Raw genomic sequence first — 57,671 nt, forward strand, 5'->3', positions numbered from 1 at the left:
AATGTCAATGCAAGATGCTGTATTGAACCTGTGCAGGGTAAAATTACGGGACCAACAACGCTTAGAGAAAATTGGATTCTTAGAAGAATATCCTCAATATCCAAATGGCACTTTCGGTGATGCAGTACCCCGTGGAGGTAATTCAAGCGGTGGAGGGCAACCAGGCACGATGCTTAAATGTAAGGGAAGCGACACTGATCCTAATGCCTATATTTATTTTATTAATCAAGATCACAATTGGGAAAAAACTTGCGATGCAATCTGTCGTCCTGAATGGAAAACTGATCCTAATTTTGCAACAGTTGAAGCGCGAGTAAGCCATATTCAGGATGTGTGGGATGCAATAGAAAATATTATTAAAGATAAAGATAAGCATGAAGCAACAGATTATTTTGATAAATTTGATATTCCTTGTTCCGCTGTATTAAGTATGAAAGAAATCATAAATGATAAATCACTGAGAGATAGTGGCTCTATTATTGAAGTAGATCATCCTAAACGCGGCAGTTATCTCACAATCGGTTGTCCGATAAAATTCTCTGGATTTACTCCTACAATAGTGAGGTCACCTTTATTGGGGGAGCATACACACGAAGTATTAAAAGAACTTAATTACAATGATACTCAAATAATAGAAATAGAAAAAAGCATGACAATAAATAAAAAAGGTAATTAAATGAAAAGCAAAGGCCCGTTCGAAGATTTACTTGTTATAGATCTTACGCATGTATTAAATGGCCCATTTGGAACTCAAATGCTATGTGATCTTGGAGCAAGAGTCATAAAAATTGAAACTCCAGGTCATGGTGATGATACCCGGACATATGGGCCTTATGTTAATGGGCAATCTTTATATTATAGTTTTGTGAATCGAGGAAAAGAAAGCATCGTTCTTAATTTAAAAGATAATGATGATCGCGCGATTTTTATCAATATGATAAAACAAGCAGATATCGTTGCCGAAAACTTTCGTCCAGGAACTATGGATAAACTCGGGTTTTCATATGAAGAACTATCTACAATAAACCCTCGACTCATTTATGCTTCATCCTCTGGTTTTGGTCATACCGGACCATTAAAAGACTTTCCTGCTTATGACACGATTATTCAAGCGATGAGTGGCATCATGATGGAAACAGGTTTTCATAATGGACCTCCCGTCCGCGTTGGAACATCAATATCTGATTTATGCGCTGGTATATATATGTTCTGTGGTATCGTCAGCGCCTTATATGCAAGAGAAAAAACAGGTAAAGGGGCTCATGTTGATATTGCCATGTTCGACTCAACAATATCATTTCTTGAACATGGATTAATGGCATATGTTGCAACAGGGAAAGCGCCTGAACGGATTGGAAATCGCCATCCCTATATGTCCCCTTTTGATGTTTTTAATACTAAGGATAAGCCTATTACTATTTGCTGTGGAAATGACTCTTTATTTTCTAAGCTATGCCAATCCATTGAGTTACCATCACTAATCAAGGATCCTCGTTTCTTAACCAATATTGATAGGGTTAAAAATCAAGAACAACTCAAAAAGCTTATTGAAAATAAGCTAAAAGAACATAACGCAGATTATTGGATTAACGCTATAGATGTAGCCGGAGTTCCCGCAGCTCCATTATTGAGTGTAGCGGAAGCAATGCAACTACCACAGACACAAGCCAGAAATATGTTAATTGAAGCTGGTGGTATCAAGATGCCCGGTAACCCAATAAAAATAAGTAGCTACCCAGATCCTAAAGAAAGAAAAGGTGCTCCAGAGTTAAATGAGCATGGAGAGATACTTCGTAAAGAGTTTTCTTAATTTTAATTAATAAGTCTTCGTTACGAGTAGAAAAGCACTATTGAGATATTAGAGTTACTACAGTAATAACAAAACCCAAAATGCTTAGACATTAGATGAAAAAAAACGCCATGCTAATTAATAGCATGGCGTCATAATTTGGCGGAACGGACGGGACTCGAACCCGCGACCCCCTGCGTGACAGGCAGGTATTCTAACCAACTGAACTACCGCTCCGAAGTTCCCTACTGGGAACGCCAAGCATATTACGAATACTCGGTATCACAGTCAACACTTTTTCTTGAAAAATCGTACAGTTGAACAATTTTTAGTCTTGCAGGGCATTATCTGACTTTAATTAGTGAAGGACATCTTCCTCATCATCACTTTTTCGCCATAAACAGGGCTTTCCACCTTTTTTATCGACAATATCTAAGCGAGCCTCATGCTCTGCAATTTCTTGATCGGAGGCATAAAGAACTTTTAATCCACTAGCAGGACGTTGTATACGTTGGATTTCATTTGCTTGTTGAATATTCTTTGAGTCAGAGTCCATCGAAAAAGCGAGGGATGTCTGCCCTCCAGTCATCGCTAGATAAACATCAGAGAGGATCTCCGCATCGAGCAATGCCCCGTGCAGTGTTCGCTTAGAGTTATCGATTAAGTAACGATCACACAATGCATCCAAGTTATTACGTTTGCCCGGGAAGATTTTTCGAGCGAGAACCAAGCTATCGGTAATAGAACAAAACTCCGCAGTGGGCGGAATTCCACGATTCAGTTTACGAAATTCGTAATCCATAAAGCCGATATCAAAGGGAGCATTATGAATAATAAGCTCAGCCCCTCGAATAAATTCAATAAACTCATCGGCAATCTCTGCAAAAACAGGTTTATCTTGCAAAAATTCATCGCTGATACCATGAACACCAAAGGCTTCAGGATCAACTAGGCGGTCAGGTTTAATATAAACATGGAAATTACGCCCTGTTAGTCGACGGTTTATTACCTCGACAGCACCAATTTCAATAATATTGTGACCTTCATAATGAACACCAAGCTTGTTCATACCCGTGGTTTCAGTATCGAGGACAATTTGTCTGGTTATCGCCGTGCTCATAATGTTTTTTTGTGTCAAACTAGAAGTTGATGAATAAGAAAGAGTGTAACAGAAATGACAAAGCAGGTAGAAATTTTCACTGATGGGTCTTGTTTAGGTAATCCAGGTCCCGGCGGTTATGGCATTGTGTTGCGTTATCAGCAGCATGAAAAAACACTCAGTGACGGTTTTTTCCTCACCACCAATAATCGTATGGAATTGTTGGCTGCGATCATCGCCCTTGAATCATTAACTCAACCTTGCGATGTGATCCTGACAACGGATAGCCAATATGTACGCCAAGGGATCACTCAGTGGATCCATAATTGGAAACGTCGCCAATGGAAAAAAGCAGATAAATCGCCTGTTGTGAATGTCGACCTATGGAAGCGTCTCGATCAAGCCATCACTCGCCACACGATTGACTGGCGTTGGGTCAAAGGACATGCAGGGCATGCAGAAAATGAAAAATGTGATGAATTAGCCCGCGCTGCAGCAAACTCCCCTACTAAAGAAGATACTGGATACCAGCCAGCTCAAGAATAATCATTCGACTATTTAGTTAGTTTCGTTTGTTTACTGATTTCCTTCGTCGCCCCTAATGCCGTTGTGATTTTTACTTTTGGCTGTTTAAATTTTAGGGGTGTCGGTGTTAAGGGATAGGTTCTTTTTCTCGCCACAATGACGCTAATCACCCCAACTCCACCACACTTATTTATGCGCTTATCCGGAGACATCCAAGGGATTACTTGGCAATTTTGGTGATACAGAACTTCATAATTCAATAACCCTAGCCAGTCAAAAACTCTTAATGATGGGAAAAACCGGCTACAGTATGGTTGCTGCTTTCTGAGTATCGGAACTAGCTTCGCCATCCCCGCTAAACTGAATGGGTTAAATCCCGAAATAATTAACCATCCATCATCAATTAATACTCGGTCCACTTCACGTAAGATCCAGTGTGGGTTGTTGCTATACGCCAGCATATGCGACATAACACAAGCATCTATTGTCTTATCTGCAAATGGAAGTGCTTCCGGGGCAGCAGCTACATCAAAGATATTCGAATCTTCTCCTAGCGAAAATTGATGAGGTATCATGCACTGTTTAGTCTGGATTTCTGTGCTTAAATGCCCTAATTTAAGCAGATGAAAACCAAATATTTTTTGCCACCATGGTGCTAATTGAATATCCAAGGCTTGGCGATAATGTTCGCCAAAAGGAATAGCGGACCAACTGGCGGGCATTTGAATGTTTTTCTCAATACGCGCAGGTTTCATCACATTCCCCTTAGAATTAGAATCGAGGTTATTTATGGAGTTAATTCGAATTTCCGCTTTAAGCGATAACTACATCTGGTTACTAGCTGATAACCAACAATGTATCATCGTTGACCCTGCGGAGTCAGAGCCCGTAATCGCAACATTAAAAACTAACCAATTAAATCCTGCTGCAATCTTGCTCACTCATCATCATAACGACCATACCCAAGGCGTTAAAGATATTATTGCAGCATATCCCAATATTCCTGTTTTTGGGCCTCAAGAAACGCTCGCAAAGGGGGCAACACTGCTAATTGAAGATGGTGATTCTGTCGTGATCGGTAACTTTAATTTTAAAGTACTAGGATTGCCAGGGCATACTCTAGGGCATGTTGGTTTTTATCAAGCTCCGTATCTATTTTGTGGTGATACTCTTTTTTCGGCAGGCTGCGGTCGTATCTTTGAAGGTACACCAGAACAAATGTTTCAATCTATTCAAAAAATTGCCGCTTTACCCGACGATACTTTGGTCTGTTGTGCTCATGAATATACGCTTTCTAACTTAAAATTTGCGCAGCATATTTGGCCTGAAAATGAAGCTATTAAGAATTATTCCGAAAAAGTCACAGCATTACGTGAAAATCAACAGGCGACCGTACCTAGCACATTGAAAACAGAGAGAAATATTAACATTTTTTTACAGTGTAATAATGTAGAATTACAACAAAAATTGAACATTAAGATGGTAAATCCATCATTAAGAGCCATTTTCACATTGTTACGCCAATTAAAAGATCAATATTGACGTATAATCATTGTCAATGACAGGTAAAATCAGTATTATCTGTTCAACTTTTAAACATTAAAAATGAAAGATAAATAGAGATAATGAAGATAATTGCGACCCTCATCGCCATTGTTTTGCTTGCTGGCTGCCAAAGTGCACCAAAAGTTACCGCAAAGCATCAAAAATCTTCAGCTAATCACTCAATTGACACTGTTGCATCTCATAATCAGGCAGCGAGTAGACAACTCTCAAAAGTCGATCACGACCTTTGGGGTTATATTAGTGGTGAACTGAAGATGGATATCCCTAACAACTCAACCGTTAGGGAAATGGCCAACAGCTATTCAAACAAACAAAATTTTATCTATGATGTTGCTGTAAGAGCTGAACCTTACATGTATTTAATTGTAGATGAAATTAATGAACGTAACTTACCGATGGAATTAGCTCTAATTCCCGTCATTGAAAGTTCATTTAATCCTAAAGCAACCTCCCCTGCTCAAGCAGCAGGTCTGTGGCAAATTGTGCCAGTTACCGCTCGCGGTTACGGGTTAAAACAGACTCAATGGGTTGATGAACGCCGTGATGTGGTTGCGTCAACAAAAGCTGCGTTGGATTTGCTTGAAAACCTTAATATTATGTTTGGCCACGATTGGGAGCTAACGTTAGCGGCCTATAATTGTGGTGAAGGCTGCGTACAAAATGCAATTAAAAAGAATGAAGCGGCTGGATTACCAACTGATTTTTGGTCTCTGCAACTACCGAAAGAAACTAAGCAATACGTTCCAAAAATTCTAGGGTTAAGCCAAGTATTAAGAGAGCCTGAGCGTTATCAGGTTAAATTACCGAAAAGTAATAAGAATCGCGGTTTGACTCAAATTGACGTTGGTCAACAGATTAGTTTAACCCAAGCTGCCGAATTAGTCGGGCTGACTGAAGAGTCAATTAAAACATATAACTCGGGGTATACTCGCGGGGTGACTGCCCCTAATGGTCCACATTATATTCTGTTACCGACAGCAAAAGCTGAGAAGCTAAAGCTATCACTTACGGATCAAGATGTTTTGAATGATATTCGAACTGCCCTGTCTCAACATCGTTATGCACAAGAGACCAAGCGTAATACTCATATCGCTAAAAACAATACCAAACAAAGTAAAACCTTCTCTTATAAAGTACGTAAAGGTGAATCGGTAGCAAGTATAGCGAGAAAATTCAATACGACCGCAAAAAATATTCAGCAGCTTAATGGTCTAAAAACCGCCAAAGCGATCGTTCCAGGGCAAACGCTAAAAATATCTGGAGCAGCACCTGTTGCGAATAGTCGTAAGAATGGTACCTATAAAGTCAGAAAAGGCGATACTTATTATGGTATTGCGAAACGTCACGGCATTAAGCTAAATGACCTGATGAACTGGAACTCAGGCGTTAAAATGGCAGACTTAAAGCCGGGTGTGACTTTAAACTTATATCTTTAAATTAATTTAATAAAAAACTCCGTATCAGTTCAAAACTGCGGAGTTTTTTATATTAAATAAAACTCAATGACTAGAAATAAACTATTTAATTAGTTTTAATCAAGTTATCAATCAATGTTACATTTTTAGTTGTAATATTTCATATTAAGCATACTAAAATGTATAAAGAGTTCAGTGTTATTTACATTTTTCATTCAATCAATACCAAGAAAATAAATGGCAATATCAGTTCTACTTGTTACGATTATCTGTAAAAAAGTAGTTATTGGGTGGTGACTTATGTCATAAAAGTGCTATTATTATCAACGTGGCGAAAATTGTTTTGAGCAGCCAGTTTATATTCGAATATTACTTATATAGCATTGATAATCTAAAAAATTCTCTCACGCAGTGATAATCTTATATTTTTCAGTATATTAACTTCTGTCTATTTATACTGAACACTGATGCTTATATTTAGTTAACATGACATTATTTTTGATATAAAACACACAAAGTAAAAGTCAGATTCGCCCGTGGAGGTGATTATGGATGAATATTCACCCAAAAAACATGATATAGCAGAATTAAAGTATCTATGTAACAGCTTGAATCGTGATGCGATATCAAGTTTACAAAAAACAACAACTCATTGGATAAATGATCTCAGCTCACCCCTAAGTGTGAGTCTTAACGAGCTTGTCGAACACATCACTTCCTTTGTTTGGCGATTTAAGATCAAATACCCAAAAGAAAATCTCGTTATATCATTAGTCGAAGAGTATCTTGACGAAACATATGATTTATTTGGCAGTCCAGTTATTACCTTTAGCGAAATCACTGACTGGGAAAGTATGAATCAAAATCTTGTCGCCGTGCTAGATGATGATCTAAAATGTCTGACAAGTAAAACATAGGTATATCATTTACCTTCTCCTAACTATGACATACTAAGTTTTAGATTATTTTTCATAAAAGAAAGGGCGTTATGACCAAATCTGATTATCTGATGCGTTTGAGAAAATGCACAACTCTTGAAACACTTGAGCGCGTCATTGAAAAAAATAAATATGAGTTATCAGATGATGAGTTAGAGTTATTTTACTCTGCTGCAGACCACCGTCTTGCAGAGCTCACCATGAATAAACTTTACGATAAGATCCCTCCATCTGTTTGGAAGTTTGTTAGATAAATTCTATTTACGCGCACAGATAGTAAATGGTTATAGCCGGTAACTTTTTATCGGCTCAATAGTATTTCATTTTCTTAATTTTCAGCATTCAATAAATGTAATTCTATTTTTCTATTATAGAAATAATCTCTGACTGATATATTTTAGTTTTTGAAACTTCAATAGCTCTCTGTTATTACCTAATATTCCTAAAAATATTCTATAAATATCATAAAATTTATCAAATAGGGTTAGTGAGTGTACTGGACAGTATTCTTGGGATAGAGGGAAATCAATTCAAAAGAACAAAAAAGGAAAGGTATAATTTGGGTGGGAGCCCTGCCAGCGACATCCCGGCACACACGACCCCTGCTATGGCTGCTTCCTTCCGGACCTGACCTAGTTAACAAGTTAGCGTTGCGGGAGAACCAACAGAGCCCCCATTGAATGCTTCTTTCAAAGCAGGGGCATTATGCTTGATAGCCATTAAAATAGCAAGAAAGTGGAAATCAAGTGCTGTTTTATTACTCAAAAAATCGAGAGTTTTCATTTCAAAATCAATTAACCTAAAAATAAGGTTAATTCGCCGGTACTAATAAAATATCTATATTTTCGGTTATACCATTATTGATAACTTCAATTGAAGAATCACTGATATACAATAACTTTCCTTCTCCATACACAGTCGCACTCACCATCACCCGAGCCTGTTTTCTAATTTCATTTTTATGATAAGTCAACTCGAATGGTAAGGATGTTTTATTATTCAATTGGTTATAGTGTTTTTGTGACAATATTAAAGCGGGTAAATCAATGATCGATGTATCTGCCAATGTGACCGTAATATCCACATCCTCAGGAAGCACGGCCCCTTTAATAATCATTAGATTACCACTGACCTTACCGATATCGACTTGTTGATTGTCATGGTTATCTTTTCCTTGTAACCTTTTTTCTGCGGGTTTAGCGTTATTTCCTTCGCAGCCCACTAAAAAAACAATTACCAACAAACTAATAACACTGCGCTGCAACCCCATAAAAAATCCCTATAACCAATTGTTTTTACTGTATATTTTTACGTCGCCATTATAATCTATACATCTTCATTTATCTAACCTTAGAAAATTATATCTAATACATATTAAATAATGAAATTATATTTCAAAATGTAACAGAAAAAGAATGCCTATTTAGTCATACACAAACTGCCTACCTATTTTTTGTAATTAATGGGAAAATAGTGCTATCTGATATTTTTTAACCATCATCAAGGTAACTATGAGCCCAGAATTACAAAATTTAGTGAGCCTAATAAAACTCGAAAAAATTGAAGAAGGCATTTTTCGAGGGCAAAGTGAAGACCTTGGTTTACCTCAAGTTTTTGGTGGACAAGTCGTCGGACAAGCGATATATGCCGCTAAACAAACAACCCCAGAAGATCGGATTATCACGTCATTTCATAGCTATTTCTTACGTCCAGGCGATAGCCAACGCCCAATTGTATACGATGTGGAAATTTTAAGAGATGGAGGTAGTTTTAGTACCCGCAGAGTCAGTGCAATCCAAAATGGTAAACCCATTTTTTTTATGACTGCGTCTTTTCAGGTACAAGAAGATGGATTCAATCACCAGAATCTAATGCCTGAAGTCCCCGCACCAGAGCAATTAATCTCACAAGATGAAATTATTCAGCGATTAGCTGATAAACTGCCAGAATCTGTAAAAAAGTATGCTCTACGCCCAAATCCTTTTGAATTCCGCCCTATTCAATTTTACAGCCCATTTGATAGTGCTCCTCAAGAACCGTTCCGCTATATTTGGTTTAAATCAAAAGGTAAGTTGCCCAATAACCCAGCCTTACATGATTACTTATTAGGTTACGCATCTGACTATAACTTCTTGCCTGCTGCTTTACAGCCTCACGGTCGTGGCTTTATGGAACGAGACTTACAAGTTGCCACTATTGATCATTCGATGTGGTTCCATCGACCTTATCGAATAGATGAATGGCTACTATATGCAATCGAAAGCCCATCAGCTTCAGGAGGCAGAGGATTTGTAAAAGGTCAAATCTATAATCAGCAAGGAGAACTCGTTGCAACGACAGTCCAAGAAGGGGTTATTCGGAAGAGAAAGTTTCGCTGAGTGCTAAAAAATAAGTAGTCACTTACTCAAAATTGAAAGTTCAAGAGCCACCAAAAATATTGGTGGCTCTTTTGATTAGGTAAAATTGATATTTAGTTAGGTACGACTAAACTAGCGCGGTCTCCACTGTAACCTCATCGCGAGAGTTCAGTGAATCCCCCACCTGTTGTAACTGGTACATTTGATAATAACGACCTTTTTGCTGTAGAAGCTGAGAATGATTCCCTTGCTCTACAATCGTTCCGCGATGCAAAACAACCACTTGGTCCGCATCAACAATCGTTGATAGTCTGTGAGCAATTACTACCAATGTGGTTTTTTGGCGAATAACTCGTAATGCCTTTTGGATTGCCTGCTCAGTTCCTGAATCAATATTCGCGGTTGCTTCATCCAATATTAAAATTTTAGGGGTAATGACTAATACCCTAGCCATTGCGAGCAACTGGCGTTGACCTACAGATAATGTATTTCCTTGCTCGCCAAGCAGTGTATCCAATCCTTCTGGCATATTGCGAACATGCTGAGCCAACTGAACAGTTTCAAGAACCTCCCAAACTTTATCCTGAGAGACATCTCGCCCTAATGCAACGTTATCAAAGAATGAAGCCGCGAGCACCACTGGATCCTGTTGAACCATTGCAATTCCACTACGTAACACTTGGTGTGATAACGTATTTAAATCTCGGCTATCCAATAAAATTTCACCTTGTTGCCAAGGGTAGTAGCCCATAATCAGATTAGCGATAGTACTTTTGCCACTTCCTGTATGCCCTACCAATGCCAGAAAATTATTTTCTGGAACAGACAAATTAATGTCATCTAAAACTTTTTTGTCATCGCGATAAGAAAATGCAAGGTGCTTTATTTCAATTGTTCCGTGCTGTAACGGCTGTATATTATCGCCATACCCTTGCTGAGGGCTGTCCATAAGCTCAAATACGCGCTCCCCAGACACAACGGCCTGTTGCAACATAGATTGCTGAGAAGTGAGTTCAATTAATGGTTCATTCAAGCGCCCAAGATAATTAATAAAAGCATAGAGCACCCCAACCCCGATCGTACTCGCACCATCAAGCCCAAATAACAGCAGTAACCCACACAGAACTGCGGCAGAAATTAAGCTGAGTAATGGGCGCAATAATAACCCATCAAGCCTTAATGCTTTCATTCTAGCCTGATAGTGTTCTTGGTTGATTTCTTGAATTTTTTTGCCGAATCGTGCTTGTTGCAAGAATTGCTGTACAACCGTCATTCCACTAATAGCTTCATTAAAACTATTATTAATATCTGCAAGATACGCACGAACCCGACGAACTATTGGCGTACTAAGGCGCTGATAAATCAACATGATAATAAAGACTGCGGGGAAAATGAGTACCGCTATCGAAGCCATCCGCCACTCTAAGGAAAACATTGCCACCAGCATAGCGCATATTAGTGCAATGCTGCGAAATACGGTTGGTACGACTGTCACAAATAAGTCTTTGATCACTTCAGTATCATTGGTGACCCGCGAAATAATTTGCCCTACCGGTTGTTTATCAAACGTACTCAATGGCTGGCGTAATGCTGCATTCATCACATCCGTTCTTAAACTTTGTACAACCCCAACAGAAGCTTTATTGAACAAAATATTTTGATAATAATGAAGCAGTGCCGCTGTAATTTGCAGTAAAACAAACCCAACAGCCATATACAGCGTCAGTGGCATGATAATCTGTTTTTTAGCGACCATATTGTCAATAAAGTAGCTAATCAATAAAGGACCACTGACTTCCGCAATCGCCGCTAACCATAGCATCCCGACCGCAATTCCCATGGTTCCGCGATACGCTTTTCCATAAGACAGCAACCGTTTTAATGCTGGCCAAAGTGATTTTTTTTGACTCATAGATCACCATCCAAAGCCGCTTCAATCTGCTGATAGTGATACATATCTTTATACCAGCCCACCTGTTGGCTGAGTTCTTCATGAGTGCCTTGCATTGCTATTTCGCCATGGCACAACACCAAAATATTATCAGCTTCTACTAATGCTGATAATCGATGTGCACTGATGATTAACGTTCTTCCCTGCCGCCAATGGCTTAAGTTTTGCAAGATTGTGAACTCGGTTTGCCCGTCAACCGCGGAGAGCGCATCATCTAAAATCAATATTTCCGCATTTTGTAAAATAGCCCTAGCAATGGAAATACGTTGTTTTTGCCCGCCAGAAAGCATCACACCTCGCTCACCAACTTCAGTTTGATAACCTTCAGGCAGCCTTAAAATATCCTCATGCACACAAGCAATACGTGCAGCCTCTTCAATCTGGGCTTGAGTCGCGTCAGGGTGACCAAGAGCAATATTTCCGGCTACCGTATCAGAAAACAGAAATGGAGATTGATTAACTATCGATAACCTAGCTCGCCATTCATTCAAATGAATGTCTGTTAATGGGCGATTTTGGTAGCAAATCTCCCCTTCATCAATATCGAAATGGCGCTGTAACAAGGTTATTAGAGTAGATTTACCCGAGCCTGTAGGTCCGCATAACCCTAAAAAACCTCCCGGTTTTAAAGTAAAACGAATATCTTTTAAGGCGTGACGTTGAGTTTCTGGGTATTGAAATACACCAATATTAACTTCTAATATGCCTTTATCTGGCTGTAAAGAGTGAGCACCATCTTTGATAACTAAAGGCTCATCCAATAAACTCAATATACGGCTATAGGCAGCACTGCCTCGTTCAACAATATTAAACATCCACGCCAATGCCAACATAGGCCAAATCATTAATCCTAAATACATCACAAAACTGGTTAACTCGCCGAGGGTTAATGTGTCATTCAACACCATCCAGCTTCCCCCTGCGATTGCCAATAAGTTTGCCATACCAATTGCCACAAATATGGTTGGGTCAAAACGTGCGTCGACTTTCGCAACATGCATATTGCGGCGTCCAGCTTCTGTCGCCACCTGCTCAAATTGATTTGATTGATGCTCCTCGAGACCAAATGCCTTGATCATACGAATGCTGGTTAAACTCTCTTGGGCATGATTATTTAATGAAGAAAAAGCACCTTGAGCATGCTTAAAGCGTTGATGAAGTAGATCTCCATAACGCTTAATGACTAAAGCCATTATCGGCATAGGGATCAAGGCAAGTAATGTCAGTTGCCAACTAATTTCTACACTCATCATGACCAATACAGCACAGCCCATGACTAAGGAGTCAACAAAGGTTAATACCCCTTCCCCAGCGGCAAAAACAACCCGATCTACGTCATTTGTTGAGCGGGCGATCAAGTCCCCAGTACGATATTTTAAATAGAAAGATTGGTTTTGCTGACTGAGTCGTTGATAAATTTTCTGTCTTAATTGAACGGCGAGCTTATATGAGGCGCCAAATAGCCATAAACGCCAAACATAGCGTAATCCGTATACCGCCAGTGCAATGACCAACATGGCTAAGACATAATTGACCAACTGCGGGTTAGTCATAGACCCTTTACTGATACCGTCTACAACTTCACCGACTAGGCGCGGAGGAATGACTTGTAAAATAGCGATGATAATTAAAAAACAAATAGCGCCGCAGTAGCGTCGCCATTCACTAAAAAAGTACCAACGTAATTGTGAAAATAATCGCACGTATTACTGCCTTGAATGATGTTAATAACGACCGAATTTCTATTTATATATTGGCGTTCTATTGATATAGCCCACTAATCGGGGATAGGTAGCACCGTCGTATATTTGATTTTTTCCATCGCAAAACTGGAAGTCACATCGATTAAACCATGAACGCCATTAACCAGCTTTTTATAGAATAAATCATACGATTTCATATCATGTACTTCGACTTGCATTAAATAATCATATTCCCCAGCCATACGATAAAACATTAATACCTCAGGTAGTTGTTCGACAAAAGAGACAAACTGTTCATACCACTCGCTATTATGCTGCTGAGTTTTAATCATTACGATAACCGTAAGTCCTAAACCTAATTTTTCGCCATCCAGCAGTGTCACTCGACCGCGGATATAACCTTCATCTTCTAACCGTTTTAGCCTTTTCCAACATGGCGTTGATGTTAAGTTCACCGCTTCCGCTAATGCGCTTAATGATAGACCACTGTCATTTTGTAATAAGCAAAGTAACTTTTTATCAATTTTATCCAACATATTTAGCCCCCTTCCTTATGTACTTTCATCATCAAAATTCTACCATGTGAAAACAATAAAGGTGTTACGTGTTGTGAATATTGTAGAATAACTTTATAAAAATCGCGGGAATATAGCATAAATTGCTTACTAAATAGTAATAGAGTAAAAAAATAGACTGTTCATTCCCTTTCCCCATCGCTAACATAGCCTTAAATCTAAATCCTATTCGAGTTCAGGAGGTTCTTATGAAACGAGCCGTTGTTGTCTTTAGCGGAGGGCAAGACTCCACAACCTGCCTAATACAGGCACTTCAACATTATGATGAAGTTCATTGCATCACTTTTGATTATGGTCAGCGCCATCGTTTAGAAATCGAAGTCGCACAAAAACTTAGCCTACAATTAGGCGCTAAAGCTCATAAAGTTCTTGATGTCACTCTACTTAGTGAATTAGCCATTAGCAGCCTTACCCGAGACAATATTCCGGTTCCTGACTTTAAGGAGAGTGAAGCTAGCGGTCTCCCGAGTACGTTTGTTCCTGGTAGAAATATTTTATTTTTCACGTTAGCCGCTATTTATGCTTATCAGGTACAAGCCGAAGCGGTGATCACGGGAGTTTGCGAAACTGATTTTTCTGGTTACCCTGATTGCCGTGATGAGTTCGTTAAATCCCTCAACCATGCTGTAAGTTTAGGTCTAGCTAAAGATATCCGATTCGAGACTCCACTAATGTGGTTAGATAAAGCGCAAACTTGGGCTTTAGCGGATCATTATGGGCATCTAGAGACAATTCGCCAACAAACACTAACATGTTATAACGGTATTCAAGGTGATGGCTGTGGAGAGTGTGCAGCGTGCCACTTACGCAGCAAAGGCTTGAATTATTACTTAAGCAATAAACAAGCTGTAATGAATTCTCTTCTCGAGCAGCTAAAACCGTAGTTTATCGTTAATTTTAAAAAGCCAACCAAAGAGTTATTTATTTCGGTTGGCTACATTTCAATAAAAGAATCTTTTTTGTTATTGAGCGCCTCAATTTTTTCACGCAGTTCATCTGCAATCACCATGGCTTTATTCGTTTTTCCATCAATAAAAACAAAAGTAACATAAGCATCTGATACAACTTCAGATTGCCCATGACTATTACGGATAATCTGTTGATAACAAACCGCGCTTTTAGCACCAATTTTATCCATACGGGATATTACTGTGAGTTCATCACCCAAACCCACTGCCTGAAAATAATTGACGTTAATGTTTACAGCTGCCATCACAATTTTATTTTGGATTGCCCATTCAATCAGATTCGCTTTTCCCATCCACTCCCATCTGTCTGCCTCATAAAACTCCAAATAACGAGCATTGTTTACATGCTGGAATACATCAATGTGGTACCCAAGTACTTTAATATTTATCGCCATAACTACTCCGACCAGTTAACTTTATTGATAACATAAAAATAACAAATCTTTAGATAGCTTGCTGAGAAAATATCACTTATAAGACTTAGCTCTCATATTAAGCTCTACAAAATTATTTTTAGAATAAAAAACCTTCACTTCTGTTTTGACTCTTTCAGTTAAAAATACCAAAGTGAAATAAGCTCATCATTTACTGATGAGCTTATTTATCGTTACAACACTAACTTACTACGATTTTTTTCTAAAAATGCAGGACCAATACCTTGAACCTCAAGAATATTTTCAATGGAATTAAATGCCCCATATTTTTCACGATATTCCACTATTGCCTGAGCTTTTTGTTTACCAATTCCACTGAGGATCTTTGCTAATTCTTCAGCGCTTGCTTGATTGATATTAACTTGTTCAGGGCTGACTAAACCCGTCGTTGGCTTAGTTTCTATCATTTCTTTTGGCTGAGTCACCGCAACCACAGATTTTTCTGGTTCTATTTTCTTGGCAAATGTAGCTCCCGATGTTGAATACAACATGGCAGCCATAAATAACGTCCCTAATCCCTGTTTAATATTTTCATTCCATTTCATTTCAGTTCTCCTATGTGTGTAGAAACATCACAATGCCAGAGGCTGTCACTCAATGCTTTTTGCTTGTTTATACAATGCGAAAGGCCACCCAAAGGTGGCCTTTTATTACCAAGATTACAATCTCAGTTGCGAAGCGCTTCTCAATTATTCAATATTTTGAATTTCAATTTTTGCATTAGCGCGCAAGTTTTGCATCAATGACTCATTAACCACAGAGCTCATCATCGCTTGATACTGACTTCCAAGTTGGCTCAGCTCTTCTGCAGTTGGCTGACCTAAAGTCACTTTATCTAGCTGAACAACCAGTAAGTTGTCTTGTTTATCATAAGCAATTGAGTATGTTGGTTTGCCATCAATTGGTGGAGTCATTTTCATTGCAACATCAGTGACATCGGTAGCCGGTGCAATGAAAGAGACGGTCTGAACAGAACCAAATTGAGTACCAGCAGCTTTCAGAGCCTCATCACCCTTGCCCGCTTTTAACTCAGTAATTAGTTTGTCGCCATCTGCTTTTAACTGAGTGAAGGCTTTTTGGCGTTTCACCAGCGTTGCAATCTCAGATTTAACTTGATCAAATGGCTCTGTCATTTCCGCTTTGTACTGAGTGACACGAACAACAAAGGCACGGTCACCTTCAACGTTAATCACATCAGAGTTAATACCTGTAGCGCCATTTTTATCAATTAAGCGTTCACTGAAAATCTCATTGATGACTTTAGGGAAGTTCAGTGCTTCTGGTGGATTTTTACGATCAAACCATTCGGTATTGCTAACTTTCAGTCCAGAAACGCTTTCAACAGAAGCCAACGATTCATTATCATTTGTTGCAGCTTCGCTCACTTTCTGTTGTAAATCATAAAACTGCTTGATGCTCTTATCTTGAGTTAAGCTTGTTTTAATGCTGTCTTTAACTTCATCTAACGGCTTAATTGCTTCAGGCGTAATATCATCCAAACGGAACAGAACATAATTGTCTTGAACTTTAATTGGTGCTGAAACCTGACCTTTTTCAGTTAGGTTCGCGCTGATGATTTCACTTGGTGTAGATGCAGCTTCCATCCAACCAATCACACCTTTATTACCTGCACTGAATTTGTCTGTTGATTTTTCAGCTGCTAACGCAGCAAAATCAGCACCATTTTTCAGTTCAGTTTCTAAAGCTTGCGCATCTTTTTCTGATGCAACTTGAATCATGCTATAGAGTTTTTGCTCTGCTTTAGTGAAGTTTTTCAGGTTTTGCTGGTAGTAGGTTGTGATTTCTTCATCATTTACCGTTGCTTTCGGCATTGATGCAGCATCCATTTCTACATAGCTCACTTGAACTTGTTCAGGTGAAATAAAACTATTTTGATTAGCGTCATAATACGCTTTCAATTCGTCTTCTGTGACGGTTTGTTTAGCTTGAACTTCAGCTAGTGGCAGCATTGCAGTGCGAACTTCACGCTGCTGCATAAATAGCTCAGCATAAGCTTTCACTTCAGAAGGCAGTGCAAACTCAGTCCCCGTAAAGGATTTGCCTAATTGCGCACGGACTAAGTCTTGACGAATTTGTGCGGCGAAGCTGTCTGCATTGATATTGTAACGGCTTAAGATTTCGCGATATTTTTCACTGTCAAACTTTCCATCAGTTTGGAAAATTTGCATAGCAAAAATAGCCTGTTCAATTTGCTTATCACTTGCAGAGAGATTTAATTCATTCGCATATTGATTAATCAATTGGGTATTGATTAAGTTATTCAAAGCTTGGGTACGCAGCTCTTTCATATATTCATCATTACTGGCTACTTCAGCGAATTTATCCCCTAAGTATTCTTGTAATGATTGGCGTTCCTGTTGAAAAGCCTGCTGTAATTGTTCCCTGCTTATTGGCTGCCCATTGACTTCAGCGGCATCATTACTTGAACCACCGATCACATAGCCAGCAACACCTGTCAGCACGAATGACAGGATAATAATAGCTAACAACACTTTAATAAAAGGACTGTTCGCCTTCGTGCGTAGATCTTCCATCATAAAAAGGCTTAACTCCGCTTTGTTGAATTTCTTAATAATGCGCTAATTCTAACCCAGATAGGAAAAAAAGCGCACCATTTCCATGGTGCGCTTATATATTATCTGATTAAAGACATTACGTCAGTTTGAGTTTTCGCAAAAAAGCGTGAAAGACGCGACTAAAACTCAATTAACGATTAACAGCGTCTTTTAGACCTTTACCGGCGCGGAAAGCAGGTACTGTAGCCGCGGCAATTTTAATTTCTTTACCTGTCTGCGGATTACGACCAATACGCGCTGCGCGTTTACGTACAGAAAAAGTACCAAAGCCAACTAAAGTAACATCATCACCTTTTTTCAGCGAACCCGTTACAGAGGCAACGAAAGCATCGACTACGCGACCTGCTGCGGCTTTAGAAATGTTCGCTTCTGAAGCGACTTTTTCAATCAGTTGAGACTTATTCACTATTATCATCCCCATATTAGTTTTGACTTGATCGGTTAATTAACCAATTACAGTATAGTTAACAATAGTAAGTATGGTTAATTAATGATGCAGCCGTTATATCAATCCTGAATATCAATGGCAAGAGAACAAATAGCATGCGAACCATTATCAGAATCTTCGCTAAAAGTAGCGATGAAAAAAAAGGCTGACAAGCACTTAATTAGCTGTCAGCCTTAGTTTTATACGAGCTTTATGACTTAGCTCACCTTTTTCGCTTTATTTTTTACTACTTCCATCCCAAAAGGAGGATTAACTAAAGCTAGAGATAAGACTTCTTCAATGGTTTTTACTGGATGAATTTTCAAATCAGCAATCACATTTTGAGGAATTTCTTCTAAATCCCGCTTGTTTTCTTCAGGAATTAAAACTGTTTTTATTCCACCACGATGCGCCGCTAATAACTTCTCTTTCAATCCACCGATTGGTAGCACTAAGCCTCGTAGGGTAATTTCCCCAGTCATCGCTACATCCGCTTTAACTGGATTACCCGTTAAGCAAGAAACTAGTGCGGTTGACATTGCAATACCTGCACTCGGACCATCTTTCGGTGTTGCGCCTTCCGGTACGTGAACGTGAATATCACGTTTTTCGTAGAAGTCGCCATTAATACCCAGTTTTTCTGCACGAGCACGTACAACCGTTAATGCGGTTTGAATCGACTCTTGCATGACTTCACCCAGAGAGCCGGTATAGGTTAATTTCCCTTTACCTGGTACACATGCGGTTTCGATAGTTAGTAAGTCACCACCAACTTCAGTCCATGCTAAACCTGTTACCTGTCCTACACGGTTTTCTGTATCTGCATGTCCATAATCGAAGCGACGAACACCTAAATAATCTTTTAGATTATCTGCGGTGATACTGATGTGCTTCAATTTTTTATCCATTAACAGTGCTTTAACCGCTTTACGGCACAGTTTAGAGATTTCACGCTCTAAACCACGAACTCCCGCTTCACGAGTATAGTAACGAATGATACTCATCAGCGCGCTATCATCGATAGATAGTTCACCTTTTTTCAACGCATTACGTTCAATTTGCTTAGATAACAGATGTCTCTTCGCAATATTTAGTTTTTCATCTTCGGTGTAACCAGATAGACGAATCACTTCCATACGGTCTAATAATGGTGCAGGGATATTCATCGAGTTCGATGTCGCCACAAACATCACGTCAGACAAGTCATAATCAACTTCCAAATAATGGTCGTTGAATGCGACGTTCTGCTCTGGATCTAATACCTCTAATAATGCAGAAGCCGGATCCCCACGCATGTCGGAAGACATTTTATCGATCTCATCCAGTAAAAATAGCGGGTTTTTCACCCCAACTTTTGCCATTTTTTGGATAAGTTTACCTGGCATCGAACCAATATAGGTACGACGGTGACCACGGATTTCCGCTTCGTCACGTACACCACCCAATGCCATACGGGTGTATTCACGACCTGTCGCTTTGGCAATAGATTGCCCCAGTGATGTCTTACCAACCCCTGGAGGCCCCACTAAGCACAAGATTGGGCCTTTAATTTTACTCACACGACTCTGTACCGCCAGATACTCAAGAATACGGTCTTTAACACGCTCTAAACCATAATGGTCGGTATCAAGGACTTCCTGAGCTTTCACTAGGTCTTTTTTGACTTTGCTACGCTTATGCCATGGTACCTGAACCATCCAATCAATGTAGCTGCGTACCACTGTCGCTTCTGCTGACATTGGAGACATCATTTTCAGCTTCTGCAATTCAGCTTCTGCTTTCTCTTGAGCCTCTTTTGGCATCTTCGCTTCTTCGATTTTACGTTTCAGCGACTCGTATTCATCCGGCGCATCATCCATTTCGCCCAGCTCTTTTTGAATGGCCTTCATTTGCTCATTCAAATAGTATTCGCGCTGACTTTTTTCCATCTGCTTTTTCACGCGATTACGGATGCGCTTTTCAACTTGCAGTAATTCTGTTTCTGATTCCATCATTGCCATCAGGAACTCAACACGCTCGGCAATGTTTGCCATTTCAAGAACGCGTTGTTTGTCCGCTAATTTTAATGGCATATGTGACGCAATCGTATCAGCCAGTTTATCCAACTGATCTTGCTCAATCGCATGCAGTGAAGTCAGGACTTCAGGTGGAATTTTTTTGTTCAGCTTAATATAGCTTTCAAATTGGCTAACAATTGTGCGATATAAAACTTCTTGCTCTTTTTCATCAACCAATTCTGCCGTTGGCACTGTTCCTGTTTCATCATAGGCAGCTGCTGATTTAGCGTCATCGTTTAGCAAGTATTCTGCTTGCGCTAAGAAATATTCACCATTGTCAGTTAAGCTTGTGATACGAGCACGTCTAAGCCCTTCGACTAAAACTTTGACAGTGCCATCGGGTAATTTAAGCATCTGAATAACAGACGCAACAGTCCCAACAGCAAATAAATCATTTACCCCAGGATCATCGGTTGAGGCTTCTTTTTGCGCAACCAGCATCACTTGCTTATCATGATCCATTGCTGCTTCCAGACTGTGAATGGATTTTTCACGTCCAACAAACAGTGGGATCACCATATGTGGGTATACCACTACATCACGCAGAGGCAATACTGGTATTTCAATGCGTTCGGAACGCTCTGGATTCATAAAGCTCTCTCTTCGTTTAGCACACGCCAGTTAAGGGTTGTCTCTTATCAAAGGAAAATATTCTTGTAAAACACTGCACTATAACAATGTTATTTCAAAATAAGGAAACCACAACTAAGAATATAAACTATATGGGGACAAGATTTTAGCATTCAATGGGTAGTTAAGCATAAAAAACAAAATGAGGGTTGCCCCTCATTTTGTTTGATTATTTATTGAACATCTTTGTGGGATTAGTTATCGCCAGAAGCCTGAGCGTCAGGCTTACTATAAATCAGCAACGGTTCTGACTGCTCATTAATCACATTTTCATCGACAACGACTTTTTCAACATCACTCATTGAAGGTAGATCGTACATCGTATTGAGTAAGGCTGCTTCTACAATAGAACGTAAACCCCTAGCTCCGGTTTTACGTGCCATTGCTTTTTTCGCAATTGCGACCAAAGCCTCTTCACGAAACTCTAATTCAGTACCTTCAAGACTAAACAACGCTTGGTACTGTTTAGTTAACGCATTTTTTGGCTCTTTTAGAATCTGAATGAGTGCGTCTTCACTCAGTTCAGTTAGTGTCGCAACTACAGGTAAACGGCCAATAAATTCAGGGATCAGACCAAATTTAATCAAATCTTCTGGCTCAGCCTGAGTTAATAACTCACCTTCGGTGGCTTTCTCTGATTCACCTTTAACTTCAGCTGCGAAACCAATACCTGAACGTGTATTCAAGCGCTGACCAATGACTTTATCTAACCCAGCAAATGCGCCACCACAAATGAACAAGATCTTAGAGGTATCAACCTGTAAAAATTCTTGTTGAGGATGTTTACGACCACCTTGTGGCGGAACCGCAGCAACCGTACCTTCAATTAATTTCAGTAATGCCTGCTGAACCCCTTCCCCAGAGACGTCACGGGTAATGGATGGGTTATCCGACTTACGTGAAATTTTATCAATTTCATCGATATAAACGATTCCACGTTGCGCTTTTTCTACATCGTAATCGCATTTTTGCAGGAGCTTTTGGATAATATTTTCAACGTCTTCTCCCACATAACCCGCTTCAGTTAATGTGGTTGCATCTGCCATCGTAAATGGCACATCCAGATAGCGTGCTAACGTTTCCGCTAATAACGTTTTACCGCTACCAGTAGGACCAATTAACAGAATATTACTTTTACCTAACTCCACACCATCGCTGGTTTTATCACCATTACGTAGGCGCTTATAGTGGTTATAAACTGCTACCGCTAATACTTTTTTAGCTTTTTCTTGACCGATTACATAATCATCAAGGTGCTGTCTGATCTCATGGGGAGTTGGCAATTCACTGCGCTCACGATGCGGAGCCAGTTCCTTGATTTCTTCACGGATGATATCGAGGCATAAATCCACGCATTCATCACAAATGTAGACTGACGGACCGGCAATCAGCTTGCGTACTTCATGCTGACTTTTTCCGCAGAAAGAACAGTACAGTAATTTACCTGCCCCTTCTTTGCGTTTATCTGTCATCAGTAGACCTCACTTATATTCATCATGCCTTGTTTTATCCGTGTAAGTCAGAAAAACAAGGCAAAAAATTTCTCAAATAGTTTCGGATATAATTTGTTATATCAAAAAATTACGCAAATTAACGGCTAGTATAAATATGGTCAACTAGACCATATTCTTTCGCTTCATTTGCGGATAAGAAGCGATCGCGCTCTGTGTCACGACTAATTTCTTCGATGGATTTACCAGTATGATGAGCCATCAACTCATTCATACGCGACTTCACTTTCAAGATTTCTTGAGCATGGATTTCAATGTCAGTCGCTTGTCCCTGATAGCCACCTAATGGTTGGTGGATCATGACTCTAGAATTTGGTAAGCAGAAACGTTTACCTTTAGTACCCGCGGTTAACAAGAATGCTCCCATAGAACAAGCTTGCCCCATACAAATCGTACTAACATCAGGCTTGATAAATTGCATGGTGTCATAGATTGACATCCCCGCAGTAATCACACCGCCTGGTGAGTTGATATACAAGTGGATATCTTTTTCTGGATTTTCTGCTTCAAGAAATAGCATCTGAGCGACAATTAAGTTCGCCATATGATCTTCTACTTGGCCAGTAAGGAAGATAATACGTTCTTTTAATAGACGTGAATAAATATCGTATGAGCGCTCACCTCGAGAGGTTTGCTCGATAACCATTGGCACAAGTGCCATTTGGGATGCTAACTGCTCCTGACCGCCAAAATGTGACATCGAAATCTCCTATTAAAAACTTTCTGGTGCTTGCGCCTAATTTGCTGTCTGTCCGCCATTTTGGGCAGGAATGTACTACAAACAATTGCCTTTAAATTTCTTGTATCTGCCTGCTCGATATCCGCACTTACTTGATTATTTTAGTCACTTTTCAAACAAATCACTTGAAAAATAATTCTAAAATACAGTCCAGAGTGCTGTGGTGAGCAAGCCGCTCTATACAAGAGTTTAACACAAGTCTATCTAGTTACACGGTTTTATGCTGTTGAAAAATTATTTCAGTACAAAATAATTCCATCGCCCTATTTGTGATATCCAACGGACTCTTATTATAATTAGGGTTTAAATATTTTTTTCAAGATGATTTATGAAAAGTCTAAATTTAACTGCTCTAATTGACAAAAAACCCGTAGCGCAATAACTACGGGTTTTTGTTTTGTACTGCTAAAAAGAAAAATTAACCTGCTTGAACTTGGTTCATCAGTTCAGTGAAGTTAGTTTCTTTTTCAGTTACTTTTGCAGCAGCAAGAATAGTTTCAACAGCTTGCTCTTCTAACGCTAAGTTACGAACACTGTTCATCAGCTCTTCATTTTTGCTGTAGTATTCGATAACTTCTGACGGATCTTCGTAAGCAGATGCCATATCTTCGATCAGTGCCTTAACGCGCTCTTCATCAGCTTTCAGTTCGTTTTTGTTGATCACTTCGCCTAACAGCAGACCAACAAGTACGCGACGTTTAGCTTGTTCTTCGAACAGTTCACGCGGTAATTCCATCGCTTGTTTTTCGTTGCCACCAAAGCGTTGTGCTGCTTGACGACGCAGAACATCGATTTCACCATCAACAACCGCTGCTGGAACATCGATTTCGTTAGCGTTAACCAGACCGTCTAGAACTTGCGCTTTAATACGGTTACGAATTGCATTTTTCAGCTCACGTTCCATATTTTTACGAACTTCTGCACGCAGACCTTCTACTGAACCGTCGGCAATACCGAAACGCTTAACGAATTCTTCAGTAAATTCTGGCAGTTCACGTTGTTCTACTTTCTTCAGGACGATAGCAAACTTAGCTGCTTTACCTTTCAGATTTTCTGCATGGTAATCTTCTGGGAAGTTAACTTCGATGTCGAATTCTTCGCCAGCTTTGTGACCAACAATACCGTCTTCGAAACCAGGGATCATACGACCTTCGCCCATAACCAGTGCGAAGTCTTCAGCTTTACCACCTTCAAACTCTTCACCATCGATAGAACCAGAGAAATTGATAGTGATACGTGAATCAGCAGTTGCTGCATCTTCAACTTCTTTCCACTGTGCTTGTTGCTTACGCAGAGTTTCCAGCATGTTGTCGAGGTCTTCGTCTTTCACGGTTACAACTGGTTTTTCAACTTCAATAGCGTCAAAACCTTTTAATTCGACTTCTGGGTAAACTTCGAACTCAACAGAGAAAACAAAGTCTTTACCATCTTCGAACATTTCTGGCTTATAGCTTGGTGCGCCAGCTGGATTAATTTTTTGTTCGATGATTGCATTGATAAAGTTACGTTGCATAACATCGCCCAGAACGTCTTGCATTACAGACGCACCATAACGTTGTTTAACGATATGCATTGGTACTTTTCCTTTACGGAAACCATCAATGCGAACTTTTTTAGCAACGTTAACCAGCTCGCTGTTCAGCGCTTTTTCAATATCAGTGGCAGGAACGGTGATTGTTACACGACGCCCAAGGCCTTGAGTCGTTTCAACAGAAACTTGCATCTTCTTACCTCAAAATAAATCTTAGTGATCGGTCTACTCCAGAGCTATGTCATTAAATCATAATGACCATCTCCCTTCCAGAACCGGGGTCGTTACTTTCGTAACGGTCATCCCTGATATCAGAAGCGTCCCGAAACCTTACTGAAAATTAGACGCAACATTATACCGATGCATGCGCCCAGAGTCGAGAAAAGCCGATAAAAGAAGCTATTATTCCTCTTTATTTGTGACTTTTCTGGCTAAAATTTCATTTTCCCTTATCAAATTGGGGAAAAAGTATCCATTACATGGAGGCTAATTAGATCCCACTCGCTGTGGCAGAATCAATTTTAGACCAGTAATTAGCGATTGATACCACCTACACCACGGCAAGCTGGCGATTTTAACACCGTACTCGCTAATTCGTCCCATTCTTTAGGCGTATAGGTATGTAGGGCTAATGCATGGATCCCACCAGCTAATTCGTCAGCCAAAATAGCATAGATCTCGCGATGGCGCCCAATCATACGCATATTTTCAAATTTTTCGCTAACCAAAACAACTTTGAAGTGGCTTTCAGAGCCAGGCAAAACATTATGCTGATGACTTTCATTAATCACATCCAGATAATCTGGTTTAAAAGCCGCCTGCAATTTTTCACTCACGCGGGACTGCATTGTTGGTGGTGTATTGGCGTCCATAAAAGCTCCTTGATAAAATGGGAAACCCAATGTGGGTTGATAGCCTATACTTATTAAAGATTGTTCTTGAATATCCAACAGCCTCTAGCATTGAAAAAAGCGCTCAATTACACTGCGTAACGACTATCTTCTTATTATAGAAATAGCGGATAATAACGTCAGCATCATTGATAATTTGGCGCCGAAAACGCGAAATGTTCCATGTGATATACATTTATGCGAATTTTTTCTCAAACTGTTGTCTAATAACATTAGCTATCGTTACCCGAACCATAACGGAACATTTTCAATTAGGAAAGATGAACTGGGAAGAATTATGTTAAGAAAACTGTGTTTTCCACTTTTTGCACTATTTTTACTTGCGGGCTGTACAGCACCAAGTAATACGTTATCTCTTGAGCCGAAAATTGCTTTACCGGCTAAAAACCCAACGCTTAATGCAACGTCCATTAGCGTCAGTAGTGTTGATAATCGTCCGAATAGGTCGTTAGCTGAAGTTAACCGCAATGGCAGCTTGGTGGTACTTAATCCATCAAGGGATCCACGTTATTTAATGCAAGAAGCGGTTGAAAAACAAATGGCAGCTCGTGGTTTTATGGTGACATCTCCCGCGAATATCAACTTAGTTGTTCAATTAAACAAACTAAGTACTCAAGTCAGCGAAGGCAGCCTGCGCCACAATATTACGGTTAATTCAAGCGTTGCTGTGAATGCAACAGCGCCTAATGGCTCAACCAAAAGCCGTACCTTCACTCGTAATTACAATACCCAAGGTGCTCTGGGTGCTACGAATGAAAAAATTACTGAAGCAATCAACCTAGCGCTGAGTGACTTAATTGCGGATATGGCTAAAGACCAAGAACTCACGGATTTTATCAGACAAAATTCACGATATTAGTCAGGCAAAATGAATGGTTTCATATTAGTATCATTCAAGTTGTGACAAGCTACAGTTAAATCCAGCAACCCAAACAATACCTATTATTTGGGTTGCTTATTCATCTCAGATATCTCCCGCGTAATATTGCAGAACCAACATAGGCTATGAGGGAATAATGCCACGTTTCACACTACCCAATAATGTTACTTTAATCCTGCTAGGCTTTGTCTCTGGCTTACCTCTAGCACTCACTGCGGGAACATTACAAGCTTGGCTAACCGTTGAAAATATTGACATCAAAACCATCGGTTTCTTTTCCTTAGTTGGTCAAGCTTATGTATTAAAATTCCTCTGGTCTCCGATGATGGATCGCTACACTCCTCCTTTTTTAGGGCGTCGTCGCGGTTGGTTACTGACCACTCAAATATTATTAATTATCAGCATTGCGGGGATGAGCTTCATGAATCCCTCTGAACATTTATGGTGGCTCGCGGCATTAGCGGTCACTGTCGCCTTTTGTTCTGCTTCTCAAGATATTGTTTTTGATGCATATAAAACTGATTTACTCAGTGCAGAAGAACGCGGAATCGGGGCAGCAACCTCAGTCATGGGCTATAGAATCAGTATGTTGGTTTCTGGGGGATTAGCGCTTTGGTTAGCGGATAAATTCCTCACTTGGCAACAACTGTATTTAGTCATGGCAAGTTTAATGCTGATTGGCGTATTCGCGACTCTTTTTGCCAAAGAACCAAAAGATAATATTGCTCCCCCAGCCTCATTAAAGGACGCTATCTACGCCCCTCTCGCTGAATTTTTCAGTCGTAACAATGCTTGGCTCGTTTTGCTGCTACTTATTTTTTATAAAATGGGCGATGCTTTTGTCATGGCTCTGAATACTAATTTTTTGCTTAATGCACTTGGCTTCAGTCTCAGTGAAGTGGGAACAGTGAATAAAACCGTTGGAATGGCAGCCACAATTATTGGTGCGCTATTTGGTGGTTATTTAATGAAAAATATGAGCTTATTTAGAGCTCTACTCGTTTTTGGCATATTACAAGGCGGCTCCAATATTGGATACTGGTTCCTTGCTGTTACTCCGCCGAATATCATTAGCATGGGTTCCATTATTTTCCTTGAGAATATCTTCTCTGGAATGGGTACAGCTGCATTTGTCGCGTTACTCATGACCTTATGTAATAAATCATTATCTGCAACACAATTTGCTCTGCTTTCTGCTTTATCTGCGGTAGGCCGAGTCTATATTGGCCCTGTCGCCAGTATTTTTGTCAGCACCTACGGCTGGCCAATGTTCTATCTGATATCCATCGGCGTGGCTGTTCCCGGCGTTTTATTATTACTCGCCTGCCGCACATCTTTGGTTTACACCCAAACCACAGGGTTATTTCAGCGCCGTGAACTATTTGCTAATGGCTACAAAATCGCTGTTTATGCCTTAATCGTGGCAACATCGATTCTATCCGCTTGGTTAATCAGTTTACTTATCACATCATTTGCAAGCGTGAAAGTTTACCTATTTACTTCCCATCTTTCGCTGTGGCTATCCCTACCTCAATATCAAAATATTATATTTAACATAGGGATAGGTATTGGTGCTATTAGTCTGATTGTCGGTGGAACCCTTGACTACCTCGCCGTACGCAAAGCAACGAAACATAAGCCAGCATAATATTTTAGGTTATTTTTCAAACCATTCAAAAATTTACTCCCCCCAAATTAAACAGATTAATTTGGGGAATCCTTTCTATTAATACAAATTAGATCTCCCTAGCAAATATCGCTTAAAGATCAAGAAAATCGTGAACAAGATCACTCATTTACTGAAAGATATTTTTTAATTGCAAATCTAAAGCCTAATATATCACACGTTTGAGGATGGTTAGTTGACAAGCTAAAAATTTGCGTAGCAACTAATTTTTATTAATGTATAAACGAAAATAATATATCATGAAAAAAAATCTACTCTGCGCTGCTGCTTTAGCATCTTTGGCGTCTTTAGCAGGAACTGCAAGTGCTGAAAATACTGAAAATTTTCTTGGATACCAAAATGGTTTTGCTGACATCAATGTGAACTATTTGGATTGGTCCCGCCATACTGAGAACAAATCTAAAAATACGACTCATAAAGAAGATTTTGCTTACTTTGAATTAGAAGGTGGCGCTAATTTCAATTGGGGAGAGTTATATGGATTCTTCGATGTGGAAAATCCGTTCAATAAACAACATGAAGACCCAGGCAAAAACCAACGTTACACGCTAAAAACAACCGCTAGAGTTTATTTAGCAGATACTGGATTCAACCTGTATGGTCACGTTTATGGAACTTGGTCACTACCCGGTGATAAACATGGCGGCAACTTCCATGAAGTTAACACGCTGTATGGGGTAGGCTACAACACGTCAATTGGTAACTTATGGTTTAAACCATTCGTTGCATTACATTATGTCGATCAAACCTATTATTCTGGTAACAACGGTTATGTTGTTGGCTGGGTTGCAGGTTATAACTTTAAAATGTTCCAAGAAGATTTCATGGTTACCAACTGGCATGAAATGGAATTCGCGCGCCATAAACGCTATGGAAATGGCGGTCGTGACGGTGTGAATGGTGCTTTAGCATTCTGGTGGAATGCAACACCACATTTATCAGCAGGTCTTCAATACCGTTATGCTGACAATAAATTAGGTGATGATTTCTATCAAGATGGACTCATTTACACATTAAAGTATAACTTTTAGTGACTAAAGGATTTTTGTATATTTTTTTAATATATTTCCTTTAATTTCAAAAAAATAGCAATTCTCTGTCTCTTTTTTGCCGATAAAGCAATCAAATTTGCTTTATCGGTAACAAATTTAGTACATTCCCTTACGGCATTTCTTAACAATCGAATCAGTTTCGTCATTTTTTTGTCAATTTTGTCTATATTTTTCTTTGAAAAATTACCAAGATAATTTAGTATTCATACTGTTTTATCAATATATACCTATAACCAGTAGCAATTTTAACCTTTTAGATATAAAAGCTTTACATGTGATCATATTAACATAAAGAGCTAACATTTCCGTTTCTTTACCTTACAATCATTTACACTCGCATAACCTTACCGTAAAATGCCCGCACTGATGAAACGACAATTAGAATCTTGTCATTTGGGGTCGTGGATGAGACATATGAACTACAAAAAAAGCATTGGAGCAATCTCACTCGTTGTAGCAGCCTTATTATTAGGCGGTTGCGATATGGTGTTGATGGATCCGAAAGGCGCCGTCGGCGTTAAACAAAAAGAGCTGATTCTTATCGCAATCGGCTTAATGCTCCTTGTTGTTATTCCGGTTATTTTTATGGCATTTATCTTTGCCGTAAAATATCGTGAATCCAATAAGTCAGCTACCTACCGTCCTAACTGGGCCCACTCAAATAAAATTGAGTTAGTCTGCTGGACTGTTCCTATCATTATCATCATCATTCTGGGTGCTATCACTTGGAAAACAACTCATGAGCTGGACCCGTATCAGCCATTAGTCAGTGATCAGGAACCAATTACCATTCAAGTTATTTCAGCTGACTGGAAGTGGATCTTTATCTACCCAGAGCAAGGTATTGCTACAGTCAACGAAATCGCATTCCCTACTGGTGTTCCTGTAAACTTCAAAATTACGTCTGATTCGGTAATGAACTCATTCTTCATTCCATCTTTAGGTGGCCAAATCTACGCAATGGCGGGTATGCAGACTAAACTTCACTTAATCGCGAACGAACCGGGTACCTACAAAGGCTTCTCTGCAAGCTATAGTGGTAAAGGTTTCTCTGATATGAAGTTCAATGCTATCGCAACACCTGATCGCCAAGGCTTTGATGAATGGGTTCAAAAGGTAAAAGCGTCTCCTAAAACTATGGATACGATGCAGGCATTTGACGAAGTTGCTAAACCTAGCATCGACGTTCCTGTTACCTATTTTTCTAGCGTGAAACCTAAACTGTATGAAGACATCATTCTGAAGTTTGGTCATGAACACCATAAAGGTCACGCTCCTGTAGATACAAACAATGAAGCAAATCATTCTATGCATATGGGCAACAATGCTCAGGCACAAGAATCTACAGGTCATACAATGCAAATGAGCCATAATGCTCATGCAGGCGCTGAGGAATAAGGGCATGTTTGGAAAATTAACACTGGATGCAGTTCCACTCCATGAACCGATTATCGTGGTTACACTGATTGCTATTGTCCTCGGTGGACTTGGCTTAGTCGGTGCAATTTCGTATTTCGGTAAGTGGAAATGGTTGTGGAAAGAGTGGTTAACCTCAGTTGACCACAAAAAAATTGGTGTCATGTACATCATTGTTGCAATGGTCATGTTGTTCCGTGGCTTTGCCGATGCCATCATGATGCGTGGTCAGCAAGTACTGGCTTCTGCGGGTCAAGAAGGTTTCTTAAACCCTCATCACTACGACCAAATCTTTACCGCTCACGGCGTTATCATGATTTTCTTCATGGCAACCCCATTTGTGGTTGGTTTAATGAACCTCGTCGTTCCACTGCAAATTGGTGCGCGCGATGTTGCTTTCCCATTCCTAAACTCATTGAGCTTCTGGTTCTTTGTCGTCGGTGTTGTACTTATCAACATCTCTTTAGGGATAGGTGAATTCGCTCAAACAGGTTGGTTAGCATATCCGCCACTGTCAGGCTTGGAGTACAACCCTGGGGTCGGGGTCGATTACTGGCTTTGGAGTCTCCAGATATCCGGTATCGGTACACTCTTAACAGGGGTTAACTTCATTGCGACTATTATCCGTATGCGTGCACCGGGTATGTCGATGATGAAAATGCCTGTATTTAGCTGGACAGCGCTTTGTACGAACGTTCTGATTGTTGCTGCATTCCCAATCTTGACTGTAACACTCACCCTGCTGACTTTAGACCGTTATTTAGGCACCCATTTCTTCACGAATGATATGGGTGGCAACATGATGATGTACATCAACCTAATTTGGGCTTGGGGTCATCCAGAAGTTTATATCCTGATACTTCCAGTATTTGGTGTCTTCTCGGAAGTTGCAGCGACGTTCTCCAAAAAACGTCTGTTCGGTTATACCTCATTGGTATGGGCGACCATCGCGATTACCGTGATGTCATTCGTTGTTTGGTTACACCACTTCTTCACAATGGGTTCTGGTGCAAACGTCAACGCCTTCTTTGGTATCGCCACAATGATTATCTCTATTCCAACTGGGGTTAAGATTTTCAACTGGCTGTTCACTATGTACCAAGGTCGTATCGAACTTAAATCACCAATGCTATGGACTATCGGCTTTATCATCACCTTCTCTGTTGGTGGTATGACGGGTGTTCTATTAGCAGTTCCAGGTGCTAACTTCGTTCTGCATAACAGCCTATTCCTGATTGCTCACTTCCATAACGTCATTATCGGTGGTGTGGTATTCGGTTGCTTCGCAGGTATGACTTACTGGTTCCCGAAAGCTTATGGCTTTACGCTGAATGAGAAATGGGGTGTCCGTGCCTTCTGGTTCTGGATTACTGGTTTCTTCTTAGCATTCATGCCGTTATATATTCTGGGCTTTATGGGTATGACCCGTCGCTTGAGCCAGAATATTGACCCTGCTTACCACGGAATGCTGGTTGCAGCTGCATGTGGTGCAGGTCTGATTGCACTGGGTATCGCTTGCCAAGTTATCCAAATTATTGTGAGTATCCGTGACCGTCATGAAAACCGCGATTTAACCGGTGACCCATGGGGTGGACGTACTCTTGAGTGGGCAACATCTTCTCCGGCTCCATTCTACAACTTCGCTATTGAACCACAGGTTCAAACTCGCGATGCTTGGTGGGATATGAAAGAGAAAGGTATCGCTCACAAGAAACCAACTTCATATGAAGAAATTCATATGCCAAAAAATACAGGCGCAGGCGTGATTATCGCTGGATTTAGCTTGATTCTTGGTTTCGCAATGATCTGGCACATCTGGTGGCTGGCAATTGTAGGTTTCGGTGGAATGATCGTAACTTGGATTGTTAAAAGCTTCGACGAAGATGTTGATTACTACGTACCTGTGGCTGAAATCGAACAAATCGAGAATAAGCACTTTGAAGAATTGCGTAAGGCAGGTGTGAACGATGTCAACTAATACAGTGACTAATCAAAACTTAGCCCATGCAGAACATGGGCACCATGATGCAGGCGGAACCAAAGTATTCGGTTTCTGGCTCTACATAATGAGCGACTTGATTCTGTTTGCATGTTTATTTGCCACTTATGTTGTTTTGGCTGATGGAACCGCTGGCGGCCCTGAAGGTAAAGATATCTTCAGTCTGAAATTCGTATTAGGCGAAACCTTCTTACTGTTAGTCAGTAGTATTACCTACGGCTTCGCGATGATAGCGATGCATAAAGGAAAAATCGCATACGTTAATGTATGGTTGTTTGCGACTTTCCTATTAGGTCTTGGCTTCGTTATTATGGAAGTGTATGAGTTCCATGAACTCATCGCTGAAGGTTTCGGTCCGGATCGCAGTGGCTTCTTATCTGGCTTCTTTGCTTTAGTTGCAACACACGGTCTACACGTTTCTGCAGGTCTGGTTTGGATCATCATTATGATGATTCAAATTTCTCGCCGCGGTCTAACCGAGGTGAACAAAACACGTCTGAACTGCCTGAGCTTATTCTGGCACTTCTTAGATGTGGTTTGGATCTGCGTATTTACCGTCGTTTATCTGCTGGGGGCGATTTAAATGAGTCATGAAAGAGATGCTCACACTGGAGCAAGCCACGGTAGCGTAAAAACATACCTGATTGGCTTTATTCTGTCAGTTATCCTGACGGTAATTCCTTTCTGGATGGTGATGAATGGAACGGCTTCACAAGGCGTTATTCTGGCGACGGTTGTTGGAATGGCTGTCGTGCAAATCCTTGTACACTTAGTCTGTTTCTTACACATGAATACATCATCAGATGAGCGCTGGAACCTCGTAGCATTCTTGTTCACTATGCTAATCGTCGGTATCGTTGTTATTGGCTCTCTGTGGATTATGTACAACCTGAACATCAATATGATGCTCGACTAAAGAGTTGCCGATATGTTTAAGCAATACCTGCAAGTGACCAAACCAGGAATTATTTTCGGAAATCTGATTTCTGTGATCGGCGGTTTTCTGCTGGCCTCTAAAGGGTCGATTGATTACCCGCTGTTTATTGCGACTTTGCTGGGTGTATCATTGGTCGTTGCCTCTGGTTGTGTTTTTAACAACTACATCGACCGTGATATTGACCGTATCATGGAAAGAACCAAGAATCGCCCTTTAGTCAAAGGGCTGATTGACCCGAAAGTTAGCCTGATTTACGCAACTGTATTGGGTATTGCTGGTATGGTGCTGCTACTCGTAGCGGCCAATGCACTGGCAATGCTCCTTGCACTCATTGGCTTCATTGTTTATGTAGGCTTATATAGCCTATATATGAAGCGTAAATCAGTTTATGGCACATTGATTGGCAGTCTATCAGGCGCAGCACCACCGGTTATCGGCTACTGCGCTGTCACAAACGAATTTGACGCTGGAGCATTGATCCTGCTGTTGATTTTCAGTTTGTGGCAGATGCCGCACTCTTATGCCATCGCTATTTTCCGTTTCAAGGATTACAAAGCCGCAAACATTCCTGTTTTACCGGTAATCAAAGGTATCTCTGTCGCTAAGACACATATCTTCTTGTATATCCTTGCATTTATGGTTGCGACTTTAATGCTCGCTATCAGCGGATACACGGGTTATAAATATCTGATTGTTGGGGCAGCCGTCAGCTTATGGTGGCTCGGCATGGCAATTTCCGGTTTCAAAACTGAAAATGATGACCGCGTATGGGCTCGTAAACTGTTTATCTTCTCCATTGTAGCGATCACGTCGCTCAGTGTGATGATGTCAGTTGATCCAACGGTTTCAAGTGATACTGTTATAGCATTAGTCAGATAATTTATCGCATTATTGACGATGAATGCCTTCAACGGCGGGGAGTGAAAACTTCCCGCCGTTTTTATTTTATTCTCGAATATTTTTGTGATGATTTTTATGGTTAAATAGCCGCCTGCTATCAATAAATCAATATTGTCATATAGCAAAATAATTTAACTTATTGATTTAAATTTGAATTAACACCCATACAGCTACAGCCCGAAATAAAAAGAATAATTTAAGCTCATTAAGATTTAATACTCTAAATAGTTTGGGTTGTAGCAAGGCGGCAAGTGAAGCTAATCCCTAGGAACGTAGATAACTACGTGACTAGGGTTAGTGAGCGTAGCCAACACCGCTACAGCTCAAAATATAACGAGTATTTTTATGAATGATAATAAAATGACCCACCTAGAACTCCGTGCCACTTGGGGATTGGGGTCGGTATTCTCCCTACGCATGCTCGGCATGTTTATGGTTCTACCTATACTCACCAGCTATGGAATGCACTTGCAAGGCGCTAGCGAATTTCTCGTTGGTGTCGCTATTGGCATTTATGGTTTAAGCCAAGCACTTTTCCAAATTCCTTTTGGATTGATGTCTGACAAAATTGGACGTAAGCCACTTATTATCTTTGGATTGCTCATCTTTATTATTGGTAGCGTCGTCGCGGCTCTAAGTGATTCAATTTGGGGAATTATTATTGGACGTGCAATCCAAGGTGCTGGCGCAATTTCTGCGGCTGTAATGGCGTTATTATCCGATCAAACCCGTGAACAAAATCGGACTAAAGCCATGGCTTTTTTAGGCATAAGTTTCGGTATCACTTTCGCTATCGCACTAGTATTAGGCCCTATTATTACCCATGCCGTTGGCCTAAGTGGTCTATTTTGGGGGATTACCCTACTCGCTGTTGGGGCTATTTTGGTTACCCTATTTGTCGTACCCAATAATACTCACCACGTCATGAACCGTGAATCGGCTTTTGTAAAAAGTAACTTAAGGGCGGTACTGCTCAATCCTCAATTACTCAAACTCAATATTGGGATTTTAAGCTTACATACCTTACTCATGTCGAGCTTTGTTGCTCTGCCCCTGATTATGATCAATGCGGGTTATCTAGCCCAAGATCACTGGAAAGCGTACTTAGTCACCATGCTGGTGGCCTTTGTTTGTGTACTCCCCTTCATTATTTATGCTGAAAAGCAGCGTAAAATGAAGCAGGTATTTCTGTTCTGTATTTTATTACTCGCTATCGCTGAAATCGTACTTTGGCGTTCAGGTAATAACCTGTGGATCATATTCTTAGGCATTCAAATCTTCTTTATTGCTTTTAATGTTATGGAAGCCATTTTGCCTTCACTCATCAGTAAAGAAGCCCCCGCAAGTTATAAAGGAACCGCAATGGGAGTCTACTCCACCAGCCAATTCCTTGGGGTCGCTATTGGTGGTATTTTAGGGGGATGGTTGTATAAATTTGAAGGCGCCAATACGGTATTCATTGGGGGACTCATTCTGTGTGCAGTGTGGCTCCTGATTAGCTTAACCATGAAACAACCGCCTTACGTCAGTAGCATCCGTATTGTTTTGCCTCATCGATTTAAAAATGTCGATAAACTTCAGCAAGAACTTGCTGGATTAGATGGTGTGTTAGATGTAGTGATTATTGCTGATGAAATGAGTATCTATATTAAGATGGATAAAAAAATCATTACGCGAGAGCAGCTTGAAGCCATCGTTCGGCGCTAGAAAGACATTAGCCCGCAGCGACGCGGGCTAAATTCAAATAACCGCGAGGGTAATTGATTAATCGCGGAAGTTATTGAACTGGAATGGCTGACCTAAATTACCACCACGCACTAACGCCATGACCGACTGCAAATCATCACGAGCTTTGCCTGTAACACGAACTTGCTCACCTTGAATTTGAGCCTGAACTTTCAGCTTACTGTCTTTGATTAATTTAACAATTTTCTTTGCAATCGCAGCATCAATACCTTGCTTTAAGGTCACTTCAACACTGTAAGTCTTACCACTGTGAACAATCTCTTCAGGCACATTCAAAACCGCCCCTTCGATGCCCCGCTTCGCCATTTTTTCCCGTAAAATATCTACTAATTGTAGAACTTGGAAATCTGACTCACTGGTAATTTTGATAGATTCATTTTTATCGTTCAGTTCAAAACTGGCTGCAACATTTTTAAAATCCCACCGGGTGGTCAGTTCGCGCTGAGCATTTTCGACCGCGTTGCGGACTTCACTCATTTCAACTTCAGATACAATATCAAATGATGGCATGTTAAAGCTCTCCTATAATCAATCGGCTTATAATAGCCTATTTGCTCCTGACACTCCAAATTGTCAGAGCCTGACACGATATAACGCCGCGAATTATTTCGAATATCATCATAAAACCGCTATGATAATAGGGAAGAATGAAAATCTACGTCTCTCAGATAGCCGGGAAAAAATATGAAAATAACCCTAATTGGTTGTGGCGCAATTGGCAAGTTATGGCTTGCTGCGCTCACCTCACAGGGACATGATACCCAAGGTTGGTTACGAGTCGCTCAGCCAGACCTATTTGTGGACGTCAATGAACCTGATGGAAGCACATTTCGAGAGTTAATTCCCTGTAATAATATCCACCACCTTCACGCCAGTGAACTCGTGATTGTTTGCTTGAAAGCATGGCAAGTCTCGGATGCCCTGCTCCCGCTACTTGCAACGATCCCTGAAAATTGCCCTATTTTATTATTGCACAACGGATTAGGCACACTTGAAGAACTCGGAGTGCTACGTCATCCTTTTTTATGTGGAATCACAACCCATGCCGCTTGGCAGAATAACAATCAAGTTTTCCACGTTGCCAATGGCGTCACTCATATTGGAGCAGCCAACTCCCAAGCAGAAGCGTATTCCTCGATTGCCGATATCCTTCACGAAGCCTTACCCGATGTCGCATGGCATAATAAAATTTTAAGCACTAGCTGGAAAAAACTGGCAGTAAATTGTGTCATTAATCCCCTGACCATTGAACATCAATGCCCCAATGGTCAACTCATCAATTATCCAAAACAAATTACTAAGCTGATTGATGAATGCTGCCAAGTAATGACCGCCGAAGGGCTGCATATTGATAAGGCTGAACTGACCGAATACATCTACAGTATTATTCACAATACCGCCGATAATTATTCTTCCATGCTACAAGATGATCGAAATAACCGGCGCACTGAAATTGATTACATTACCGGGTATTTAATCAAACAAGCCCGAGCCCATGGTCTGCATACCCCCGAAAATGACCGTCTATATCATTTAGTTAAAAATAGAGAGCAACAACATGACAGCTTCCGTTCTGATCTGCATCGCCAATGGTAGCGAAGAGATCGAAACCGTCACTACTGCTGACTTACTGATTCGAGCTGGTATCCAAGTGACATTGGCCAGTGTCACAGAAAACGGTTCGTTAGACATTACCGGTTCTAGAGGAATAAAACTCATCGCAGACACACCGCTAATCCATGTTGCGGATGAACCGTTCGATGCAATTGTGTTACCGGGAGGATTAGCTGGAGCTGAAACTTTTCGCGATAGCCCTCTTGTCGTAGAAAAAGTGAGGCGCATGCACTTGGATGGAAAAATTGTTGCGGCAATTTGTGCTGCCCCAGCCCTGGTTTTGGAATACCATCAGCTATTCCCGTTAGGAAATATGACCGGTTTCCCAACGATGCAAGATAAAATCCCGAGCCATAAGTGGGTGGATAGACGCGTTTATTTTGATGAACGAGTTAACTTGCTGACCAGCCAAGGCCCTGCAACCGCCTTTGATTTCGCATTAAAACTGATTGAATTATTAGAAGGGCGAGCCGTTGCCGCGAACGTCGCAGCACAATTAGTGCTGCCACCGGGCATTAATGATTACTTAGAAGACTAAAAAATTGAAAGAAAAAAGCGAGCTATTGCAACTCGCTTTTTTATCAAAAATTATTTTTCACTAAACATTATGGGCGATAAACTTTAATATTATCAAAACCTTGTTCTTTCAAATACAGCGCTTGTAAGCGACTCATCACACCACGATCACAATACAACAAATAGGTTTTTTCTTTCGGTAAATCACCAAACTGAGTACCTAATTTGTAGAATGGAATATGTTTAATTTCAATGCCATCTACTTTCAATGGTTTATCTTCAAACTCATCGATAGAACGAATATCTAAAATCACTTCATTTTCCGCAGATAACTCACTAACCATCTCAACTTCAGCAACTTGCTCGCGGCTCTCTTCCGCAATCTGGCGGATATCGATATTTTTCGCCTGCTCAATCACAGAATCTAAGATATTGAAGTCAAAATTAGCTTCTTCCGCTTCAATGCGCGCTTTCACGGCTTTCACGGTTGGGCTCTTCGAAATAACACCGCAATATTCCGGCATTGTTTTTGCGAAATCTTCCGTACCAATTTGGCGCGCCAGCTTAATGATGTGCTCTTTATCATGGGAAATTAGCGGACGTAATATTAAGGTATCGGATGCATTATCAATTAACCGTAGGTTAGTCAGAGTTTGACTAGAGACCTGACCAAGGGCTTCACCTGTGACTATCGCCTGTACACCATAACGCTCGGCCACTCTAGAGGCTGCTCGTACCATCATACGTTTTAAGACAACACCCATCTGTCCGTCATCGATTTTTTCTAAGATCTCTGCGACGACAGGTTCAAAGTTAACCGCAATAAAGCGTACTTTATGGGAGCTACCAAAACGATTCCATAAATAGTAAGCGATTTGTTTAACGCCAATTTCATGCGCCGCTCCGCCTAAATTAAAAAAGCAGTAATGCACACGGCAACCACGACGCATTAACATATAGCTAGAAACACCGGAATCAAATCCACCAGAAATCAGCGATAAAACATCTTCTTGAGTCCCAATTGGGAAACCGCCGATCCCTTCGATACGTCGTTTAACGAGGATCAGATTTTCATCTTCAATCTCTAAATGAACAGTGGTATCAGGGTCTTTTAGCTTGACCTTTGCTGAAGCAATATGTTGGTTTAAACCGCCGCCAATATAGCGCTCAGCGTCAATAGATGAAAATTCATGTTTACCACGACGTTTCACCCTTACACAGAATGTTTTGTTTTCTAATGACGCACCATAAGATTCCAACGTCATTTCAAAAATATGGTGTAAACTAGTAAAAGGTTTTTCTTCCACTTCTAGAATATGGTGAATACCTGGAATACGGCTAAGCATGTCACAGATTTCGTCGTGCTTCGAATCCCCTTTAACACGCACTTCAATGTTATCCCAATTACGGACAACCGAGACTTCTTCGCCAAGACTTTTTAAGACATTGCGGATACTGCTAGTCAAAATTTTAATAAAACGGATTCTAACTGTTTGGCTTTTGATCGTGATTTCAGGGAATAACTTAATAATAAACTTCATAATAGCTGCATGTTCTTGGTTAGAGGGGAAAACGGACGTTGTTTAAAAGTGACACACGTACACTTTACCAATTGTCAATAAAGAGGCGTATTATAGCACTATCTTGCGTACTGAATCTAAAAACACCAATAATAAATTGTAACCACGGCGAGACTAAGTTAGTCTGCTCCATAATTAAAACTCCCCCTTTTAAGTGATTTAACATTAGTGATTAACGATTATGGCTAAAGAAAAATCCCAGCAAGTTCCAACTGTTAGTTTTGAAAACTCCCTCACAGAGCTTGAGCAGATCGTCGCTCGCCTTGAGTCTGGAGAGCTCCCTTTGGAAGACGCATTAAATGAATTTGAACGCGGCGTCCAAATTGCTAAGCAAGGTCAAAAAGTCCTCCAGCAAGCAGAACAGCGTGTGCAAATTTTGCTGAGCGATGATGAAAACAAAGCCCTTGACGATTTTTCACCTGATACAGAATAAATTATGTCCGAACAACACCAAGATGCCTTCGCGCATCAGCAACGCCAAGCCCATGATAGAGTTAATCAGTATTTATTAAACTCATTAGAGACGTTACCTTTTGCCGATCTTCCCCTTGCTCAGGCGATGAAATATGGCACGCTTCTGGGTGGAAAACGCCTACGTCCGTTCTTAACCTACGCAGTTGGCGAAATGCTTGGCGTTAGCCAAGATAACCTAGATGCACCTGCGGCAGCCGTCGAATGTATCCATGCTTATTCATTAATTCATGACGATTTACCTGCTATGGATGACGATGATTTACGCCGAGGGCAACCCACTTGCCATATTAAATTTGGTGAAGGCAACGCTGTTTTAGCGGGAGATGCATTACAGACGTTTGCATTCCAGCTACTGTCCAGCGCTGCGATGCCAGAGGTTTCAGATAAAGATCGCATTGCAATGATTTCTGAACTCGCCTATGCCAGCGGTTTAGCCGGCATGTGTGGTGGGCAAGCATTAGATCTCGACGCTGAAGGAAAACGTGTAGATCTTGCCGCTCTTGAGCGTATTCATCAGCATAAAACAGGCGCACTTATCCGTGCCGCGATCCGCTTAGGCGCTTACGCAGCAGGAGAAAAAGGACGTCAATCCATCGCTATTTTAGATCAATATGCCAATGCTATTGGGCTTGCCTTCCAAGTCCAAGACGATATTCTAGACGTCATCGGCGACAGTGAAATTACGGGCAAGCGCCAAGGTGCGGATGAACAGCATGAAAAGAGCACTTATCCGTCGTTACTCGGCCTTGAAGCCGCTCAAGAGAAGGCTAAAGAGCTATATCAAGATGCGATCACCGCGTTAGAATTATTACAATCTCAAGGTTACAATACTGAATTACTCAGAGCATTAGCCAATTTCATTATTGAACGTAAAAGCTAACAATATGCTTTGCCTTTTGGTATGCATAAGACCGATAATTATAACATCATTACCCGAGCCACTTTGACGTATTGCGATGAATGAAAAATAATACCGACTCAGCAATAACGGGAAGTAGACAGGGAATACCCTAATTAATTTAAGTAGTGAGCACCTAATGAGTATAGATACCGCTAAATATCCAACGCTGGCACTTGCAGAGACGCCTGATGAATTGCGCCTACTGCCAAAGGAAAGCTTGCCAAAGCTTTGTGATGAACTCAGACAATTTTTACTGAATAGCGTTAGTCGCTCTAGCGGCCACTTTGCATCAGGGCTGGGCACTGTAGAGCTTACCGTCGCCCTACACTATGTCTACAAAACTCCATTTGATAACTTAGTATGGGATGTTGGTCACCAAGCTTACCCACATAAAATTCTGACAGGACGCCGTGACAGAATTGATACCATCCGCCAAAAGAATGGGTTGCATCCATTCCCATGGCGTGCAGAAAGTGAATATGACATTTTAAGCGTTGGTCACTCCTCAACCTCCATTAGTGCGGGTTTAGGCATGGCGATTGCTGCTGAAAAAGAAGATAAAAATCGTAAAACCGTTTGTGTGATTGGCGATGGTGCAATCACAGCTGGAATGGCTTTCGAAGCCATGAATCATGCAGGGGATGCCGCACCGGATATGTTGGTGATCCTCAACGATAATGAAATGTCGATTTCCGAAAATGTCGGTGCGTTAAATAACCATCTGGCACATTTACTCTCAGGCAAACTGTATACAACTCTGCGTGAAGGTGGCAAAAAAGTATTTTCAAATATCCCACCTATCAAAGAATTACTGAAAAAAACTGAAGAACATATCAAAGGCATGGTCGTTCCCGGCACCATGTTTGAAGAGCTCGGTTTTAACTATATCGGACCTGTTGATGGGCATGATGTGGTCGCACTGATCCAAACCCTGAAAAATATGCGTGACCTAAAAGGTCCTCAATTCCTGCATATTATGACCAAAAAAGGTCGCGGTTATGAGCCAGCAGAAAAAGACCCAATCAGCTGGCACGCTGTACCTAAATTTGATCCAGCCACATTCACATTGCCAAAAAGCAAAGATACCAGACCGACATTCTCTAAAATTTTCGGTGACTGGCTATGTGAAGAAGCTAAAAATGATGACAAGTTAATGGCTGTCACACCGGCAATGCGCGAAGGTTCAGGTATGGTGCGCTTCTCTAAAGAGTATCCAAACCAATATTTTGACGTGGCCATCGCAGAGCAACATGCCGTGACATTTGCTGCTGGCTTAGCGATTGGTGGCTATAACCCAGTTGTCGCAATTTACTCCACATTCTTACAGCGTGGCTACGACCAAGTTATCCACGATGTAGCAATCCAAAAGTTACCGGTTATGTTTGCTATTGACCGTGCCGGTATTGTCGGTGCTGACGGTCAAACTCACCAAGGCTCATTTGATATTTCATTCTTACGCTGTATCCCAACCATGGTGATCATGGCACCGAGTGATGAAAATGAATGTCGCCAAATGCTGCATACCGGATATCACTATCAGGAAGGTCCTACCGCTGTACGTTATCCGCGTGGCGCGGGTGTAGGCGCTGAACTTATGCCACTTTCACCATTAGAAATTGGTAAAGGAATTGTACGCCGTCAAGGTGAGAAAGTTGCAATTTTAAGTTTTGGTACACTACTAAGCAATGCCTTAGAAGCCGCTGAACAGCTCAATGCAACCGTCGTCGATATGCGCTTTGTAAAACCATTAGATGAAGCCTTAATTCTCGACATGGCAAACAGCCACGATATGCTGGTGACCCTTGAAGAGAATGCCATTATGGGCGGCGCGGGTAGTGGCGTGAATGAATTCTTAATGCGTGAGAAAAAAGTCCTCCCCATTCTCAACCTTGGTTTACCAGACTTCTTTATTCCACAGGGAACTCAAGAAGAATTATTGGCTGACCTTGGCTTGGATGCGGCTGGCATTGTGAAATCAATTACTGACTATCAGCAAAAATAATTCACTGTTTTATATATGAAAAAAGACCGCCTAGGCGGTCTTTTTTTTACATATCACTCTATTAAACTAGAATGGCATGACCTGATAGTGAACCAGTAACCAAATGGTGACATAAGCAAAAATTGCTGCAATGATGTCATCGATCATGATGCCAAAACCGCCACCAACTCGGCGATCAAAAATACGGATCGGCCACGGCTTCCACATATCGTAGATACGGAAGATCACAAACCCTGCAAGTACCCACTGTACACTGACAACAGGGATCGCCATCAACGTGATCCACATTCCGATAAACTCATCCCAAACGATACTGCCATGATCGTGGATCCGCATATCATGGGAGGTGCGCTCGCAGATCCAGCATCCAAACCAGAAACCCACCACAATAATCACCCAGCAACTCCAAACGGGTAATTTATCCATTAGCAGCCAGAAAGGGATCGCGGCTAAAGAACCCATAGTACCAGGAATAATTGGCGATAAACCACTGCCAAAACCCGTCGCCAATAAGTGCCACGGATTACGCATATTCAATCGTTTTTTTGCTTCTGCTTTTTCTTGAGCACTTGCCATTAGGCACCTTCTTGTACAAAGTGGTCAAAACCTTTTAGATCCACATCTACAGCTTGGTTATGACAAAAGTAGCGGATCCCTTCCGATTGCGGTTTAATTTGACCAATACAGGTAAAACCAGCGCCGGTATGGGCTAATGCCATTTCTAAAGCGCCGCGATTCATTTCAGGAACAGTAAAGCATAATTCATAATCTTCACCACCACTTAATGACCAAATTCTAGCCTGTTCAACGGAACAATTTTGCTTTAATGCTTCTGATTGAGGCAGCGCATCCAGATTGATCCTCGCCCCACAACCACTGGCTTTTAAGATATGGTTAAGGTCAGAAACTAAGCCATCAGAAATATCAATGGCCGATGAGGCTAAATTACGTAGCGCTTGCCCCTGTAATATCCGTGGCTGCGGACGTAAATGACGCCCAATTAACCACTGTGCATGTTCCGTACTTTCCGGATGTAGTTTATCTTGAAGTATAGCAAACCCAGCAGCACTGTCGCCGAGAGTTCCAGTCACATAAATCCAGTCACCATTTTTCGCACCCGAGCGCGATAGCGCTTTTCCTATTGGAATCAAACCATGAACGGTATAGGTTAAGCTCATTGGTCCACGAGTGGTATCGCCACCAATTAACTGCATTCCATAGTAATTAAGCTGCTCAAATAAAGTGTCACTGAAAGCCTGTAACCAGTCCATATCAACTGTTGGCAATGTAATTGCCAAAGATACCCATGCAGGATCAGCACCCATTGCAGCAAGATCACTTAAATTAGAGGCTAAGGATTTATAGGCGAGATCAGCAGGAGAAATGTCGGGTAGGAAATGAATACCAGAAACTAAAGTGTCCGTACTCACAGCAAGTTGCTGCTTTTCAGGGATGGTCATCAACGCACAGTCATCACCAATACCGATATTTACATCACGTCGGTTTACTGTTTGACGATTAAAAAAACGCGCGATGAGGTCAAATTCGCCATAAGACATGGTAGATTTTCCGTTTTCGCTATGCCGGATTCTCAATAAACTGAAAATACAGACATAAGTACTAGAGTAGACTGGACCCCAGCCTACCCATCACATCTAAAGTATTACAGGAGGGAACCTGATTATATTATTTTTTACGACGAACTACAGGTGCTGCTTTATCTAACACACCGTTGACAAACTTATGGCTATCTTCAGCTCCAAATACTTTTGCTAATTCAATACCTTCATTGATTGCAACTTTAAACGGAACATCTTGTCTATAGCTTAGTTCATACATTGATACACGTAAAATCGCTTTTTCAACTTGACCTAATTCTTCCAACTGACGAGAAAGATACGGTGACATAAGTTGATCCAGCTTGGTTGCGTTACTCGCAATACCCGAGATCAGTTCACGGAAATAGTTAACGTCGACGTCAGACATGTCCTGTTCGGCTAAAAACTCATATTCCACTTCAGCAATAGGATTGCCGGATAATTGCCATGAATAGATGGCCTGTACAGCACACTCACGAGCGCGGCGACGAGCAGCAGGTTTCACAAGATTCCCCTTAAATAAAAAAACTACACAGCCTATTTCGAGCGTCTGACGCCCTAAATAACGACTGTATTATTTGCCTTTTACAGCTTTAATCACATTAATCATTTCGAGAGCAGTCAGTGCAGCTTCTGCACCTTTGTTACCTGCTTTAGTACCAGCACGCTCAATAGCTTGCTCGATATTTTCAGTGGTTAATACACCGAAAGTCACAGGAACATCACTGTTCATTGCTACATGAGACAGACCAGAGCTACACTCACCAGCAACATATTCAAAGTGCGCAGTACCGCCACGAATAACGGTGCCTAATGCGATAACTGCATCATATTTTTTGGTTTCTACCAGAGCTTTAACCACAAGCGGTAATTCATAAGCACCTGGAACCCAAACAACGGTGATGTTTTCTTCAGCAACTTGACCAATACGATCTAATGCATCAATTGCACCGTCCAGCAGACTATCATTAATAAAGTTGTTAAAACGAGCGATAGCGATAGCAACACGCGCTTTTGGCGCGGCAACAACACCTTTAATTACGTTCATAGTCTTCCTCAAATATTAATTATAACCCGCGGGGCGCGGATTTTATCACATTCTTTCATTAATCGTATGAGTGATTTTTAGCAAACTGCTAAAAAAACACATTTACCATACGGGACGCAGTCTTACCCGCAAGTCATTTCCCACTTTTTCCACATCAGTAAATTCAAAGTTTGGCGCATCTGAAAGAGATTTCAATGCAGGGAAATTGACTAATCCACGCGCGGTATCCCCTAGCAATTTAGGGGCAATATACACAATAAGTTCATCAACTAAACCTAACTTTAGTAGTGAGCCTGCAAGCGTTGGTCCTGCTTCAACCCAAATGCTATTGATATTACGTTTAGCCAACTGCATCATCAAAATCACTAAATCAATGCCATTTTCATCCGCAAGGATCGGAACTTGCTCCACTTGACCTTGCCATGTGACTTCATTATCTGGCGTTGGGCGTATTAACCAACACTCCCCCGCTAACTGAGTCACTTGGTGCTCAGGGGTCACTTTATTATGGCGGTCTAACACAATACGGATCGGCTGACGCAGTTGATCTTCTGGATATTCTTGCTGGATATCACTCGGTAATTCACTCCAACGAACCGTTAAAGCCGGATCATCGGCAATCACCGTATTACTGGTACTGAGGATTGCACTTGCTTGGGCTCTGAGAACCTGCACGTCTTTGCGTGCCGCTGGGCTAGTGATCCACTTACTTTCCCCTGATTCTAATGCTGTTTTGCCATCTAATGACGCGGCCAGCTTTAATTGAATATAGGGGAAAGCGGTACGCATACGTTTTAAGAAGCCACGATTTAGAGCTTCGGCTTGTTCCAATAGAATATTACTGGATGTCTCAATCCCAGCCTGGGAGAGCATATATAGCCCGCGACCTGCGACTTGGGGATTGGGATCTTGCATTGAGGCAACCACACGGCTTACCCCAGCCTTAATTAAGGCCTCTGCGCAAGGTGGCGTGCGTCCATGATGACTGCAAGGCTCAAGGGTCACATAGGCCGTTGCGCCTCTAGCTTTGTCTCCCGCCATACGCAATGCGTGAACTTCAGCATGGGGTTCTCCCGCCTTCTGGTGATAGCCTTCACCGACAACTTCACCATCACGGACAATGACACAGCCTACATTCGGATTGGGTGAGGTAGTAAAACGCCCTTTTCGTGCTAATTCAAAAGCACGAGCCATATATATGCGGTCTTGTTCAAGCATTGATATCAATCCTGTAGTTTAGCGATTTCTTCACCAAACTCTCGTATATCTTCAAAACTACGATAAACAGAGGCAAAGCGAATATACGCCACTTTATCGAGCTTTTTTAATTCATCCATTACCAAGTTCCCAATCAGTTTTGATGGGACTTCACGCTCACCCGTTGCTCTTAGGTGGGACTTGATAGAAATAATCGCTTGTTCAATAGCATCAGAACTCACTGGCCGTTTTTCTAAGGCTTTCAGCATACCTCGATTCAGTTTTTCTTCATCGAAAGGTTCGCGGACCTCGTCACTTTTGATAACCCTAGGCATAACCAATTCCGCCACTTCAAACGTGGTAAAACGTTCATGGCAAACTAAACACTGGCGGCGTCTGCGCACTTGTGAGCCTTCACCAACCAGACGCGAGTCGATGACTTTCGTATCTACAGCTGAGCAAAATGGGCAATGCATAGCGATTCCTGATTATTTTCTATAGGTAGGTAGTGTAACTCAGACTGAAATGAAAAACACCTTGCAAGGTGGAACTCACAAGGTGTTTTCAATGCTTTATACCCATCAGAAATTAAGGCAATAAAGACTCTTGGTCAGCACCTTCTTTCTCGACTTTCGTCTGAAGTAAATGCTCACGCTTCATTCCCATCTTCAGTGCCAGTGCAGAAGCAACATAGATAGATGAGATAGTACCAATAGTCACACCGATTAACATAACCAGTGAGAAGCCTTCTAACATTGCGCCACCAAACAGATACAGCATCAGAACCACTAAAAGGGTCGTTGCTGAAGTCATGATGGTACGGCTTAATGTTTGGGTCAAAGAGACGTTCATAATTTCATAAGGTGTACCACGACGGATCTTACGGAAGTTTTCGCGGATACGGTCAGAAACTACGATACTATCGTTAAGGGAATAACCGATAACTGACATCAATGACGCCACAATTGTCATGTCGATTTCAATATGAAATAGAGACAAAATACCTAATGTGATGACAACGTCATGCGCAAGTGCTAATACCGCACCCGCCGCTAAACGCCATTCAAAACGGAAACCAACGTAGATTAAGATACAGATCAGTGCCGTTAACAGAGCTAATGCTCCCGTTTGCGCCAGTTCTGCACCTACACTTGGTCCCACGAATTCAATACGTTTAACGGTTGCTTGATCATCAACATTTTGGTTGATGATGGTGATAATCTCTTTACCAACTTCTTGACCCGCAACACCTTCAACTGGCGGTAAGCGGATCATAATGTCACGGCTGCTACCAAAGTTCTGGATTAAGGGATCTTTATGATTCGAGTTAGACAAGCTATCACGAATTTTATCCAAATCAGCAGGCTGACTTAAGTTGATTTCGATAACTGTACCGCCCGTGAAATCTAAGCCCCAGTTAAAACCTTTGAGCCCGATAATCACGCAAGAAGCGATCAGTAATACGATAGAAATACCAAAGGCAACGTTGTCCCAGCGCATAAAGTCATAGACTTTACGACCATAGTTCAATTGTTCAACAGTATAATCCTGTGCCACAACGTGCTCCTTAAATTGACAGCTTGTTAATACGTTTACCGCCGTAAAGCAGGTTCACGATTGCACGCGTACCAACAATAGCTGTAAACATAGAGGTTGCGACACCAATCGCTGTCGTAATTGCAAAGCCTTTAATCGACCCAGTACCCACTGCATAGAGAATAATTGCGGTGATTAAGGTGGTTAAGTTTGCATCGGTAATACTTGAGAAGGCGCCTTTATACCCTTCGTGGATCGCTTGCTGCACCGAACGTCCATTGCGTAACTCTTCTTTGATACGCTCGTTTATCAGAACGTTGGCATCGACGGCAACCGCAAGGGTTAAGACGATACCTGCAATACCCGGCATGGTTAATGTTGCTCCCGGTAATAGGGACATAACACCAACAATCATCACCAAGTTTGCCATCAGTGCGCTACTCGCAATCAGACCAAACTTACGATAGTAAATAATCATAAATAGGATTGATGCTAATAGACCAGCAATACACGCTTTCAGACCTTGTTCGATATTTTGCATACCGAGAGTTGGGCCGATTGTACGCTCTTCAACAATTTGGATTGGCGCAATTAACGCACCGGCACGTAACAATAATGAAAGCTGACGAGCTTCATTCGCGTTATCAATACCTGTAATACGGAATTTGCTACCAAAACGCGCTTGAATACGTGCAGCGTTAATCACTTTCTCATCTTTGACTAAAATCGCACGACCCGCTGCATCTTTCTTACCACTGTCTTTATATTCAACAAACAGGGTTGCCATCAGCTTATCTTGGTTGTCACGAGTAAAGTCAGACATGATAGAGCCACCAGGGCTATCAAGACCGATACTGACTTGTGGATAGCCATTTTCATCTGTTTCCGATGTGGAATCAGTGATATGGTCACCCGTTAATACAACACGTTTGTACAGCACATATGGCGTGCCATCACGGTCATATTTAATCTCGGAATCGCCCGGAATTCGTCCACTTTCAGCCGCAGCACTATCAACACTGGTATTCACTAAACGGAATTCTAATGTTGCAGTTGCACCTAAAATTTCTTTTGCACGAGCAGTATCTTGGATACCCGGTAATTCAACAACAATACGATCCGCACCTTGACGTTGAACCAGAGGCTCAGCGACCCCTAATTGGTTAACACGGTTACGAATGATAGTAATGTTCTGGGAGACGGCATAGTTACGAGCTTCACGTAAGCGCTCATCCGTCATAACAGCAATCATGGTATTATCGCTGCCATCGGAAAACACTAAGTCTGGATATTTACGTTCCAGCGTTTTCTCAGCTAAGCTGCGATCATCAGCATTACGGAAGCGAACTTCAACGCTATAATCACTGCCTTTACGAATAGAAGAGTACGCAATACCTGCTTGGCGCAAGTCATTACGCAAACCATCCATGTTTTGTTCCTGCAATTTACCTAATGCAGTGTCCATATCGACTTCCATCAGGAAGTGAACCCCACCACGCAAGTCGAGACCAAGTTTCATTGGTTCCCCACCGAGGGCTTCGAGCCATTTAGGCGTAGCAGGTGCTAGGTTTAATGCAACAACATACTGGTCGCCCAGCGCATTCATGATAACTTCACGCGCACGCAACTGAACATCAGAGTTGTTGAAACGGGCTAAAATTGCCCCATTTTCAAGAGCAACAGATTTGCTTTGAATTTTATCTGTTTCTAAAGCTTTTTGGACTTGGATCAGCGTTTGTTCATTGGCGGCGGTTCCCCGCACGCCAGTGATCTGAACAGCCGGATCCTCACCATATAGGTTTGGAAGTGCATACAGCAAACCGACGAGGATCGCAGTGATCAACATCAGATACTTCCATAAAGGATAACGGTTTAGCACGGCAGTTCCCTTCGGGAAAATTCAGAATTAAATTGCTTTCATTGTGCCTTTAGGTAAAACAGCAGCAACGAAATCACGTTTGATAGTTACTTCAGTGTTCTCACTCAGTTCAAGAACAACATAACCCGTTTCAGAAACTTTATTTACACGTCCGATTAAACCGCCAGTGGTTAAAACTTCATCACCCTTTGCAATGGATTCCATCAGCTTACGGTGGTCTTTAGCACGTTTTTGTTGTGGACGCAGGATCATGAAATAGAAAATCAGTGCGAAAACAACCAGCATGATAATCAGTGAATATGGGCTACCTTGTGCTGGTGCGCCTGCAGATGCCGCAGCTTCAGAAATTAAAAAACTCATTCAACTTTCCTCATTGTTATTGAAAGCAATTTCAAACATACATATTAACTACTTCAAGTTACATAAAATACATCAAACCGCTCTGTAACTAGAAATAAAAACTATTATTTACACTAAATAATTCAAATTATTGATACCAATAATTTGAAAACAGTGCAAAGAACAAAGGATACAGCCCGATATGCTACACAGAAAGGGCTAACTTCGCACTTAAATTCACTCTCTATTTAATGAAGGCTGAGGTTTCCCAATCTTCTCGTAAAAATCAGAGGCAAACTGTTCAAAATTTCCAGCTTCAATGGCTTCTCGAATACCGGCCATTAAGCGCTGATAGTAACGTAAATTATGAATGGTATTGAGGCGCGCACCCAGAATTTCATTACAACGGTCAAGATGGTGTAGATATGCACGGCTGTAATGGCGACAAGTATAGCAGTCACAATCCGCATCAAGGGTTGATGTATCTGACTTATACTTAGCATTACGAATTTTTACCACGCCATTAGTCACAAATAAATGACCATTACGAGCATTACGCGTTGGCATAACACAGTCGAACATATCGATACCACGGCGAACACCTTCGACTAAATCCTCAGGCTTACCAACGCCCATTAAATAGCGAGGTTTTTCGGCTGGAATTTGTGGACAAACATGCTCTAAAATACGATGCATATCTTCTTTAGGTTCACCCACAGCCAAACCGCCTACAGCGTACCCATCAAAGCCGATTTCTACCAGCCCCTTAACAGAAATATCACGTAAATCTTCGTAAACACTGCCTTGAATAATACCGAATAATGCATTTTTATTATTCAGTTCATCAAAGCGCTGGCGGCTACGCGCAGCCCAACGAAGAGACATTTCCATCGATGTCTTTGCATAGTCCCAATCCGCTGGATATGGCGTACACTCGTCAAATATCATGACGATATCTGAACCGAGGTCATACTGAATTTCCATCGATTTTTCAGGACTTAAGAATATTTTTTCACCGTTAATTGGATTACGGAAATGGACACCTTCTTCTTTAATTTTACGCATTGCGCCAAGACTAAAGACTTGAAAACCACCGGAGTCCGTTAAAATCGGTCCCTGCCATTGCATAAAATCATGCAAATCACCGTGTAATTTCATGATCTCTTGGCCTGGACGTAGCCACAGGTGGAAGGTGTTACCCAGCAGGATTTGAGCGCCAGTTTCTTTAACTTCTTCAGGGGTCATCCCCTTCACCGTACCGTAAGTTCCTACTGGCATGAATGCAGGGGTTTCCACCACACCACGTTCAAAAATCAGGCGACCACGACGAGCATTGCCATTGGTTGTCTGTAATTCATATTTCACGTTTTATCTCCTAGCATCAGAAAAACAGTCTGGTGCTATTGGTTACTCGGTATAAGCAAACAGCTTCGCTGTAACTTACTCATTAATTTGCCTCGCCAATTGACTCGAAACGAGCATTAGCATTCGGCGTAATAAACATGGCATCGCCATAACTAAAGAAACGGTATTTTTGCTCAACGGCTTCTTGATAGGCTTGCATGGTGTTTTTATATCCCGCAAACGCAGAGACCAACATAATTAATGTGGATTCAGGTAAGTGGAAATTAGTGATCAATGCATCGACCACTTGATATTGGTACCCCGGATAAATAAATATCTGAGTATCATCGAAAAATGGAGCAATTAGCGCATCTTGACTGGCTTTGGCCGCACTTTCTAATGAACGGACGGATGTCGTTCCTACTGCAATGACTCGGTTTCCACGTGCTTTACACGCAAGAACTGCATCAACAACATCTTGAGGAACTTCAGCGTATTCAGAATGCATAATATGGTCTTCGATCGAATCCACACGTACTGGCTGGAATGTTCCTGCGCCAACATGTAGTGTCACGAAAGCCATCTCAATGCCTTTTTGACGTAGCGCTTCTAACAGTGGCTCATCAAAATGTAACCCTGCTGTTGGCGCAGCCACCGCTCCCGGGCGTTGACTATAAACCGTTTGATAAAGCTCTTTATCAGACTCTTCATCTGGGCGGTCAATATACGGAGGCAGCGGCATATGTCCAATCTGGTTCAGGATGCTTAACACATCCCGCGCATCATCAAAACGCAGTTCAAACAACGCACCATGACGAGCAACCATTGTAGCATTCACGCTTTCATCTTCACCAAGCAACAGAGCTGCGCCCTCTTTGGGTGCTTTTGATGCGCGAACATGGGCTAAAACTCGGTGTTCATCCAGCATGCGCTCAACCAACACCTCAATTTTACCGCCACTCGCTTTGCGACCAAACAGTCGTGCAGGGATCACGCGAGTGTTGTTAAACACCAGCAAATCACCCGGCTCCAATTTTTCAAGGATATCGGTAAACACACCATGCGTGAGCTGCCCCGTGGCACCATCAAGGCTTAGCAAGCGACATGAGCTACGCTCTGCTTGAGGATAATGGGCAATAAGTTCTTCAGGTAATTCAAAAGTAAAATCGGATACACGCATTGTATTGACTTCAATCTAAAAAAATAAGGCGACTAGTCTAGTGCTGCACTGCCTCTGGCGCAAGAAATAAGCGCCATTTAGTTCAAAAAAACAGCAATAATGGGTAAATATTTAATTAAATAGCCCAAGCTGTATCTGTTAACTTTTTAGTTTATAGTAACCGCATGAATTATCTTGCTCATCTTCACCTCGCACACCTCGCCAAAAGTTCACTTTTGGGTAACATGATGGCTGACTATGTACGCGGCAATCCTTCTGGGAACTATTCACCAGAGATTGTAGCGGGGATCCGAATGCACAGAGCGGTGGATAGGATCACTGATACCCACCCGCTGGTTAAGCAAGCGCGTGCGCTATTTAGAGAAAAATACCGCCGAGTCGCACCTATTACCTTAGATCTCGTTTGGGATCATTTTCTTTCCCGATATTGGCATCGCATTGAAACACATATTTCACTCCCTGAATTTTTACATTCTGCCCGGCTAATCATTGAACCCCATTTATGTCATACCCCTGAAAAATTTCAGGAGTTAAATGAGTATCTCTGGTCACAACAATGGCTAACTCGCTACGGCGAAAAGGAGTACATAGGGAAATCCTTAAATGGCATGGCAAGGCGACGTCCAAAGCTAAGTGCGTTAAGTGGGTCTTTCGATGATTTTTTACTTAATTACGTGGAACTTGAAGACATTTTCTTTCAATTTTATCCACTGATGATCGACAATGCTAAGCAACAATTTTTTGCCCAAGAGTTCACATTACGTGCATCGGAATAAATTAAAACTTGCACTTTAATGGAATAAAACTATCTTATTGATATTAATTTATTAAATGAGTACAATTGATAGGTAAAAACTATCATATTAATCGGTTTTAATGCCTTTATTCCCATAAGATAAATCTTTATCCTATGGAGAGATTTTCCCGCAGGCTTTACGGTCATTGCGGAGATAGATACCCTTAAAACTCATAGGAGTAAATTATGGTTCTGGTAACACGTCAAGCCCCTGACTTTACTGCTGCTGCTGTTCTTGGTAATGGTGAAATTGTTGATAACTTCAACCTGAAAAGCCACCTGAATGGTCGTCCAGCTGTGATCTTTTTCTGGCCAATGGACTTCACTTTTGTTTGTCCTTCAGAGCTGATTGCATTCGACCATCGCTATGAAGAATTCAAAAAACGCGGCGTAGAAATTGTTGGTGTTTCTTTTGACTCTGAATTTGTTCATAACGCATGGCGTAAAACGCCAGTTGATAACGGCGGTATCGGTGAAGTTAAATATCCGATGGTTGCTGATATCAAACGTGAAATCATGAAAGCTTACGGCATCGAGCACCCAGAAGCAGGCGTTGCTCTGCGCGGTTCTTTCTTAGTTGATAAAAACGGTGTTGTTCGTCACCAAGTGGTTAACGACCTGCCATTAGGCCGTAACATCGACGAAATGCTGCGTATGGTTGATGCGCTGCAATTCCACGAAGAGCACGGTGATGTTTGCCCAGCTCAGTGGGAAAAAGGTAAAGAAGGCATGAATGCATCTCCAAAAGGCGTTGCAGCATTCCTGACTAAAAACGCAACTGGTCTGTAATTCAATCCAGTCAGTTTTAAGTGCCGGCTTTATGCCGGCATTTTTGTTTTTCACCCCATAAGCCCCACACCCTATCTCAAATTTTTTTCTACCTTGTTAACACTTTTCACTCTTATCCCTCAGTCTCTTGAATAAATCATGATATACATATTTGATACAAATAATTAACAATTCATTAATTAGCTGTATATCATAATTAGCCCAATATCCTTTTTCACAATCGGGAGATACGAATGATAAAAAAATCATGGAGTCCTTCTGTATTACTGCTGTCCTTATTGGTTTCCACACAATTGTACGCGGCCTCTGAACCCGCAGTAGAAGCTCAAAAAGGAATGGTCGTTTCATCTCAACATCTCGCTTCACAAGTGGGCGCAGATATTCTCAAAGCTGGAGGAAATGCCATCGATGCTGCCGTTGCTGTGGGTTATGCCCAAGCTGTCGTCAACCCTTGCTGTGGCAATATTGGTGGCGGTGGTTTTATGACCCTCCACTTGGCTGACGGAAAAGATATTTTTATTAATTTCCGAGAAACTGCACCAAAAGCCGCTAGTGCCGATATGTATTTGGACAAAAATGGTCAGTTAATTAAAGATGCTAGCTTGTATGGCTATCTAGCCTCTGGGGTTCCCGGAACAGTGAAAGGCTTAGATTACGCATTGGAAAAATACGGAACAATGGATCGTCAGCAGGTCATGAAACCCGCCATTAAGCTAGCAAGAGACGGTTTTATCCTAACTCGGGCTGATACCGATGTTTTGGATACAACAACCGAACGATTCAAACAAGATCCAGAAGTCGCACGTATTTTCTTAAAACCAGATGGGAGTGCTTACCAACCTGGAGATCGTCTTGTACAAACTGATTTGGCTAACACATTAGAAAAGATAGCAAATAATGGCCCCGTCGCTTTCTATGAGGGAGAGATCCCCAAAATTGTCGAAGAGGCTTCTAAGAAAAATGGCGGTATCCTCACGGCCCAAGACTTCGCTCACTACACCATTACGGATACTACACCTGTGAGCTGCACTTATCGCGGCTATAAATTTATTTCGGCTCCACCACCAAGCTCTGGCGGAGTGACTATCTGTGAAACATTAAATATCTTAGAAGGTTACGATCTGAAAGAAATGGGCTTTAACTCCGCCGAATATATTCACACTTTGACGGAAGCCATGCGCCACGCCTATATGGATAGAAATACCTTCTTGGGTGACCCAGCATTCGTTAATAATCCAACGGACAAATTGCTCAGCAAGCAGTACGCCGCTGATCTGCGCAAAGAGATTGTTCCAAATAAAGCGACGCCATCCACTCAAGTCCAACCCGGTATGGGGCCCCACGAAAAACCAGAAACCACCCACTATTCTGTCGTTGATGATAAAGGCAATGCCGTTTCCACGACTTATACCATAAATGGTCGTTTTGGCTCTGTCGTCATCCCTCCTGGAACAGGCTTTTTCCTCAATGATGAAATGGATGATTTCACCACTAAAGTGGGGGAGAAGAATATGTATGGGTTAGTTCAAGGAGAGCGTAACTCAATCGCCCCCGGTAAGCGCCCACTATCATCGATGAGCCCGACAATTGTGACTAAAGATGGAAAAGTATTCTTGGTGCTTGGTTCTCCGGGTGGTTCACGGATTATTTCCATTACACTACAAACTGCCTTGAATATTATTGACCATGGTATGCCACCTCAAGAAGCCGTCAATGCGCCACGAATTCATCATCAATGGCTACCTGATGAGGTTTATTATGAGCAGCGAGGCGTTTCTAAAGACTCATTAGCCCTATTAGATAAGATGGGTTACAAAATGGTAGAGCAGACCCCATGGGGTGCAGCTGAGCTGATTATGATTGGTATTCCAGATGGTGCAGGCGTCAGCGCTAAATCGTCAGGTAATGACTCTGCGGTCTCAGGTAAGGTTCGTGAAGGATTTATCTACGGTTCCAATGATGTTCGTCGCCCTGCGGGCAGCGCTGTTGGTGTGAATTAGTTTGCTACCGTAATAGCAAAAATGCCAGCTGATTTATCGCCAGCTGGCATTTCATTGAGCACTCACAAAATATTAAGCATGCTTATGCTGCTCAGAAGATGGGGCTATCAATCTATCGCACAAGGCGGCAATCACTAGCACTACCAGCGATGGTAACAACCATGCTAAATCTTGCTCATACAGTGGAATTGAAGTCATCCAATCAGGAATGTACGCTTTCAAACTCTCAGTTGCTTTCACTGCACCAATCAAGCCAACCACAAAACTCGTCAACATTGTTGGAGCAATAACAACCGTCGGATTACGCCACCATCTCAATGTAAAGCTCATTAAAATCAGCACAATACAAGGTGGATAAATCGAAACAAGTACAGGTAATGAAAACGCAATTAATTTGCTTAATCCAAGGTTCGAAATAACCATGGAGAATACACCGAGAATTAAGACTAATTTACGATAAGAAATCGATACATAGCGACTGAAGAACTCAGCACAAGCACACGTTAAGCCGACCGCCGTTACCATGCAAGCAACAAAG

General features: G+C 41.4%; 55 protein-coding genes, 1 tRNA gene and 1 other RNA gene (1 of these 57 running past the window's edge). 26 read left to right on the forward strand and 31 right to left on the reverse strand.

Going from position 1 to position 57,671, the window contains the following annotated elements:
• Both PR761_RS07590 and yfdE read left to right on the forward strand, forming a co-directional pair.
• Positions 1-676: CoA transferase (locus PR761_RS07590; RefSeq protein ID WP_272519348.1), on the forward strand; the 676-nt coding region annotated here is incomplete at its 5' end.
• A complete protein-coding gene (gene yfdE, locus PR761_RS07595; RefSeq protein WP_112836210.1) occupies positions 677-1,810 on the forward strand; it encodes a CoA:oxalate CoA-transferase in 1,134 nt (377 codons plus the stop codon).
• 139 nt (positions 1,811-1,949) lie between these two features.
• Here the strand turns inward: yfdE and PR761_RS07600 are convergent.
• Positions 1,950-2,026: transfer RNA gene (locus PR761_RS07600), tRNA-Asp, on the reverse strand.
• Positions 2,027-2,147: 121 nt separating this feature from the next.
• Positions 2,148-2,909, reverse strand: coding sequence for a DNA polymerase III subunit epsilon (dnaQ, locus tag PR761_RS07605; RefSeq protein ID WP_006815734.1), 762 nt, complete (start codon positions 2,907-2,909; stop codon positions 2,148-2,150).
• A gap of 54 nt (positions 2,910-2,963) precedes the next feature.
• Here dnaQ and rnhA point away from each other — a divergent pair, with 54 nt between their 5' ends.
• Positions 2,964-3,434: a ribonuclease HI gene (gene rnhA / locus PR761_RS07610; protein ID WP_006815735.1), complete on the forward strand. Its 471-nt coding sequence runs from the start codon at positions 2,964-2,966 to the stop codon at positions 3,432-3,434.
• Between the two features lie 8 nt (positions 3,435-3,442).
• On the opposite strand, the gene PR761_RS07615 is transcribed toward rnhA, so the two are convergent.
• Positions 3,443-4,168 carry a class I SAM-dependent methyltransferase gene (locus PR761_RS07615; protein WP_006815736.1) on the reverse strand — a complete coding sequence of 242 codons (726 nt, stop codon included), beginning with the start codon at positions 4,166-4,168 and terminating at the stop codon, positions 3,443-3,445.
• A 34-nt stretch (positions 4,169-4,202) separates the two neighbouring features.
• Here PR761_RS07615 and gloB point away from each other — a divergent pair, with 34 nt between their 5' ends.
• The 4 genes from gloB to PR761_RS07635 all read left to right on the forward strand — a co-directional run bounded on the left by gloB (position 4,203) and on the right by PR761_RS07635 (position 7,586).
• Positions 4,203-4,955: a hydroxyacylglutathione hydrolase gene (gene gloB, locus PR761_RS07620; RefSeq protein ID WP_006815737.1), complete on the forward strand. Its 753-nt coding sequence runs from the start codon at positions 4,203-4,205 to the stop codon at positions 4,953-4,955.
• Between the two features lie 83 nt (positions 4,956-5,038).
• The gene (mltD, locus tag PR761_RS07625; protein WP_006815738.1) at positions 5,039-6,415 is read left to right on the forward strand and encodes a murein transglycosylase D; all 1,377 of its coding nucleotides are present in this window, start codon (positions 5,039-5,041) and stop codon (positions 6,413-6,415) included.
• A gap of 527 nt (positions 6,416-6,942) precedes the next feature.
• A complete protein-coding gene (gene tomB / locus PR761_RS07630) occupies positions 6,943-7,311 on the forward strand; it encodes an Hha toxicity modulator TomB (protein WP_006815739.1) in 369 nt (122 codons plus the stop codon).
• A 71-nt stretch (positions 7,312-7,382) separates the two neighbouring features.
• Positions 7,383-7,586 carry an HHA domain-containing protein gene (locus tag PR761_RS07635; RefSeq protein ID WP_006815740.1) on the forward strand — a complete coding sequence of 68 codons (204 nt, stop codon included), beginning with the start codon at positions 7,383-7,385 and terminating at the stop codon, positions 7,584-7,586.
• A 316-nt stretch (positions 7,587-7,902) separates the two neighbouring features.
• Here the strand turns inward: PR761_RS07635 and ffs are convergent.
• Positions 7,903-7,999, reverse strand: an RNA gene (gene ffs, locus PR761_RS07640) — signal recognition particle sRNA small type.
• Between the two features lie 144 nt (positions 8,000-8,143).
• On the reverse strand, positions 8,144-8,602 hold the full coding sequence (locus PR761_RS07645) for a YbaY family lipoprotein (RefSeq protein WP_006815741.1): 459 nt from the start codon (positions 8,600-8,602) through the stop codon (positions 8,144-8,146).
• A 241-nt stretch (positions 8,603-8,843) separates the two neighbouring features.
• Between PR761_RS07645 and tesB the strand changes: the two genes are divergently transcribed.
• Positions 8,844-9,710, forward strand: a complete 867-nt coding sequence (gene tesB / locus PR761_RS07650; RefSeq protein ID WP_006815742.1) for an acyl-CoA thioesterase II — start codon at positions 8,844-8,846, stop codon at positions 9,708-9,710.
• Between the two features lie 106 nt (positions 9,711-9,816).
• On the opposite strand, the gene PR761_RS07655 is transcribed toward tesB, so the two are convergent.
• The 3 genes from PR761_RS07655 to PR761_RS07665 all read right to left on the reverse strand — a co-directional run bounded on the left by PR761_RS07655 (position 9,817) and on the right by PR761_RS07665 (position 13,879).
• Entirely contained in the window at positions 9,817-11,601 is a 1,785-nt protein-coding gene (locus tag PR761_RS07655; protein ID WP_154611204.1) for a SmdB family multidrug efflux ABC transporter permease/ATP-binding protein, read from the reverse strand.
• Positions 11,598-13,343 (reverse strand): SmdA family multidrug ABC transporter permease/ATP-binding protein, encoded by a 1,746-nt coding sequence (locus PR761_RS07660; protein ID WP_039855593.1) that lies wholly within the window; start codon positions 13,341-13,343, stop codon positions 11,598-11,600. Before PR761_RS07660 ends, PR761_RS07655 begins: the two co-directional genes overlap by 4 nt.
• 74 nt (positions 13,344-13,417) lie before the next feature.
• Positions 13,418-13,879 (reverse strand): Lrp/AsnC family transcriptional regulator, encoded by a 462-nt coding sequence (locus PR761_RS07665; protein ID WP_006815745.1) that lies wholly within the window; start codon positions 13,877-13,879, stop codon positions 13,418-13,420.
• A gap of 227 nt (positions 13,880-14,106) precedes the next feature.
• On the opposite strand from PR761_RS07665, the gene queC reads away from it, so the two are divergent.
• The gene (gene queC / locus PR761_RS07670; RefSeq protein WP_154611205.1) at positions 14,107-14,802 is read left to right on the forward strand and encodes a 7-cyano-7-deazaguanine synthase QueC; all 696 of its coding nucleotides are present in this window, start codon (positions 14,107-14,109) and stop codon (positions 14,800-14,802) included.
• A 50-nt stretch (positions 14,803-14,852) separates the two neighbouring features.
• Here queC and PR761_RS07675 read toward each other — a convergent pair whose 3' ends face one another.
• The 9 genes from PR761_RS07675 to bolA all read right to left on the reverse strand — a co-directional run bounded on the left by PR761_RS07675 (position 14,853) and on the right by bolA (position 25,684).
• Positions 14,853-15,281: an acyl-CoA thioesterase gene (locus PR761_RS07675; protein WP_154611206.1), complete on the reverse strand. Its 429-nt coding sequence runs from the start codon at positions 15,279-15,281 to the stop codon at positions 14,853-14,855.
• A gap of 212 nt (positions 15,282-15,493) precedes the next feature.
• Positions 15,494-15,865 carry a ComEA family DNA-binding protein gene (locus PR761_RS07680; protein WP_154611207.1) on the reverse strand — a complete coding sequence of 124 codons (372 nt, stop codon included), beginning with the start codon at positions 15,863-15,865 and terminating at the stop codon, positions 15,494-15,496.
• A gap of 144 nt (positions 15,866-16,009) precedes the next feature.
• The gene (gene ppiD / locus PR761_RS07685) at positions 16,010-17,878 is read right to left on the reverse strand and encodes a peptidylprolyl isomerase (RefSeq protein ID WP_154611208.1); all 1,869 of its coding nucleotides are present in this window, start codon (positions 17,876-17,878) and stop codon (positions 16,010-16,012) included.
• 169 nt (positions 17,879-18,047) lie between these two features.
• Positions 18,048-18,323: a nucleoid-associated protein HU-beta gene (hupB, locus tag PR761_RS07690; RefSeq protein ID WP_172459960.1), complete on the reverse strand. Its 276-nt coding sequence runs from the start codon at positions 18,321-18,323 to the stop codon at positions 18,048-18,050.
• Between the two features lie 239 nt (positions 18,324-18,562).
• On the reverse strand, positions 18,563-20,992 hold the full coding sequence (lon, locus tag PR761_RS07695) for an endopeptidase La (protein ID WP_006815752.1): 2,430 nt from the start codon (positions 20,990-20,992) through the stop codon (positions 18,563-18,565).
• Between the two features lie 233 nt (positions 20,993-21,225).
• Positions 21,226-22,503, reverse strand: a complete 1,278-nt coding sequence (clpX, locus tag PR761_RS07700; protein ID WP_006815753.1) for an ATP-dependent protease ATP-binding subunit ClpX — start codon at positions 22,501-22,503, stop codon at positions 21,226-21,228.
• A 118-nt stretch (positions 22,504-22,621) separates the two neighbouring features.
• Complete coding sequence (gene clpP / locus PR761_RS07705; protein ID WP_006815754.1) at positions 22,622-23,242, reverse strand: ATP-dependent Clp endopeptidase proteolytic subunit ClpP; 621 nt, start codon at positions 23,240-23,242, stop codon at positions 22,622-22,624.
• 457 nt (positions 23,243-23,699) lie between these two features.
• Complete coding sequence (gene tig / locus PR761_RS07710) at positions 23,700-25,004, reverse strand: trigger factor (RefSeq protein WP_006815755.1); 1,305 nt, start codon at positions 25,002-25,004, stop codon at positions 23,700-23,702.
• A gap of 341 nt (positions 25,005-25,345) precedes the next feature.
• Positions 25,346-25,684, reverse strand: coding sequence for a transcriptional regulator BolA (bolA, locus tag PR761_RS07715; RefSeq protein WP_039855596.1), 339 nt, complete (start codon positions 25,682-25,684; stop codon positions 25,346-25,348).
• A gap of 316 nt (positions 25,685-26,000) precedes the next feature.
• Here bolA and PR761_RS07720 point away from each other — a divergent pair, with 316 nt between their 5' ends.
• The 9 genes from PR761_RS07720 (at position 26,001) to PR761_RS07760 (ending at position 36,301) form a co-directional block, all read left to right on the forward strand.
• Entirely contained in the window at positions 26,001-26,582 is a 582-nt protein-coding gene (locus tag PR761_RS07720) for a YajG family lipoprotein (protein WP_039855600.1), read from the forward strand.
• A 157-nt stretch (positions 26,583-26,739) separates the two neighbouring features.
• Positions 26,740-28,251: a muropeptide MFS transporter AmpG gene (gene ampG, locus PR761_RS07725; RefSeq protein ID WP_006815760.1), complete on the forward strand. Its 1,512-nt coding sequence runs from the start codon at positions 26,740-26,742 to the stop codon at positions 28,249-28,251.
• 278 nt (positions 28,252-28,529) lie between these two features.
• A complete protein-coding gene (locus tag PR761_RS07730; protein ID WP_006815761.1) occupies positions 28,530-29,321 on the forward strand; it encodes a nucleoside-specific channel-forming Tsx family protein in 792 nt (263 codons plus the stop codon).
• Between the two features lie 426 nt (positions 29,322-29,747).
• Positions 29,748-30,740, forward strand: a complete 993-nt coding sequence (gene cyoA, locus PR761_RS07735) for a cytochrome o ubiquinol oxidase subunit II (protein ID WP_039855602.1) — start codon at positions 29,748-29,750, stop codon at positions 30,738-30,740.
• A 4-nt stretch (positions 30,741-30,744) separates the two neighbouring features.
• On the forward strand, positions 30,745-32,736 hold the full coding sequence (gene cyoB / locus PR761_RS07740) for a cytochrome o ubiquinol oxidase subunit I (RefSeq protein ID WP_039855605.1): 1,992 nt from the start codon (positions 30,745-30,747) through the stop codon (positions 32,734-32,736).
• A complete protein-coding gene (locus tag PR761_RS07745) occupies positions 32,726-33,340 on the forward strand; it encodes a cytochrome o ubiquinol oxidase subunit III (RefSeq protein ID WP_006815765.1) in 615 nt (204 codons plus the stop codon). Before cyoB ends, PR761_RS07745 begins: the two co-directional genes overlap by 11 nt.
• Complete coding sequence (locus PR761_RS07750; protein ID WP_006815766.1) at positions 33,341-33,673, forward strand: cytochrome o ubiquinol oxidase subunit IV; 333 nt, start codon at positions 33,341-33,343, stop codon at positions 33,671-33,673.
• A 12-nt stretch (positions 33,674-33,685) separates the two neighbouring features.
• On the forward strand, positions 33,686-34,573 hold the full coding sequence (cyoE, locus tag PR761_RS07755) for a heme o synthase (RefSeq protein ID WP_006815767.1): 888 nt from the start codon (positions 33,686-33,688) through the stop codon (positions 34,571-34,573).
• A gap of 366 nt (positions 34,574-34,939) precedes the next feature.
• Positions 34,940-36,301 carry an MFS transporter gene (locus PR761_RS07760; RefSeq protein WP_039855607.1) on the forward strand — a complete coding sequence of 454 codons (1,362 nt, stop codon included), beginning with the start codon at positions 34,940-34,942 and terminating at the stop codon, positions 36,299-36,301.
• 57 nt (positions 36,302-36,358) lie between these two features.
• On the opposite strand, the gene PR761_RS07765 is transcribed toward PR761_RS07760, so the two are convergent.
• Positions 36,359-36,850 carry a YajQ family cyclic di-GMP-binding protein gene (locus PR761_RS07765; RefSeq protein ID WP_115163995.1) on the reverse strand — a complete coding sequence of 164 codons (492 nt, stop codon included), beginning with the start codon at positions 36,848-36,850 and terminating at the stop codon, positions 36,359-36,361.
• 174 nt (positions 36,851-37,024) lie between these two features.
• On the opposite strand from PR761_RS07765, the gene panE reads away from it, so the two are divergent.
• Together panE and yajL are read left to right on the forward strand one after the other, a co-directional pair.
• Positions 37,025-37,936: a 2-dehydropantoate 2-reductase gene (gene panE / locus PR761_RS07770; RefSeq protein ID WP_112836203.1), complete on the forward strand. Its 912-nt coding sequence runs from the start codon at positions 37,025-37,027 to the stop codon at positions 37,934-37,936.
• Positions 37,899-38,492: a protein deglycase YajL gene (gene yajL, locus PR761_RS07775; protein ID WP_006815772.1), complete on the forward strand. Its 594-nt coding sequence runs from the start codon at positions 37,899-37,901 to the stop codon at positions 38,490-38,492. Before panE ends, yajL begins: the two co-directional genes overlap by 38 nt.
• Positions 38,493-38,559: 67 nt before the next feature.
• On the opposite strand, the gene thiI is transcribed toward yajL, so the two are convergent.
• Entirely contained in the window at positions 38,560-40,011 is a 1,452-nt protein-coding gene (thiI, locus tag PR761_RS07780; RefSeq protein ID WP_006815773.1) for a tRNA uracil 4-sulfurtransferase ThiI, read from the reverse strand.
• A gap of 220 nt (positions 40,012-40,231) precedes the next feature.
• On the opposite strand from thiI, the gene xseB reads away from it, so the two are divergent.
• From xseB to dxs, 3 genes are all read left to right on the forward strand, one after another.
• Positions 40,232-40,483, forward strand: a complete 252-nt coding sequence (gene xseB / locus PR761_RS07785; RefSeq protein ID WP_006815774.1) for an exodeoxyribonuclease VII small subunit — start codon at positions 40,232-40,234, stop codon at positions 40,481-40,483.
• Positions 40,484-40,486: 3 nt separating this feature from the next.
• A complete protein-coding gene (ispA, locus tag PR761_RS07790; RefSeq protein WP_006815775.1) occupies positions 40,487-41,404 on the forward strand; it encodes a (2E,6E)-farnesyl diphosphate synthase in 918 nt (305 codons plus the stop codon).
• Between the two features lie 157 nt (positions 41,405-41,561).
• Positions 41,562-43,427 carry a 1-deoxy-D-xylulose-5-phosphate synthase gene (gene dxs / locus PR761_RS07795; protein ID WP_006815776.1) on the forward strand — a complete coding sequence of 622 codons (1,866 nt, stop codon included), beginning with the start codon at positions 41,562-41,564 and terminating at the stop codon, positions 43,425-43,427.
• A 66-nt stretch (positions 43,428-43,493) separates the two neighbouring features.
• On the opposite strand, the gene pgpA is transcribed toward dxs, so the two are convergent.
• From pgpA to queA, 11 genes are all read right to left on the reverse strand, one after another.
• Positions 43,494-44,003 (reverse strand): phosphatidylglycerophosphatase A, encoded by a 510-nt coding sequence (gene pgpA / locus PR761_RS07800; RefSeq protein WP_006815777.1) that lies wholly within the window; start codon positions 44,001-44,003, stop codon positions 43,494-43,496.
• Positions 44,003-44,986 carry a thiamine-phosphate kinase gene (gene thiL / locus PR761_RS07805; RefSeq protein ID WP_006815778.1) on the reverse strand — a complete coding sequence of 328 codons (984 nt, stop codon included), beginning with the start codon at positions 44,984-44,986 and terminating at the stop codon, positions 44,003-44,005. Before thiL ends, pgpA begins: the two co-directional genes overlap by 1 nt.
• A 127-nt stretch (positions 44,987-45,113) precedes the next feature.
• Entirely contained in the window at positions 45,114-45,530 is a 417-nt protein-coding gene (gene nusB / locus PR761_RS07810; RefSeq protein ID WP_006815779.1) for a transcription antitermination factor NusB, read from the reverse strand.
• Between the two features lie 69 nt (positions 45,531-45,599).
• Positions 45,600-46,073 carry a 6,7-dimethyl-8-ribityllumazine synthase gene (gene ribH / locus PR761_RS07815; RefSeq protein WP_006815780.1) on the reverse strand — a complete coding sequence of 158 codons (474 nt, stop codon included), beginning with the start codon at positions 46,071-46,073 and terminating at the stop codon, positions 45,600-45,602.
• Between the two features lie 102 nt (positions 46,074-46,175).
• On the reverse strand, positions 46,176-47,291 hold the full coding sequence (ribD, locus tag PR761_RS07820) for a bifunctional diaminohydroxyphosphoribosylaminopyrimidine deaminase/5-amino-6-(5-phosphoribosylamino)uracil reductase RibD (RefSeq protein ID WP_006815781.1): 1,116 nt from the start codon (positions 47,289-47,291) through the stop codon (positions 46,176-46,178).
• Between the two features lie 5 nt (positions 47,292-47,296).
• Positions 47,297-47,746, reverse strand: a complete 450-nt coding sequence (gene nrdR / locus PR761_RS07825) for a transcriptional regulator NrdR (RefSeq protein WP_039855609.1) — start codon at positions 47,744-47,746, stop codon at positions 47,297-47,299.
• 112 nt (positions 47,747-47,858) lie between these two features.
• Complete coding sequence (gene secF, locus PR761_RS07830; RefSeq protein ID WP_006815783.1) at positions 47,859-48,827, reverse strand: protein translocase subunit SecF; 969 nt, start codon at positions 48,825-48,827, stop codon at positions 47,859-47,861.
• Positions 48,828-48,837: 10 nt separating this feature from the next.
• Positions 48,838-50,685, reverse strand: coding sequence for a protein translocase subunit SecD (secD, locus tag PR761_RS07835; RefSeq protein ID WP_071599562.1), 1,848 nt, complete (start codon positions 50,683-50,685; stop codon positions 48,838-48,840).
• Between the two features lie 27 nt (positions 50,686-50,712).
• Positions 50,713-51,045, reverse strand: coding sequence for a preprotein translocase subunit YajC (gene yajC / locus PR761_RS07840; protein WP_006815785.1), 333 nt, complete (start codon positions 51,043-51,045; stop codon positions 50,713-50,715).
• A 216-nt stretch (positions 51,046-51,261) separates the two neighbouring features.
• Positions 51,262-52,389 (reverse strand): tRNA guanosine(34) transglycosylase Tgt, encoded by a 1,128-nt coding sequence (gene tgt / locus PR761_RS07845; RefSeq protein WP_112836199.1) that lies wholly within the window; start codon positions 52,387-52,389, stop codon positions 51,262-51,264.
• A gap of 82 nt (positions 52,390-52,471) precedes the next feature.
• Positions 52,472-53,548 carry a tRNA preQ1(34) S-adenosylmethionine ribosyltransferase-isomerase QueA gene (gene queA, locus PR761_RS07850; RefSeq protein WP_006815787.1) on the reverse strand — a complete coding sequence of 359 codons (1,077 nt, stop codon included), beginning with the start codon at positions 53,546-53,548 and terminating at the stop codon, positions 52,472-52,474.
• A gap of 164 nt (positions 53,549-53,712) precedes the next feature.
• Between queA and PR761_RS07855 the strand changes: the two genes are divergently transcribed.
• From PR761_RS07855 to ggt, 3 genes are all read left to right on the forward strand, one after another.
• Positions 53,713-54,324, forward strand: coding sequence for an acyl carrier protein phosphodiesterase (locus tag PR761_RS07855; RefSeq protein ID WP_112836197.1), 612 nt, complete (start codon positions 53,713-53,715; stop codon positions 54,322-54,324).
• 206 nt (positions 54,325-54,530) lie between these two features.
• The gene (locus PR761_RS07860) at positions 54,531-55,133 is read left to right on the forward strand and encodes a peroxiredoxin C (RefSeq protein WP_006815789.1); all 603 of its coding nucleotides are present in this window, start codon (positions 54,531-54,533) and stop codon (positions 55,131-55,133) included.
• A gap of 233 nt (positions 55,134-55,366) precedes the next feature.
• Entirely contained in the window at positions 55,367-57,133 is a 1,767-nt protein-coding gene (ggt, locus tag PR761_RS07865; RefSeq protein ID WP_006815790.1) for a gamma-glutamyltransferase, read from the forward strand.
• 72 nt (positions 57,134-57,205) lie between these two features.
• Here ggt and brnQ read toward each other — a convergent pair whose 3' ends face one another.
• Positions 57,206-57,671, reverse strand: partial view of a branched-chain amino acid transport system II carrier protein gene (gene brnQ, locus PR761_RS07870; RefSeq protein ID WP_006815791.1) — the 3' portion only. It continues 863 nt past the right edge of the window; the window shows 466 of its 1,329 coding nt (coding positions 864-1,329); its start codon lies off the right edge, out of view; its stop codon occupies positions 57,206-57,208.

This window comes from Providencia sp. PROV210 (genome assembly GCF_028479445.1).
In the GTDB taxonomy this organism is placed as follows: domain Bacteria; phylum Pseudomonadota; class Gammaproteobacteria; order Enterobacterales; family Enterobacteriaceae; genus Providencia; species Providencia rustigianii.

Bases quoted from the DNA above. Each gene is read 5' to 3' on its own strand.
- yfdE (WP_112836210.1), top strand. From the start codon at position 677: ATGAAAAGCAAAGGCCCGTTCGAAGATTTACTTGTTATAGATCTTACG.
- dnaQ (WP_006815734.1), bottom strand. From the start codon at position 2,909: ATGAGCACGGCGATAACCAGACAAATTGTCCTCGATACTGAAACCACG.
- rnhA (WP_006815735.1), top strand. From the start codon at position 2,964: ATGACAAAGCAGGTAGAAATTTTCACTGATGGGTCTTGTTTAGGTAAT.
- PR761_RS07615 (WP_006815736.1), bottom strand. From the start codon at position 4,168: ATGAAACCTGCGCGTATTGAGAAAAACATTCAAATGCCCGCCAGTTGG.
- gloB (WP_006815737.1), top strand. From the start codon at position 4,203: ATGGAGTTAATTCGAATTTCCGCTTTAAGCGATAACTACATCTGGTTA.
- mltD (WP_006815738.1), top strand. From the start codon at position 5,039: ATGAAGATAATTGCGACCCTCATCGCCATTGTTTTGCTTGCTGGCTGC.
- tomB (WP_006815739.1), top strand. From the start codon at position 6,943: ATGGATGAATATTCACCCAAAAAACATGATATAGCAGAATTAAAGTAT.
- PR761_RS07635 (WP_006815740.1), top strand. From the start codon at position 7,383: ATGACCAAATCTGATTATCTGATGCGTTTGAGAAAATGCACAACTCTT.
- PR761_RS07645 (WP_006815741.1), bottom strand. From the start codon at position 8,602: ATGGGGTTGCAGCGCAGTGTTATTAGTTTGTTGGTAATTGTTTTTTTA.
- tesB (WP_006815742.1), top strand. From the start codon at position 8,844: ATGAGCCCAGAATTACAAAATTTAGTGAGCCTAATAAAACTCGAAAAA.
- PR761_RS07655 (WP_154611204.1), bottom strand. From the start codon at position 11,601: ATGAGTCAAAAAAAATCACTTTGGCCAGCATTAAAACGGTTGCTGTCT.
- PR761_RS07665 (WP_006815745.1), bottom strand. From the start codon at position 13,879: ATGTTGGATAAAATTGATAAAAAGTTACTTTGCTTATTACAAAATGAC.
- queC (WP_154611205.1), top strand. From the start codon at position 14,107: ATGAAACGAGCCGTTGTTGTCTTTAGCGGAGGGCAAGACTCCACAACC.
- PR761_RS07675 (WP_154611206.1), bottom strand. From the start codon at position 15,281: ATGGCGATAAATATTAAAGTACTTGGGTACCACATTGATGTATTCCAG.
- PR761_RS07680 (WP_154611207.1), bottom strand. From the start codon at position 15,865: ATGAAATGGAATGAAAATATTAAACAGGGATTAGGGACGTTATTTATG.
- ppiD (WP_154611208.1), bottom strand. From the start codon at position 17,878: ATGATGGAAGATCTACGCACGAAGGCGAACAGTCCTTTTATTAAAGTG.
- lon (WP_006815752.1), bottom strand. From the start codon at position 20,992: ATGAATCCAGAGCGTTCCGAACGCATTGAAATACCAGTATTGCCTCTG.
- clpX (WP_006815753.1), bottom strand. From the start codon at position 22,503: ATGACAGATAAACGCAAAGAAGGGGCAGGTAAATTACTGTACTGTTCT.
- clpP (WP_006815754.1), bottom strand. From the start codon at position 23,242: ATGTCACATTTTGGCGGTCAGGAGCAGTTAGCATCCCAAATGGCACTT.
- tig (WP_006815755.1), bottom strand. From the start codon at position 25,004: ATGCAAGTTTCTGTTGAAACGACTCAAGGCCTTGGGCGTCGTGTAACA.
- bolA (WP_039855596.1), bottom strand. From the start codon at position 25,684: ATGGACGCCAATACACCACCAACAATGCAGTCCCGCGTGAGTGAAAAA.
- PR761_RS07720 (WP_039855600.1), top strand. From the start codon at position 26,001: ATGTTAAGAAAACTGTGTTTTCCACTTTTTGCACTATTTTTACTTGCG.
- ampG (WP_006815760.1), top strand. From the start codon at position 26,740: ATGCCACGTTTCACACTACCCAATAATGTTACTTTAATCCTGCTAGGC.
- PR761_RS07730 (WP_006815761.1), top strand. From the start codon at position 28,530: ATGAAAAAAAATCTACTCTGCGCTGCTGCTTTAGCATCTTTGGCGTCT.
- cyoA (WP_039855602.1), top strand. From the start codon at position 29,748: ATGAGACATATGAACTACAAAAAAAGCATTGGAGCAATCTCACTCGTT.
- cyoB (WP_039855605.1), top strand. From the start codon at position 30,745: ATGTTTGGAAAATTAACACTGGATGCAGTTCCACTCCATGAACCGATT.
- PR761_RS07745 (WP_006815765.1), top strand. From the start codon at position 32,726: ATGTCAACTAATACAGTGACTAATCAAAACTTAGCCCATGCAGAACAT.
- PR761_RS07750 (WP_006815766.1), top strand. From the start codon at position 33,341: ATGAGTCATGAAAGAGATGCTCACACTGGAGCAAGCCACGGTAGCGTA.
- cyoE (WP_006815767.1), top strand. From the start codon at position 33,686: ATGTTTAAGCAATACCTGCAAGTGACCAAACCAGGAATTATTTTCGGA.
- PR761_RS07760 (WP_039855607.1), top strand. From the start codon at position 34,940: ATGAATGATAATAAAATGACCCACCTAGAACTCCGTGCCACTTGGGGA.
- PR761_RS07765 (WP_115163995.1), bottom strand. From the start codon at position 36,850: ATGCCATCATTTGATATTGTATCTGAAGTTGAAATGAGTGAAGTCCGC.
- panE (WP_112836203.1), top strand. From the start codon at position 37,025: ATGAAAATAACCCTAATTGGTTGTGGCGCAATTGGCAAGTTATGGCTT.
- yajL (WP_006815772.1), top strand. From the start codon at position 37,899: ATGACAGCTTCCGTTCTGATCTGCATCGCCAATGGTAGCGAAGAGATC.
- thiI (WP_006815773.1), bottom strand. From the start codon at position 40,011: ATGAAGTTTATTATTAAGTTATTCCCTGAAATCACGATCAAAAGCCAA.
- xseB (WP_006815774.1), top strand. From the start codon at position 40,232: ATGGCTAAAGAAAAATCCCAGCAAGTTCCAACTGTTAGTTTTGAAAAC.
- ispA (WP_006815775.1), top strand. From the start codon at position 40,487: ATGTCCGAACAACACCAAGATGCCTTCGCGCATCAGCAACGCCAAGCC.
- dxs (WP_006815776.1), top strand. From the start codon at position 41,562: ATGAGTATAGATACCGCTAAATATCCAACGCTGGCACTTGCAGAGACG.
- pgpA (WP_006815777.1), bottom strand. From the start codon at position 44,003: ATGGCAAGTGCTCAAGAAAAAGCAGAAGCAAAAAAACGATTGAATATG.
- thiL (WP_006815778.1), bottom strand. From the start codon at position 44,986: ATGTCTTATGGCGAATTTGACCTCATCGCGCGTTTTTTTAATCGTCAA.
- ribH (WP_006815780.1), bottom strand. From the start codon at position 46,073: ATGAACGTAATTAAAGGTGTTGTTGCCGCGCCAAAAGCGCGTGTTGCT.
- ribD (WP_006815781.1), bottom strand. From the start codon at position 47,291: ATGCTTGAACAAGACCGCATATATATGGCTCGTGCTTTTGAATTAGCA.
- nrdR (WP_039855609.1), bottom strand. From the start codon at position 47,746: ATGCATTGCCCATTTTGCTCAGCTGTAGATACGAAAGTCATCGACTCG.
- yajC (WP_006815785.1), bottom strand. From the start codon at position 51,045: ATGAGTTTTTTAATTTCTGAAGCTGCGGCATCTGCAGGCGCACCAGCA.
- queA (WP_006815787.1), bottom strand. From the start codon at position 53,548: ATGCGTGTATCCGATTTTACTTTTGAATTACCTGAAGAACTTATTGCC.
- PR761_RS07855 (WP_112836197.1), top strand. From the start codon at position 53,713: ATGAATTATCTTGCTCATCTTCACCTCGCACACCTCGCCAAAAGTTCA.
- PR761_RS07860 (WP_006815789.1), top strand. From the start codon at position 54,531: ATGGTTCTGGTAACACGTCAAGCCCCTGACTTTACTGCTGCTGCTGTT.
- ggt (WP_006815790.1), top strand. From the start codon at position 55,367: ATGATAAAAAAATCATGGAGTCCTTCTGTATTACTGCTGTCCTTATTG.